Raw genomic sequence first — 55,771 nt, 5'->3', positions numbered from 1 at the left:
TAGATGCCCGGCTCGTCCTGGGCGCCGTACCAACCCACCCCGAAGCCGTCGCCGTTGACGGCTTCGACACCGAGCCGCGAGTGCATGCTCTGGACCACGAGCGAGTTCTCCGGCGCGAAGAGCAGGTCCGAGAGGAGCACCGGCGAACCGGAGTAGGCGAGCCATCGACACATGGCGTTCTTCCTTTCGATCGTGGATCGGCCGTTCCATTCCACGCGCGTGTCGGAGCGGGCGGCTCACCCCCGCGAGGTGAGGCCGGGTCGGGTCCCTGGTCGTAGCGTCTGGCCGGTGGCAGCGCTCGAACCGCCGGCTCCGCTCGCTCTGGCCCGGGCCCTGGCCGCACACCGACCCGGATCGAGGGAGCCACACACGGTGGTGGTCCTCCCGTCCTACAGCGTCGACCACACGCTGCTCGAGCACTTCGGGCCGCGCCTCCCTGCCCTGGAGCACCGCCAGCTGCTCTCGATGTTGTCGCTCGCGCGACGCCCGGCGGCCGAGATGATCTTCGTGACGGCCGAGCGTCCGACGCAACGAGTCATGGACTACCACCTCTCGTTCGTCGAGGACGCGCTTCGTGACGGCGTACGCGCTCGGTTCCACGTCGTGGCGGTGCCGGACGACACCGCGCGCTCGATCACCGCCAAGCTCCTCGACAGGCCCGACCTGCTCGCGACGATCCGGTCGATGACCCGCGGACGCCTGGCCTTCATCGAGCCGTGGAACGTGACGGACCTGGAGGTGCAGGTCGCGCAGCGTCTCGGGCTGCCGCTCAACGGCACACCCGCGACCCTGTGGCCGCTGGGGTTCAAGAGCAGCGGACGCCGGCTCATGCGTGAGGCCGGCGTGCCCCTTCCCGGGGGGCGGGAGGACGTCCACAGCGTCGACGACGTCCTCGCGGCCGTCGAGCACGTCCGGCAGGAGCGCCCCGACGCCGAGGGCGTCGTCGTCAAGCTGGACGACAGCGCATCGGGTCTCGGCAACCGCGTGATCGAGTTCGCCGATGTCCCGAGTCCGCCCATGCTCCGTGCTGCCGTCGAGTCGCTGGGACCGGACTACCTCGCCGACCTCGCCTCCGGTGGCGTCGTGGAGGAGCTCCTGGCGGGCGAGGAGCTCGCCAGCCCGAGCGTGCAGGGCGAGATCACGCCGGACGGGCGGGTGGCGGTCGTCTCGACGCACGAACAGATCCATTCCGGCACGCACCGACAGGTCTACGCGGGGTGCCGCTTCCCCGCGAGGCGGGACTACCGCGGCGACCTCGCGGTGTACGGCACATCCGTCGGGCAGCTGCTGGCAGACAGGGGCGCGCTGGGCCGGTTCTCCGTCGACTTCGCGGCGACCCGCGCGTCGTCGCGGTGGCGCGTCCACGGCCTCGAGATCAACCTGCGCAAGAGCGGCACGTCGCACCCCTTGTCGCTGCTGCACAACCTGACGCCGGGCCACTACGACGACGTCGCCGGCACGTGGTCCCTCCCGGACGGTTCGCGGCGCTGCTACCGCTCGACCGACAACCTCCTCGACCCGCTCTGGCGTGGGCGCGAGCGTGACCTCATGGATGCGGTCGACCATGCCGGGCTGACGTTCGACCGGGGCCACGGGGTCGGCGCCGTCCTCCACATGCTGAACGGCCTCAGGATCGCGGGCGTCGTGGGACTGACCACGATCGGTCGCTCGCCCGACGATGCCCAACGACGCTACGAGGCCGCGGTGGCGGCGATCACGGGACGAGGACCACCGGATCCGGGTGAGGCGAGGAGCGGAGGGGCGTCTGGCAGCATGAGCGACGGGAGGGACGACGCATGCACAGGAGCACACGCGCACTGAGCTCGCCGACGCCGGCGTGAGCGGCGGTCGTCGTCGCACTCAGGCCGCCGACGAGCTGGCTCGCCGTGATCCCGGCGGCCTCCTCTACGGGGCCGTGATCACGGCCGGTGTCCTGGCCGCGGTGAGTGCCAACGTCTCGCACGTCCAGCGGGTCGCGCTCAGCGTCGCGGCCGTCGTGGTCGTCTACTGGCTGGCCCACGTCTACACCGAGTCGCAGGAGATGCTCTACGAGGGTGATCATCGACCCCTCCACCGACGCACCCCGCACGCCGCGGCCAAGGAGGTCTCCATCCTCGTCGGTGCCGTGCCCGCCGTCGCCGTCTACGTCCTGCTCCACCTGCTGGGGCTGTCCGCCACTGGCTCGGCCTACTGGGCGCTGTGGTTCTCAGTGGCGTTCCTCTCCGTGATCGGCTACCTCGGAGCCCACCGGGCCGGCATGACGGGGTGGCGGCTCGCCCTCGAGTCGGCCGGCGCAGCCTCCCTGGGCGTCCTCGCCGTGCTCGGCAAGCTGTTCCTGCACTGAGCCTGTTCCCGGGCGCCCCGCCAGTGCGCTACTCGACGACCTGCAGCTCGCGGGTGGTGGTGTTGAGCCGTCGTCCCCCGGTGTCGGTGACCGTGACGATGTCCTCGATGCGGACCCCGAACCTGCCGGCGAGGTAGATGCCGGGCTCCACGGAGAAGCACATGCCCGGGACCAGGGGCTGCTCCTCGCCCTCGATCATGTACGGCGGCTCGTGGGTCGTGGTGCCGATGCCGTGGCCGGTGCGGTGGATGAACCGCTCGCCGTGGCCGGCGTCCGAGATCACGGCGCGAGCCGCTCGGTCGACCTCCTGGCAGGCGACGCCGGGCCGCACCGCCTCGACGCCCGCCTGCTGGGCCAGCCGCACGATCTCGTGCACCTCCCGGATCTCCTCGGACGGCTCGCCGACGCAGACGGTGCGGCTGGTGTCCGACCCGTAGCCGTGCATGAGCCCACCGAAGTCGAGGACGATCGCGTCGCCGACCTCGATGGTGCGATCACCCGCCTCGTGGTGGGGGTTGGCGCCGTTGGGTCCGGACCCGACGACGGTGAAGTCGACCTGCTCGTGGCCGTGCTCCCTGAGCAGGCGCGCGAGGTCGGCCGCCACGTCGGTCTCCCGGCGCCCGGCGAACCGGACCCCGAGGATCTGTTCGTACGTCGCGTCGGCCGCGGCGCCCGCCGCTTCCAGCCGGGCCAGCTCGGCGGAGTCCTTGACCGCACGGAGCATCGGCAGGCTCTGCGTCAGCGACCGGTAGGAGCTCCCGGGGACCGCGTGCTGCAGGCCGAGCAGGTGTGCGGCCCAGGCCGAGTCGGAGATGCCCCAGGTCGCCCCGCCACGCATCAGGGCGGCGGCCCCCTCGAACGGGTCCTCGCCGTCGTTCCACGCCACCATCTGCAGACCGGCCGCGCCGGTGGCCGCCTCGGCGTCGGGTCGCTCCAGGGTCGGGACCACCAGCGTCGGCTCGCGGTCGCGCGCGAGCACCAGGACGGTGAGCCGCTCGGTGATCGCGGTCGGCCGGTAGCCGGTGAGCCAGACCAGCTCGGGTCCGGGCATGACCAGGAGCCCGTCCAGCCCGGCTCGCGTGGCGTCGGCCACGGCGCGCCGCATCCGGGCCACGTAGTCGTCCCGGGTGAACGGCGTCGGTGCGTCGGCGGCTGATGGGCTCATCGGACGCTCTCTTCCTTCTCCGGCCTCGACGTGGGCAACGTGTGGGTGTGCGCGGCTGCGGCGGCTGCGGCGTCGCCCAGGGTGGCGCGACCGGGCCGCTGCCGGCGGAGCGCGAGGGCCATCAGGACGCCCATCACGCTGAAGACCGCCATCATCCACGAGGCGGCGCCCAGGCCGGCCGCCAGCGCCTCGGACTGGGAAGCCCCGTCCGCCGTCTGGTTGCCGATGACGGTGCTGTAGATCGTGGCAGCCAGGGCAGTGGCCACGGCAGCGCCGACGTACCGCGCCATGTTGGAGACCCCCGAGGCCCCGCCCACCTGTCGCTCGGGCACCGATGCGGTCGCCGCCGCTGACGCGGGTCCGTTGGAGAGCCCCATGCCGACCGCGATGGCGACCAGCGGCAGCAGGAACGCGGCGTACTCCCACGTGGCGTCGGTGAGCCCCACCACGACGAAGCCGGCGGCGCTCAGGGCGAACCCCACGCCGACCGTCTGCCGGCTCCCGACCTTGGCCGCCAGCCTGGGCACCAGGGGAGCGACGGCGACCAGCCCCACCGTCGCGGGCAGCGTGGCCAGTCCTGCCTCGAACGGGGTGAAGCCGAGCGCGGCGGGGTCCTGGAAGTAGAGGCTGAGCAGGTACATCAGCCCGTTGATGGTGCCCGCTCCGATCAGGATCGCGATGGTCGACGCCACCAGCACCACGTTGCGCAGCAGCGCGAGGTCCAGCAGCGGGACGGCGACGCGCCCCTCGACGACGATGAAGGCGTACCCGGCAGCGAGCGAGATCGCGAAGCACGTGAGCGTGGGCGCGGAGATCCATCCCCAGTCGCCGCTCTCGGTGACCGCGAGGATGACAGGAGTCAGCGTCAGGGCGATCAGCACCGTGCCGAGGTAGTCGATCGACCGCGGACGTTCCTCGTCGCGCGACTCGTGCACGGTCGCTGCGGTCAACGCCATGCATCCGAGGGCGATGCCGGCGTCGATCCAGAACAACCCCTGCCAGCCCGTGAGGTCGACGAGCACGCCACCGACCAGCGGACCGGCCGCCGCGCCGACGGCCGCCGCCGCCCCCCACAGGGACACGGCCCGCAGCTGGGCGGGTCCCTCGGTGGCGACCGTGAGCAGGCTCAGCCCGCACGCCAGGATCGTCGCTCCCGCCGCACCCTGGATGAGGCGTCCCGCGATCACCATGCCGCCGGAGTCGGCGAGTGCGATCAGGACGCACGACACGACGAACAGGGCGAGTCCGAGCTGGAAGATGCGCTTGCGGCCGAAGACGTCCCCCAGCGATCCCGAGGTCACGATCACGGCGGCACCGACGAGCGAGTAGCCGGTGACCGCCCACTGCAGCGTGGTGACGGACATCCCGGTGTCCTCGGAGATCGCGGGCAGCAGGATGCTCACCGCCGAGGTGTTCGCGTTGACCACCAGCGTGGAGATGCAGGTGGCCGCGAGGACCCCGCGTGCTCCGGTGCTGCCTGTGGCCACGTCACTCATCGGGGATCCTCCCGGTCACCGTCCGGCGCACGCCGTTTCCGCGCCGACGCTACGGGCGTGCCAGGCCCACTGCCCTCACCCGCCGTGGGCGAGAGGACGGGCAGCCCGACCGGCTCAGAGCACCGGGCGGTCGCGCTCCCCGACGTCGGTCTGGCCTCCCCGACGGGCGATGCCGCGCCGCGCGGCCGAGGTGAGCAGCCGGATCCCCAGCCCGAGCACCACCAGGTTGCCGAGCATCTGCACGGTCACCAGCAGCATCATGCTGTCGGTCCGCGCCACGACGTCACCGAAGCCGACGGTGGCGAAGACGGTGACCGTGAAGTACAACGCCGCGACGTGGTCGAGCGAACGGGAGAAGCCCGTCGGGTCGTTCTGGGAGTTCGCCAGGTAGATCCGGGCCCAGATCAGCAGGTAGACCGGGACCAGCACGGCGAGGGACTCGACCGCGCGGAGGATGGGGTACCTCGCCCGGATGATGGCCGGCACCTGCACTCCGACCACGGCGACGAAGATGCCCAGCTGCAGGATCAGCCACGGCACCCCCAGTCCCTCGCCCGGGGCTCGTGTCGGGATCAGGAAGTACGTCACGCACAGCGCCGACACCGTCAGCACGACCCGGCCCAGCACGAAGAGCCCGTGCACCCACAGGTCCCGTCGGGGACCCGCGGCCGTTGCCTGGCTCATGCTGCGCACCTCCTCGCCGGGAGACCCCGCCCCGACGAGGATCCGGCATGCCTCGCCACGCTCGCCTCCCCCCGGTCGGGTGATCGGGGTGGGTGAGGGGGAGGACTCAGGCCGCGTCGGGCGCCCAGCGGACGACGAGCAGCGCGACGTCGTCCTCCTGCTCCTCGCTCGCCATGGCACCCAGCAGCCGGTCGCACAGCTGGTCGAGGTCGGACGTCGAGGGCGCCACCTCGGCGAGCAGGTGCTCGAGGGCCTCGATGCCGTCCTCGATGTCGCGGTCGCGGCGCTCGACGAGGCCGTCGGTGTAGAGCACGAGGGTGGCGCCGGCCTGCAGTGCGACGGCGCCCTCGTGACGCTCGGCGGCGGGGTCGAAGCCGAGGAGCAGGTCGTTGGCGTCGGCGTCGGCCAGCCTGGTCACGATGCCGTGCTGGTCGACGAGCAGGGCCGGCGGATGTCCGGCGTGGGACCAGCGCAGCAGCACCTCCGCGGACCCGTCAGCGGGCGAGGGCACCTGCTCGAAGCGGGCCACCACCGCCGTGGCAGTGGTCTCGAGCTGCAGGGACTGCATGACGGTGTCGAGGCCGGACAGGATCGCGGCTGGCGCGTCACCGCTGTGGACGGCGATGCCGCGCAGCAGGCCGCGGACCTGTCCCATGGCGGCGGCCGCCTCGACGTCGTGCCCGACCACGTCGCCGACGACGACCACGATGTCGGGTGTCGAGGACGTCTCGGTGCGCTGCAGGAAGGCGTCGTACCAGTCGCCGCCGATGCGGGCGGCCTCGCCGGCAGGTGTGTAGCGGGTGGCGACCTGCAGGCCCTCGCGGCGCGGCGGCGGGGTGAGCATGCTGCGCTGCAGGGCCTCGGAGACGTCGCGTTGCGACTCGTAGAGGCGGGCGTTGTCGAGCGCCAGGGCGGCGCGGGCGCCGATGTCCTCGAGGAGGGCCACGTCGTCGTCGGTGAACGGCGTGCGGAAGAGGTCGCGGAAGGCGCTGACGACCCCCACCGTGCGGCCGCGGGCGCGCAGCGGGACGACCGCGGCCGAGAAGGGGGCGAGCTGGCGCAGCAGGTCCCGGGCGGCGCCCGGCTCCAGGACCGCGGCCACCGCCTCGCTGGCCGACGACCCCATCAGCACGGGCGTCATCTCCCGGATCGCCCGGGCGAGGTAGGACGAGTCGGTCATCGCCCGGAGCCGCCTGGCCGCGTAGTCGCGGAGGGTGTCCTCCATGGCGGGGTCGCGGTGCGACCAGCCGACGTCGCGCAGGCCGCGTCGCCAGTCGCTCGCGTGCGGGTCCTCCACCAGGGTCACCAGGCACCAGTCCGCGAGCTCGGGAACGAGCCGGGTGGCGAGGCGGCTGACGCCCTCGGCCGGGTCGAGCGTCGCGGTGAGCGACTCCGAGACCGACGCCAGCAGCGCCAGGCGGTGGGCCGAGCGGTCCAGCGCCTCCTGGGCGTCGCGGCGGGCGGTGATGTCGACGAAGTAGACCGCCAGGCCCTCGGGCGAGGGCCACGCGCGCACCTCGTACCAGGCGTCGAGCGGCGGGGGGTAATAGGCCTCGAAGGTCACCGGCTCGCCCGACGCGACGGCCGCGCTGTAGTGCTCCTCGAAGGGGCCCCCGGCGGCAGCGGGGAACGCCTCCCAGATGCTGGCACCGACCAGGTGCACGCGGCTGGCGCCCAGCAACCGCTCGGCCTCGGAGTTGACGTAGGTGAAGCGCCACTGGCGGTCGAGCTGGAAGAACGCCGACGACATGGACTCCAGGACGCGACCCACACGGGCCTCGCCCTCGCGCACCTCGGTGGTGTCGTACGCCGCTCCGACGAGGCGGACGGGCTGGCCGTCGGGACGGTCGGCGAAGGCGTGGCCGCGGGCCTCGATCCACCGCACGGTCCCGTCGGGCCGCACCACCCGGTACTCCGCGTCGTAGTCACCGCACGTGGCGATGGCCCGCTGGAGCGCGTCCGAGACGCGGCCGATGTCGTCGGGGTGCACACACCGGTTGAAGGCCTCGATGGTCCCGCCGAAGCCGTCCTCGTCGAAGCCGAACAGCTCGAGGAGTCGGCCGTCGAAGCGGAGGTCGCCGCTCACCAGGTCCCAGACGAAGGCCCCGACACCGGCGGCGTCGACGGCGAGCCGCCACGCGAGACGGTCGCTCTCGGCGTCGAGGGAGGACGGAGAGCGCGGCGGCGAGGAGTCGTCGTCGGTCACGGGCCTCTTCTCACGTCAGGTCGGTGGCCCGCGTTCCTCGAGGCACGCGCACAGGGTGCCACACGGAGGGGCCGCGACACCGGTGAACGACGAAACCTCAGGGCGTCCCGGTTGCCCGCGCAGCGGGCGGGAGGTCGTCGACGTCGGCGGCCGCCACGGACGCCGGGTCGGCCGGCAGCTGCGCCACCTGCTCGCGGCACCACACCGACACCGTCCGGCTCCCGTCGAGGACCCCCGCCCGGAACGCCGGCCACGGCTCCCAGCGGGCGTCCTCGACCTCGTCCGGGTCGGGTGTCACGGCGCCCTCGGCGGAGCCGACGAAGACCGGGCACATCTCGTTCTCGACGACGCCCTCCTGCTCGGCGCGGTAGCGGAACCGTGGCAGCACGAGCCGCAGGCCGGTGACCGTCGTGCCGAGCTCCTGCTCCACCCGGCGGCGTACGGCGTCCTCGAGCGGCTCGTCGGGAGCGGGGTGGCCGCAGCAGCTGTTGGTCCACACGCCGGGGAAGGTCCGCTTGTGCAGCGCACGGCGGGTGACGAGCACGTTGCCGTCGCCGTCGAAGAGGTAGCAGGAGAACGCCAGGTGGAGGGGGGTGTCGGCGTGGTGGACGCCGGCCTTGTCGGCGGTGCCGACGGCCTGCCCGTCCTCGTCGAGCAGCACCACCTGCTCGGGCGTGACGGTGTCGGTCGTGCTGGTCTCGGTCGTGGTCATGCGGGCCTCCCCACGGGTCGGGCGAGCTGGTTGACGGCGGTGTCGAAGAGCCACGGCAGCGTCGTTGCTGCCGGGACCAGGTGCCTGCGGACGGACGCATGGGCGGTGGCGCGCAGGAGCGCGTGCGTGAGGAGCTCGTGGCGTGCGCCCAGCCGGCGGGCCAGCCGGTCGTAGCGGTCGGTGCGGCCCTCGGCGACGCACGCGACGGCGACGCGCGCCTGGGCCAGTCCGAGGGCGAGTCCCTCGCCGGTGAGGGCGTCGACGTAGCCCCCGGCGTCGCCGACGAGCAGCACCCGTCCGGCCGACCGGGAGCGGGCGCGCTGCCGCAGCGGCCCGGCCCCCATCACCCGCGTGCGCGGGCCGGTCAGGCGCTCCTGCAGCAGCGGGAAGTCGTCGAGGAGGTCCTCGAAGCGCGAGCCGGCGTCGCCCAGCACCGCGACGCCGACGAGGTCGTCGTCGACCGGCGTCACGTAGGCCTCCGCGCGCGGTGACCAGTGCACCTCGACGTACGACGTCCACGGCGCCTGCTGCACGTGGCACCGCAGGCCGAAGCGTCGTCGCCCGTCCACCGGTGCGTCGAGGCCCACCATGCGGCGCACGGGGGAGTGCAGCCCGTCCGCGGCGACGAGGTGGCGGGCGGGCTCCCCGTCGACCAGGACGTGGTCGCCGGCGTCGTCCACGCGCGTCACCGCACGGGGGTCGAGGGTGATGCCGGCGGCGGCGACCTCCCCGGCGAGCGCGTCGTGGAGCACGGTGCGACGCACGCCGCGACCCGGACCGCGGGAGAAGCGCGCCGTGGCTCCCGGGCCCCCGGCCGAGCCGTCGAGGTAGCGGATGCCGCTCAGCTCGCGCCCGCGCGGGTGGACCCCGAGGGCGGCCAGCTCGGCCACGGCCCCGGGCATCAGCCCCTCGCCGCACGCCTTGTCGATCGGGCCGGTGCGCGGCTCGCGCACGACGACGGAGAGCCCGGCTCGGTGGGCGTGCAGCGCCGCTGTGAGGCCCACCGGCCCGCCGCCGGCCACCACGAGGTCACGCACCGGCCGGCTCCGCGCTCGGCAGCGTCGCGAGCGCCGCGTCCTCGACCCGGATGCGTACGACGAGGAGGGCGGCGTTGAGGACCGTGAACACCAGGGCGGTGATCCAGGCCGCGTGCACCAGCGGCAGCGCGACGCCCTCGACGACGACGGCGACGTAGTTGGGGTGGCGCAGGAACCGGTAGGGCCCCGACGTCACGGGCGCCATGCCCGGCACGACGATCACGCGGGTGTTCCAGCGCGGGCCGAGGGTCGCGATGCACCACCAGCGCAGAGCCTGGGACGCGACGACCAGGGCGAGCATCGACCAGGCCAGCAGGGACGGCACCTGAGGTTGCCGGATCCACGCCTCGGCGAGCGCGCCGACCAGGAGGGCGGTGTGCAGCACGACCATGAACGGGAAGTGCCCCAGGCCGTGCTCGACGCCGCCGCGCTCGCGGCTCCACCTCGCGTTGCGGGTGGAGACGACCAGCTCGGCGACCCGTTCGAGACCGACGAGTGCCACCAGGACGGTGAAGGCGACGAGGCTGGTCACGCGACGGCCCTCAGCAGCACCAGCTCGGAGCAGAAGCCCGGGCCCATCGCCATCAGGACGCCGTGGCTGCCGGGCGCGGGCGGGCGCTCGCGCAGCGTGTCCTCGAGGACCTGGAGCACCGAGACCGACGACAGGTTGCCGACGCGGGCCAGCGAGTCCCAGGTCAGCCGGACCGCCTCGCGCGGCACCTCGAGCGCCTCCTCGAGGGCCTCGATCACCTTGGGGCCGCCGGGGTGGCAGACCCACCAGCCGATGTCGGCGCGGGTGAGCCCGTGGTCGGCCAGGAAGGCGTCGACGTCGCCGCGCACGAACCTGCCGACGAGGGTCGGCACCTCGGCGTCGAGCACGATCCGCAGGCCGCTGCCCGTGACGTCGAAGCCCATGGTGCGCTCGCTGTCGGGGTAGAGCCGGCTGCGCGAGTCGAGCACCTCGACCGGACCCGGCCGCCCCGACCGGCCGGACCGGCCCACCGCGACGACGGCGGCCGCACCGTCGCCGAAGAGCCCGCTCGCGACCAGGTTGGGCACCGAGGCGTCGTCGCGCTGGACGGTCAGCGAGCACAGCTCCACGGCGATGAGGACCGCGGTGTGGTCGGGGTGGCCGAGCAGGTAGTCGTGCACGCGGGCGATGCCGGCCGCCCCGGCGACGCACCCGAGCCCGACGAGCGGCATCCGGCGGACGTCCTCGCGCAGCCCGACCTGCGCGGCGATGCGCGCGTCGAGCGAGGGCACGGCGAGCCCGGTGACCGTCGCGGTGACGACCAGGTCGACGTCGGACGGGGTCAGGTCCGCCGCCTTCAGCGCGTCGACGAGCGCCCGGGAACCGAGCTCGACGGCGTGCTCGATGAAGAGGTCGTTGGCCTGCCCGAAGTCGCCCAGTCCGGCGTACTGGTCGAGCGGCAGGACGGTGTGGCGTCGCTCGACCCCGGCGTTGGCGTGGAAGCGCCGCATCAGGGACCGGTCGAGGCTGCGCTCGGAGATGAACTCGCCGAAGGCCTCGGTGATCTCCTCCTGCGGGTGGGAGTGCGGCGGCAGTGCGCCTCGTACGGAGAGGATCCTCATGTCAGCCACCTCGGGGTGTGGGGGTCGTGGGCAGGTCGGGGGGCAGGTTGGGCGGCAGGTCGGGGGTGGGTCCGTCCGGACGGTCGGGACGGGCCAGGCTGCGCACCAGCCCGCCCGCCAGTCGGGCGTCGATGCGACCGCCGCCGAGACCGAGCTCGACGAGCGCGTCGAAGGCGTGCCGGTCGCGGCCGGCGGCGCGGATCCCCGCGTCGACGATGCGCGGCGACCGGGCCAGCCGCCCGGCCGCCCAGGTGTGCCGCAGGTGCGTGGCCAGCAGCGAGCGTACGACGCGTCGGTGCTCGGCGCCGGCGTCCGCCGGTCGCCCGGCCCGTACGGCCCGCGCGGCGGTGCGGCCGGCCGCGACGCCGGTGGCGACGGCGTAGTAGATGCCCTCGCCGGTCAGCGGGTTGACCAGACCGGCGGCGTCGCCGACGAGGAGGACGGGCCCGTCGGGCTGGTCCCAGCGCCAGGAGCTCAGCGGGAGGTGGTGGCCGCGCCAGTCGCCGCCGGTGCGCGCCGCACCCGGCACGAGCTCCTCGAGCTGGTCCAGGAGCAGGCGACGGCTCGGGGCACCGCCGCTGCGCTCGTCCGGCAGCAGCTCGCCGTAGCCGACGTTGGCCAGCCCGTCGCCGCGGTCGAAGGCCCACGCGTAGGACGGCTGGCGGCGGGTGCCGTAGCGGATGACCTGTCGACCGGCCGTCTCGGGCGTGGTCGGCGCGTAGCCGCGGATCGCGATCGCCCGCGGCTCGCGGCGCTTGCCGAGCAACGCGGTGCGGACGAACGAGTGGGCGCCGTCGGCGCCGACCACGACGTCGGCCGACATCTCGCCCGACACCACTGGGGTCCCGGTCCCCGTCCGCGTCAGGGAGGTGGCGCGGTGCGTACGCAGCACGGCACCGACGGCCACGGCCCGCTCGACCAGCCGGGCGTCGAGCACCCGGCGCGGCACGACGTGCACCTCGCGACGCATCGGGCCGGCGACGGAGACGTCACCGTGGGCCAGCTCGAGGTCGCGCAGCGGTGACCAGCCGTCGACGACATCGGCCGCCCCGACCGGCGCAAGGGCGTCGAGCACGTGGGGCGCGATGCCGTCGCCGCAGGACTTGTCGCGGGGGAACTCGCTGCGGTCCAGGAGCAGCACGCGCAGGTCGGGGTCCTCGGCCAGCGCGCCGAGCGCGGTGGCCGACCCGGCGGGCCCGGCGCCGACGACGACCAGGTCCCAGTGCTCGGTGGCGGTGTCATGGCTCATCGCGCGACCACCAGCAGCAGGGCGTCGACCAGCGCGATGCCGACCGCTGCGACGAAGGGGGACCGTCCGGTGCCCACGACGACGACGGCAGCGAGGGCGAGCACGACGGTGACCACCGCGACGGTGACGACGAGCGGCGGGCCGGACCCGACGAGGACCACGACGGACGCCGTGACGAGGACGACGGCAGCGACGGGTCCGATGCGCTGCGGGCCCAGCCGGTGGGGGAGGCCGCGCACGCCCGTGGCGGCGTCGTCGGCCAGGTCGGGCAGCACGTTGAGCAGGTGGGCCCCCACGCCGAGGAGGGCGGCGCCGACCGGCCACCACCACGGCGGTGCCTCGCCGTCGGCGAGGGTGACGACCGCGGTGAGACCGCCGAAGGACACGGCGTAGGGCGCCCACGACCACACCGTCGTCTTGAGCCAGAGGTTGTAGGCCCAGGCGGACGCGACGCAGGCCAGGTGCACCAGGCCGGCGGCAGGTCCGAGCGCGAGGGACAGCACGACGCAGGCGACCACGGCCGCACCGCACGCGGTCCGGACGACGGCCACCGAGCCGGTGCCGGTCGCCAGGGGCTTGTCGCGGCGACCCGCGGCGCGGTCCCGCGTGCGGTCGACGAGGTCGTTGCTCCACCCGACCAAGAGCTGGCCCGCGAGCACGGCGGCCACCAGCACGACGGTCGTCGTCGGAGCCAGGCCCTGCGCGACGGCGAGCAGGCCCGCCAGGACCGTGACCGCCAACGCCGGACCGGGGTGCGCCGCCCCCACCAGCGCCCTCACGGGCGAGGGGCTGGTGACCTCCGGGCCCACCGGTCGGGTGGTCACCGCGTGCCCCAGAGCGCGTCGGGCTCCCGGGTGAGCCAGCCGACCAGGCGCGCGGCGCCGACACCGACGACCGCGACGAGCCAGCCCGCGAGGACGTCGACGACGTAGTGCTCGCCGGTGTAGACGAGCGTGAGCGCCATCGCCAGGGCGTACGCCGCCAGCAGCACGCGCGAGACCCGCGACACCGACGGCCACAGGAAGAGCGCCGCGAGGAGCGCGGCCCCGGCGTGCAGCGAGGGCATCGCGGCCACCGGGTTGCTGCCCGACTGGCCCAGCTGGACGAGGCGGCCGATGCCGTCGAGCCCGAGCCCCTCCCAGCCGAGGTGGGAGATCCGGTCGATCGCGCCGATGTCGCCGCGCTGCGCGGCCAGCCAGGGCGGAGCGGCCGGGTAGGAGAGGTAGCCGGCGATGCCGAGGAGCGACATCGACAGCACGGCGGTGAGCCACTCGCCGAACCGGTCACGCAGGCGGAACCACACGACCGCGGTGATGAGCGGGATGGTGACGAAGTGGGTGACGTAGACCAGCGCGGCCACGACGTCGTACCAGTGGGGGGAGCCGTCGACGAGACGGCCCTGCAGCCACACGCTCGGCACCGCGCCGAGCAGCGCCTCGTCGGCACGAGCCGGTCCGAGCACGTGGAGGCTGGCACCGAGCCGGTTGGTGTCGGCGCCGTCGCCCACCCCGAGCGGCGCGGTGACCCACTGCGCCACCCAGTAGGCCACCAGGATGGCGCTGAGCGGCGACCAGGCGATCAGCAGCTGGGCGATCGGACCGTGGCGGGAGTCCGTCGCCGGTGCGGGGGCGATCCCGGGCCGCGGCGCCGCCGCGGTGGACTCGACGGTGTCGGTGCGCGAGGTCGCGGGGCTGGTCATGGCGCGCTCCGCCGGCGCGCGAGCCGCTCGAGGACCGCCTGGGTCCGGAAACGGTTGTAGCGCTGGATGGCGATGAACGGCAGGTTGACCAGCACGCCGTAGGCGGCGAGCAGGGCCGCGGCCAGGGGCGGGTTCCAGAGGACGAAGAGCGGGCTGCACCACATGGCCCACCAGTGCCCCATTTCGGCCCGGCGAGTCTCGCGCACGAACATCTCGAGTCCCGCGGCGTCGCGCGCGGGCAGCTCGCGCTTGCTGACGCCGCCGGCGAACAGGGCACCCGCCTCGGGGACCCGGTCCTTCCAGCGGTGGATGTGCAGGCGGCGTCGGTACCAGCGGCCGCGGTCCTCGAACCTGCGCTCCCGCAGTCCCCAGCCGTCGCGTGCCAGCCGCTCGTCGCTGAGGCGGTGGGCGGCGTAGCCCGTGGCGGCGTGGAAGACACCCCACGCGACGACGTCGACCACGATCGTGAGGGTCTGCGGCATGACGAGTCGCAGCATCAGGCCACCCCCTCCCCGGACCGGTGGTCGGCGAGGGAGACCTCGCGGCCGCGCCACGACACGGAGCGGCGTACGGCGGTGAGGGCGAGCGAGCGCGCGAAGACCAGGTCGAAGGCCAGCAGCGGCACCGGGAACAGTGCCCACGCCCACCACCGGAACGAGCCGGCGCGCCCCAGCATCCACCGCAGCTGCAGGGCCACGGCGACGTAGGCCACCCCCCACAGAGCAGGGCTGCCCACCACGAGGGACGAGCCCCGCCCGGCGACGGCGACGAGGAGGGACAGGAGCGCCCCGACGGCCACGGCGTGGTGGGCGCTGATCCAGGCAACCGTGGCCGCGGTGGCCGCAGGCGCCGCGGCGGACGCCCCGGAGGCGATGTTCTTGGTCCACCCGGCCACGAGCTGGCCGAGGCCGCCGGGATAGCTGCGCATCCGCACCGCGGCACCCCCGACCGCGCACCACACCGGCAGCCCGGCCCGGTGGTAGGCGGCTGCGAGGGCGGCGTCGTCGAGGATCTCGCCGCGGACGGCCTCGTGGCCGCCCGCGCGCTCGTAGTCGTCGCGCGAGGTCAGCAGGCAGGGCCCGAACGCCATCGGCGCGTGGGTCGGGCGTTCCCGGGCGGCGCGACGCGTGAAGGCCTCGCTGGCCATCAGGGCGACCACGTTGAAGTAGGCCGACAGCTGCTCGTAGGGGCGTACGACGTCGTGGTGCGGCTGCACCGACACCAGCCCTCCGTGCCGGGCGTGGGCGGTCAGCAGGCCGGCGAGCGCGCCGGGCTCGAGGACCGTGTCGGCGTCGAGCAGGAGCAGCAGGTCGCCCGTCGTCGCCCCGGCGCCGACATGGCAGGCCCATGCCTTGCCGGTCCACCCGGGCGGCGGGGTGCCGGCCGGCACCACACGCGCGCCGCTCGCCCGCGCGACCGCTGCGGTCGCGTCGCGGGACGCGTCGTCCACCACGACGACCTCGAGGACCGCCGAGCCCTGGGCGGCCACCGACCGCAGCAGCGCGGGCAGGGTCTGCTCTTCGTCGCGGGCCGGCACGACCACCGAGACCGTGGGCACCGGGAGCGCCGCGGCGCCCGCCCGGTCGTCGGGTCCGGGCAGTGTCCGCAGGTCGGCCAGCAGTCGCTGGGCCCACGCCGCTACCGCGAGGAGGAGCACCGCGAGCACGAGGTCGACGAGGAGGGCGGACGTCACGGGGAGCCCGTCCGTCGTACGACGAGCGGCATCCCGCCGCGGGGGTGGACGGCCACCTTGGCCTCCGCCACGGGGCGCGTCCACGCGCCCGGGCCGCCGGGCACCTCGAGCCGGTGCTCGCGCAGCAGCTCGGCGAGCACGACGACCATCTCCCCGAGCGCGAACTCGCGCCCGATGCAGAGCCGGGGTCCCTGGCCGAAGGGCAGGTAGCCGGTGCGGGCGGTGCCGTCGAGGAACCGCTCGGGGCGGAAGGCCTCGGGCTCGGGCCAGAGGTCGGGGCGGCGGTGGACCAGCCACGGGCTGATGATGGCCAGCGTGCCGGCGGGCACGGGTCGCCCGCCGAGCTCGTCGTCGCGGTGCGAGCGGCGCGAGATGGCCCACGCCGGCGGGTAGAGGCGGAGAGCCTCGTCGACGACGGCGCGCGTCCACGGCAGCCGGTCGCGGTGACCCACGAGCGGCACGGGACCGGCGTGGCGGGCGAGCTCGTCGCGCACGCGCCGTTGGGCCACCGGGTGCTCGGCCAGCAGCATCAGGGTCCAGGCCAGAGCGGCGGCCACGGTCTCGTGGCCGGCGATGACCATCGTCACGAGCTCGTCGCGGATCTCCCCGTCGTGCATGCCGCTGTCGAGCAGCAGGCCGAGGAGGTCGTCGCCGTGGTGGGCCGTCGCGCCGGCGTGGGCGTTGCGGGCCCGCCGCTCGGCGATGATCGCGGCGGCACCGGCGTCGAGGCGCCGGCGTGCGGAGCGGAGCCGGAGGTTGGTCCGGGTCGGCGTCCACTCGGCGCGGGGGAGGATCGACCGGCCGAGCCGCACCACGAGGTCGGCTGCCTCGCTCGTGGCGGCCAGGAGGTCGTGGGCCTGGTCGGACAAGTCGGTGCTGAAGAGCGCCCGCCCGACAGCGTCGAGGCCGATGGTGTGGGTCAGTGCGGCGACGTCGACCACCTCACCCGAGCGGGCCGTGCCGCCGAGCCGTGCGGTGATGGCCGTGCGGGCGGCGGCGCGCACCTCGTCGCCGACCGCCTCGAGGCGCTGGTGGTGGAAGGCCGGTGCGGCGAGGCGTCGGTGGTCGATCCAGCTCGGTTCGGCCGAGGCGAGCAGGCCGGGCCCGGTCACCCGGGCGAGGGCGGCGTACTGGACGGTGTCCTTGCCCCAGCTGCGGGCCGAGGTCTGGAGCACGTGCTTGACGTCGGCGGGGTCGTTGAGCAGCAGGGCCGGCGCGCCGGGCACCGGGAAGGAGACGGTGTCGCCGAAGCGCTGCGACACCTCGCCGAGGAAGGTGAGCGGGTCGGCGCGGACCGACCGGAAGGCCCGGGCCATGTCCCACGACGTCGGACCCGGGACCCCGACGTCGGTCGGCTGCATCGCCTGCAGGCGGGTCGCCACGCTCATCGGCGCACCTCGCGTCGCTGGCCCAGCCAGGTCCACGCCACGCAGCTGCAGAGCACCAGCCCGAAGCCGAACATCAGGTCCTCCACCGGGGCGTAGAACAGGCGGCCGTCACCGAACATCGTGATCCGTCCGCTGCCGATGATGGCATCGCCGGAGTAGCGCACGATGCCGCGGCCGGTGAGCCAGCCGTTGGTGAGGAGCTGGAAGAACACGATGATCGCGTAGGCGCTCCACCAGTCACGGGTCGAGGTGACGCGCGTCCGGGCGACCCACCGGTCCAGCACGAGGGCCAGCGGCACGCAGGCGAGGGCGATGGCGGTGTAGGTCACGTGCCCCTCACCTCGCCTCCCCGCGTGCCCGTGGCGTCCAGGGGCGTACGCCGCGCCGGGCCGCGCTCACGCCCTCGAGCGTCAGCACCGACACGACCGGGATGACGACGAAGAAGGCGATCTCCTCCAGCGGCAGGCCGACCAGCCGCCACGGCAGCGTCTGGTCCTCGTCGAACCACCAGTGGCCGACGTGCGTGGCCCACAGGTCCCACAGCAGGAACGGTGTGCCGGCGAGACCGATGGTGAGCAGCAGGCGCCCCGGCTGCCGGAGCACCTGCAGCCGGAACGCGGGCACCAGCGGCAACGTGCCGGCCAGGCAGAACGCCAGCATGGCGACGTAGGACCAGTGGGGCAGGCTCATCAGGTGATCATGCCTGCACCGGCAGGCTCGACCGGTCGCCGGTGAGCCGCTTGAGCACGAGCTCGGCGCTGATCAGGCACATCGGCAGGCCGACCCCGGGCACCGTGCTCGCGCCGGCGTAGAGCAGCCCGTCGACCTTGGCCGAGACGTTGCCCGGGCGCAGGAACGCGCTCTGGCGCAGGGTGTGCTCGAGGCCGAGGGCACCGCCGCGCCACGAGTGGTAGCGGGTGGCGAAGTCCTCGGGGCCGACGGTGTGGCGCACCCGGATCCGCTCGCGCAGGTCGGGGATCCCCGCCCAGGACGCGACCTGGTCGATCGCGGCGTCCGCGGTGCGCTCGACGGTCTCCGAGCCCGCTCCGTCGTCGCCGCCGCTGCCGATGGTCGTGTCGGCCGGCACGGGGACGAGCACGAACAGGTTCTCGCAGCCCTCCGGCGCGACGCTCGGGTCGGTCTCCGACGGCTTGCAGACGTAGATCGAGGCGGGATCGGGCACGCGGGCATCCTTGCCGAAGATGTCGCCGAAGTTCTGCCCCCAGTCGCGGGTGAAGAACAGCGAGTGGTGCGGCAGCTCGGGCAGCCGGCCCTCGACGCCGAGCATCGCCAGCACGGCGCCGGGCCCGGGGGAGCGGTCGCGCCACGCCGGCTCGGGGTGGGTCTGCAGCTCGGTGGGCAGCAGCGCGGTCTCGAGGTGGTGGAGGTCGGCCGCCCCGACGACGACGTCGGCGTCGAGCGTCTGCAGCCCGCTCGCCGACTCGTGCTCGACGCCGGTCACCACGGGACGTCCACCTCCTGCGTCCGAGGTGAGGATCCGGGTGACGGCCGCCCCGGTGTGCAGGCGCGCGCCGTGCTTCTCCGCGAGGTCGGCGATGGCCCGGATGAGCCGGGTGAACCCGCCCTGGGGGTAGAGGACGCGGTCGCCGAGGTCGAGGCGGCTCATCAGGTGGTACATGCTCGGCGTGCGGCTGGGGGAGGAGCCGAGGAAGACCGCTGGGTAGCCCAGCACCTGCCGCAGCCGGTTGTCGGTGAACGAGCCGGCGACGTGGCTCTCCAGCGACCTCGTCAGCAACCGGCCGAGCGCCGGCGTCCGGCGTACGACGTCGGGGTGCACGAAGGCCGTGGGCGAGTCGAAGCTCGTGTAGAGGAACCGACGCACGGCCATGTCGTAGGTGTCCTCGGCCGAGCGCAGGTAGGCGTCGAAGCGGTCTCCCGCCCCGGGCTCGAGCGACTCGAACAGTGCGCGGTTGTGCTCCCGGTCCGGCCGCAGGTCGACCGGCTCGGGGTGGCCCTCGAAGAACACGCGGTAGCTCGGGTCTAGCACGGTCAGGTCGAGCTCGTCCTCGGCCGAGGTGCCGAGGAGCTCGAAGAAGTGCTCGAAGACCTCGGGCATGAGGTACCACGAGGCGCCGGTGTCGAACCGGTAGCCGTCGCGCTCCACGCTGCCGACGCGGCCGCCGAGGTCGTCGTTCTTCTCGAGGAGGTCGACCGAGTGGCCGCGCGAGGCGAGGAGCGCCGCGGTGGCGAGGCCGGCGATGCCGCCGCCGACGACCACGACCCGCTGGGGCGCACCGTCTCCCGTCCTGCGGGGCGTCGGGGCGAATCGGCTGAGGCGATCGGGCAGGCGGAGCGTCACGAGCGTCCTCCCCGCAGCGAGCTGGCGGCCAGGCGGAGCTTGACCGGCGTGGGGACCCGGACGCGGGTGCGTCGGATCTCCTCCGGCGAGGCGGCGCGCAGCCGCTGGGCCAGCTCGGCGAAGGTCGCGTGGGCCGCCCGGACCGCGCGGCGACTGCTCGGGGGGAGGGTCGGCACCACGGCGGCGGCCGCACGCAGGTCGTCGTCGACGTCGTCGAGGATGCGGTCGCGGTCGGCCTCGCAGAACGTCTCGACGTCGAGGCCGGGGAAGTAGTCGCGGCGCAGCAGGTCGTGGTCGTCGGACAGGTCCCGCACGAAGTTGAGCTTCTGGAAGGCCGCACCCAGGCTCCGTGCGCCGGGGGAGAGCCGCTCGTACTGCTGGTCGCGGTCGGGCCGCGCGTCGGGCGCGGCCAGGAAGGCGCGCAGGCACATCAGCCCGACGACCTCGGCCGAGCCGTAGACGTAGCGGTCGAACGTCTCCTGCGTGTGCGACCCGGTGTCGAGGTCGGTGCGCATGGAGGTGAAGAACGGGGTGACGATCTCGGGCTCGATGCCCACGGCGATGGCCGTGCGGGCGAAGGCGTGCACGACCAGGTTGCCGCTGTAGGCGGTGCGCATCGCGTGCGCGACGTCCCCCTCGAGCCAGTCGAGCATCGTGGCCCGGGCCGATCGGTCCAGCGTCGGGTCGGGATTGTCGACGATCTCGTCGGCCACGCGCACGAGCGCGTAGATGTTGCGGACCTGGGTGCGCACCGGCTCGGCGAGCAGGCGCGAGGCCAGGCCGAACGAGCTGGAGTATTCGCGGATGACGACGGCCGAGCTCGCCTCGGACACCGAGTCGTAGAGGCTGCGGGGGGCGCTGCGGCCCACGAAGAACGTCATGCCGCCACCTCGCTGCCGTCGGCCAGGACGGCCGGTCGGACGGCCACGCCGTCCAGCAGGTCGGCCGGGATCCCGAGGCCGTCGAGCACCGTCCGTGCCTGGGCGAAGTGGCGCTCGGCGAGGTCCTCGACGAAGCGCCGGGAGCCCGAGGCCACGAGCAGGTCCCGTGCCTCGGCGAGCTCCTCGTCGCTCAGCTCCCGGCCGAGGTAGCCCTGCAGCTGCAGCCACGCCGAGGTGGTGCGCGCGTGCACCAGCAGTGGCGTCTGCTTGCGGGTGCGCAGGTCGCACGTCGCGCTCTTGCCCGAGCGCGTGGGATCGCCGAAGACACCGATCAGGTCGTCCGCGAGCTGGAAGGCGATCCCCATCGCGCGACCGACCTCGCCGAGCCGGTCGATGGTCGACGCGTCGGCCCCGGCCAGCACCGCGCCGGCCTGGAGGGGGAGGATGAAGGAGTAGGCGCTGGTCTTCTGCGCCTCCATCTCCAGGCTCTGGGCGAGGGTCGCGGGGGCGAGGTCGAGGGAGTGCCGGACGTCGGCGAGCTCGCCCGCGGCGGTCCGGTGCAGCGCCGTGTCGAAGAGGTCGAGCAGCCGCCCGACGACCGGCGCCGGGGCACCACTCAGCGCGACGGTGCGGACCGCGGCCGCGAGCGCGAGGTCGCCGGCCAGGATCGCTGCGGTGAGGCCGTAGCCGGCGGCGACCTCGGGCTCGGCTCCGTCGACACCGGCCAGTGCGCGGAAGGTGCCGCTGACGTTGGGGCGCCCGCGCCGCACGTGGTCGTCGTCGATGACGTCGTCGTGGATGACGAAGGCCGTGTGGAGCAGCTCCACGGCCGCCCCGACCTCGGCCGCGGCGTCCGGCGACCCGCCGCCGAGCGCGTCGTGGGTGGCCCTCACCAGGGCGGGGCGGAACCGCTTGCCTCCCTCGGTCGCGGCGGACAGCGCCTCCCACAGGAGCGCGTGGTGGGCGTCGATCGCGGCCGCGCGTCGGCGGCCGTCCTCGAGGATCCGAGCCAGTGCCGCGTCCGTATCGGTGCCGATCATCTGTGCCTCCCGCAGTTCGACCGTTCCTTGGTGTCCAAACCTATGCAACACTTCCAACTAAATCTAGGCACGATGCAAAGGAGTGGACAAGGTTTGGACGCCCATGCTCGCGCATCCCTCACTATCGGTGATCTGGCCCACAGGACGGGAGTACCCATCTCGACGCTCCGGAGCTGGGAGAAGCGTTACGGCTTTCCGGAGCCCCGTCGTCAGCCCGGTGGGCACCGGCGCTACAGCGACGCCGATGTCGACGCCGTCCTCGACGTCCTGGCGCGCCGCCGTGGCGGCCTGTCGCTCGCCGCCGCCGTCCACCGTGCCGAGGCTCCGCAGGTCCGGTCGGGCTCGGTGTTCGCCGAGCTCCGGCGCCTCCACCCGCTGCTCAGGCCGCAGGTGCTGTCGCGCCGCACGCTCGTGTCGATGAGCCATGCGATCGAGGACGAGTGCGCGGCGCGCGCCGCCGACCCGGTGCTCGTCGGCGGGTTCCAGCGCGAACGGTTCCTCCGTGCCTCCTACGACCGCTGGCGCGAGCTCGCCCGGACCGCGCAGGTCGCCGTCGTCTTCGCCGACTTCGACACGCGTGACGCCGCCCCGCCCCGTCGCGGGGCCCCGGTGGAGGTCCCGATCCCGCCGGAGTCGCCGCTCAACCGCGAGTGGCTCGTCGTCTGCGACGCCGCCGACCTGCCGGCGTGCCTGGTCGCGGTCGAGCGCCCCGGTGGGGGTGCCGATCCCGCCGCCGAGCGCACGTTCGAGGCCGTCTGGTCGGTCGACCCGCAGGTGGTGCGCGACGCCAGTCGCATCGCCACCACGCTGGCCGACGACCTGCGTCCCGGCTGGCGCGACGCGCTCGACGTACCACCCCAGCCGGACCCGCCCGGGGCGTCCGAGGACCTCTACCGGGCGACGCTGCTCTTCGACCGGATGGTCGCCTACATCGACGCGGCCCACTGACGCGGCCCACTGACGCGGGCCGTTGACGGGGGGCGGGTTAGGGCCACCTAACCTGTGCGGGTGCCCGAGCCCGCCACCCCCGATGCTGCCCCCGATGCTGCCCCCGACGTCGTCCAGCCGCTGCGTGACCTCTGGCGCCGCTACGGGGCCTACCGCACCCGGTTCGTGGGCGCCGTCGCGGCGTCGACGGTCAACAAGGTCGCCGACGTCGTCCCGGAGCTGCTGATCGGTGCGGCCGTCGACGTGGTGGTGCGCGGCGACGCGTCGTTCGTCGGCGAGGTCCTCGGCGTCGAGTCGCGCTTCGCGCAGCTCGGCTGGCTTGCGGTGATCAACGCCGTCGTGTGGGTCGTGGAGTCGGTCAGCCAGTACGTCGCCAGCGTCCTGTGGCGCGGCCTGGCGCAGGGCGTCGAGCACGACCTGCGCGTCGAGGCGTACGACCACGTCCAGCACCTCGACCTCGGGTGGCACGAGAGCCGTCCCGCCGGCTCGACGCTCGCCACGCTCAACGACGACGTCAACCAGCTCGAGCGCTTCCTCGACGTCGGCGCGCCGGCGATCCTGCAGACGGCGCTCAACGTGCTGCTCGTCGGCGCGGTGTTCGCCGCCGCGTCGGGCCAGCTGCTCGTGCTGGCCTTCCTGCCGATCCCGCTGATCGTGATCGGCTCGCTGGTCTTCCAGCGCCGCCTCGAGCCGCTCTACGACCGGGTCCGGGTCGCCGTCGCCGACCTGTCCAGCACCCTCTCGTCCAACATCTCGGGCATCGCCACCATCAAGGCGTTCACCGCCGAGGACCGCGAGCGCGACCGCGTCGCGTCGGTCTCGCAGGCCTACCGCGAGGCCAACACCGACGCGATCCGATCGTCGGCCGCCTTCGTGCCGCTGGTGCGGATGGCGATCCTGGCGGGCTTCACCTGCACGTTGCTGCTGGGCGGCTGGGCGACCCTGCGCGGCGACCTCGAGGTCGGCCTCTACTCCGTGCTGGTCTTCATGACCCAGCGCCTGCTCTGGCCGCTCACCGAGGTTGCTGAGGTCCTCGACCTCTACCAGCGCGGGCGAGCGTCGGCGGCCCGGATCCTCGGCCTGCTCCAGGTGCCGGTGACCGTGCCGGCCGGTGCCACGGCGCTCGAGCGTCCCGTGGCCGGTCGGGTCGAGCTGCGCGGCGTCCGGGCCGGCTACGCCGACGGCCCCGACGTGCTGCACGGCATCGACCTCGTGGTGCCGGCGGGTGAGACCCACGCGATCGTGGGCTCCACCGGCTCCGGGAAGTCGTCGCTGCTGCGCCTGGTGCTGCGCTTCGACGACCCGCGTGAGGGGCAGGTCCTCTTCGACGGCCAGGACGTGCGCGGCCTCGACTGGGACTCGCTGCGCGGGTCGCTGGGCTACGTCGCCCAGGACGTCTTCATGTTCGCCGGATCGGTCGCCGACAACATCGCCTACGGCCGCCCCGGCGCCACCCGCGAGCAGGTGCGCGAGGCCGCCGAGGCGGCCGCGGCGCTCGACTTCATCGACGCGATGCCCGACGGCCTGGACACGTGGGTGGGGGAGCGGGGCGTGACCCTCTCGGGAGGCCAGCGGCAGCGGCTCGCCCTGGCTCGCGCACTGCTGCGGGACCCCGCGGTGCTGGTGCTCGACGAGGCGACCAGTGCGGTCGACAACGAGACCGAGGCGGCGATCCAGCGCTCGCTGCGCCATGCCACCGCCCGGCGTACCGCGATCGTGGTCGCCCACCGGCTCTCGACCGTCCGGCACGCCCACCGCATCTGGGTCCTCGACGCCGGCCGGGTCGTGGAGGCCGGGACGCACGACGAGCTGATCGACCGCGGCGGGTCCTACGCCGCCCTGTGGCGGGTCCAGACCGGCGAGGCGGCGGAGCAGGTCGTCGCCGTCGACGCGACCGCCGACGTCTGATCGGGGCCGCGCGGGGGTACCGGCGGTCATGCCGACCCACGCTCGTCCGCCACGCGTCGTCCTGGTCACCGGTGCCTCCAGCGGCATCGGTGAGGCCGCCGCCCACCGCGTCGCCCGCCAGGGCGACCACCTCGCGCTCCTCGCCCGCGGTCGCGGCGCCCTCGATCGGGTGGCCCACGCCTGCGACGCGCTCGGTGCCGCCTCGACGACCGTCCTGCCCGCCGACATCAGCAGGGACGACGAGGTCGAGGCCGCGGTCGCGGCCGTGATGGCGCAGCACGGCTGGATCGACACGGTCATCGGCAGCGCGGGCGTGGTCGCCTACGGCCGGGTGGAGGACGTGCCGGCCGAGGTGTTCGACCAGGTCGTGGCCACCAACCTGCTCGGGTCGGTCAACCTCGCCCGGCACGTGCTCCCCGTGCTGCGCACGCAGGGCGCCGGCAACCTGGTGCTGGTCGGCTCGGTCATCGGGCACATCGCCGTGCCCGACATGGCGGCGTACGTCGTGAGCAAGTGGGGCGTCCGCGCGCTGGTGCGCCAGCTCCGGGTCGACAACCGCGACCGCCCGGGCGTCCGGATCGAGTACGTCGCTCCCGGCGGCGTCGACACACCCATCTACCGGCAGGCGGCGACGTACGGCGACGCGGCCGGGCGCCCACCGTTCCCGGTCACCACGCCCGAGCGCGTCGCCGGTCGCGCCCTGGCCGTCGCCGACGGGCGCCGCAGCGGTGGACAGGTCGGCCTCGCCAACCAGGTGATGCGCCTCGGCTTCATCGCGTTGCCGTGGGCGTACGACCGTCTCGTCGGTCCGCTCTTCGCCGTCGCGGCGCAGGACCAGACGGTCGACGTGGCTCCCGGCCCGGGCAACGTGCTGCGATCGCGCGACGAGCACAACGGCCTGCGAGGTGGGCACGGCAACGCCCTGCTCGCCATCGGCGCCAACGCCGTCGCGCTCGCCCGCCGACGGGTGCGGGAAACCGGGGTGAGTCGGTCGTCATCCGGCCGATAGCATCGCCGGGGACAACCGTCCCGCCCCACCTCCCAGAAGGAGCACTCGTGTCCGACATCAAGGTCGTCCGCATCCACGCCGATCAGCGTGCGGAGACCACGGTCACGACGGGCACCAAGGCCTGGGAGCTCTTCCGTGACGACGCCGACGTGGTCGCCGCGCGGGTCGCGGGGCAGCTCAAGGACCTGGCCTACGAGCTCGCCGACGGCGACGAGGTCGAGGCGGTCGCCATCGACAGCGCCGACGGCCGCGACATCCTCCGCCACTCGACCGCGCACGTGCTGGCGCAGGCCGTGCAGCAGCTCTTCCCCGACGCCAAGCTGGGCATCGGCCCGCCGATCGACAACGGCTTCTACTACGACTTCGACGTCGAGACCCCGTTCGTGCCTGAGGACCTGGTCAAGATCGAGTCCGCGATGCGCAAGATCATCAAGGAGAACCAGCGCTTCGAGCGCCGGGTCACCACCGACGCGGACGCGATCGACGAGCTCAAGGACGAGCCCTACAAGATCGAGCTGATCGGCCTCAAGGGCGGCGCCGGCGCGGCTGACACCGAGGGTGCGAGCGTCGAGGTCGGGGCCGGCGAGCTCACCATCTACGACAACATCGGGCGCAACGGCGAGGCCAAGTGGTCCGACCTGTGCCGCGGTCCGCACCTGCCCACCACCAAGCGGATCCCGGCCTTCAAGCTGATGCGCAGTGCGGCGGCCTACTGGCGCGGCGACGAGAAGAACAAGCAGCTCCAGCGCATCTACGGCACCGCCTGGGAGACCAAGGAGGCGCTCGAGGAGCACCTGCACCGCATCGAGGAGGCCGAGCGGCGCGACCACCGCAAGCTCGGCCGCGAGCTCGACCTCTTCTCGTTCCCGGACGAGATCGGGTCGGGGCTGCCGGTCTTCCACCCCAAGGGCGGCGTGATCAAGCGCGAGATGGAGGACTACGTCCGCCAGCGGCACATCGAGGAGGGCTTCGACTACGTCGGCACCCCCCACATCGCCAAGGAGGGCTTGTTCTACACCTCGGGCCACCTGCCCTACTACGGGGAGGGGATGTTCCCCGCGCTCGACGTCGACGGCATGGACTACCGCCTCAAGGCGATGAACTGCCCGATGCACAACCTCATCTTCCGCTCCCGCCAGCGGTCCTACCGTGAGCTGCCGCTGCGGCTCTTCGAGTTCGGCTCGGTCTACCGGCACGAGAAGTCCGGCGTCGTCCACGGCCTGACCCGGGTCCGCGGCTTCGCGCAGGACGACTCCCACTCCTACGTCACCCCCGAGCAGGCGCCCAGCGAGATCAAGCACCTCCTCGACTTCTGCCTCGGGCTCTTCCGCGACTTCGGGCTCAACGACTTCTACCTCGAGCTCTCGACCCGTGACGACTCCAAGCCGGACAAGTTCATCGGGTCCGACGAGGACTGGGAGATGGCCACCGAGGTGCTGCGCAAGGTCTGCGAGGAGTCCGGCCTCGAGCTCGTGCCCGACCCCGGCGGCGCTGCGTACTACGGCCCCAAGGTCTCGGTGCAGGCGCGCGACGCGATCGGCCGCACCTGGCAGATGTCGACCATCCAGTACGACTTCAACCAGCCGTCGTCCGAGCGCTTCGACCTCGAGTACGTCGCCGCCGACGGCACCCGCCAGCAGCCGGTGATGATCCACTCCGCCAAGTTCGGCTCCATCGAGCGCTTCATCGGCGTCCTCGTCGAGCACTACGCCGGCGCGTTCCCGCCCTGGCTGGCGCCCGTCCAGGTCCAGGGCATCCCGATCGCGGAGCGCCACAACGACTACCTGTTCGACATCGCGAAGCAGATGAAGGCGAGGGGGCTGCGGGTCGAGGTCGACGAGTCCGACGACCGGATGCAGAAGAAGATCCGCAACGCGCAGCTGCAGAAGGTGCCGTTCATGCTGATCGCCGGTGACGACGACGTCGAGAAGGGTGCGGTCAGCTTCCGCTACCGCGACGGTCGCCAGGACAACGGCGTACCCCTCGCCGAGGCGATCGAGCGGGTGGCCGCGGCCGTCGCGTCGCGCGAGCAGGTCTGACAGCGGTGGTGGCGTCCGGCCGGCCGATCGTCGACCTCACCGACGAGCAGGCCCGCCGTGCCCTGCCGCTCAAGTGGGGCACGGTCCCGCCCGACGTGATCCCCGCGTGGGTGGCGGAGATGGACTACGCCGTCGACCCGGTCGTCCTCGAGGCCGTCCAGCGGGCGCTCGCCGACGGGATCACCGGGTACCCGCTCTTCGGCTGGGACCCGGCGCTGGCGGAGTCCTACAGCGGCTGGTCGGCCCGGCACTTCGGCTGGGCGCCGGAGCCCGAGGCGGTCCACCCGGTGGTCGACGTGACCGCCGGGGTCCGGCTGGCGATCGACGTGTTCAGCGGGCCCGGGGGAGTGGTCTTCCCGACGCCGGGCTACAACGCCCAGTTCGGGCTCGCGAGCGTCACCGGTCGCGAGGAGGTGCGCCTCGACGTGCCGGCCTCCGCAGACCGGGCCGAGATCGACCTCGACCGGCTCGACCGTCTCTTCGCCGACGGGGCCCGGACGCTGCTCCTCACCCAGCCGCACAACCCGTGGGGCCGGGTCTTCACCCGCGCCGAGCTCGAGGGGATCCGCGACGTCGTCGTACGCCATGGCGCGCGTGTCGTCAGCGACGAGATCCACGCACCCCTCGTGCTGCCGGGCGCCGAGCACCTCTCCTACCTCGCGATCGAGGGCACCCACGACCACGCCGTCGCCGTGGTCGCCGCGTCCAAGGCGTTCAACACCGCCGGCCTTCGGTGCGCGCAGGTCGTCGTCCCCGACCCCGCCTCGCGTCGGGTCCTCGTCGAGCAGCCGATGTCGCGCAACGACTCGCACTCCCCGCTCGGTGCGGTCGCCGCGCGGACGGCGTACGACCTCGGCGACCCGTGGCTCGGGTCCCTCGTCGAGCGCCTCGACCAGCAGCGTGCCCTGCTCGCGGAGCTGCTGGCCGCGCACCTCCCGGAGGTGCGGATGCGCCCGCTCGAGGCGACCTACCTCGCCTGGCTCGACGCCTCGGCCTATGGCCACGACGACGCCGCAGCCGTCGCCCTCGACCGCGGCCGGGTGAAGGTGAGCCCGGGGGATTCCTACGCCCCCGGCACCACCGGTCACGTCCGGCTCAACATCGCCACCTCGCCCGAGCGCCTCACCGAGATCGTCCAGCGGCTGGCGAAGGCCTGGACCTGACGCGCGCCGTGGATCTCTACTCGGACGCTCGGCTCTACGACCGGTTGTTCCCCGGAGGTGGGCCGGCCGTCGACTTCTACCGGGCCGAGGCCGACCGTCAGGGCGGGTCCGTCCTGGAGCTCGGGTGCGGCACCGGGCTCAAGCTGATCCCGATCGCGGCCGACGGGCATCCCTGCATCGGCCTGGACCTCTCGCCGCAGATGCTGGCCGAGGCTCGGCGCAAGGCGGACGAGCGCGGCGTCGAGGTGCAGTGGGTGCAGGGCGACATGCGTGAGCTCGACCTGGGCCGCAGGTTCGACCTGGTGGTCATCGCTGCCAACTCGCTGCTCCACCTGCACGAGGCCGACGAGCTGGTGGACTGCTTCCGGTCAGTGCGCAAGCACCTGGCGCCCGGGGCGCGGCTCGTCCTCGACGTGTTCAACCCGAGCGTGAACCTGCTCGCCCAGGCCGACGGCGTACGACGTCGGCGCGACGCGTTGTCGTACGTGGATCCCGATCGGGGTGCGGTGCACGTCGACGTCGCGGAGACCTACGACGCGGCTGCGCAGGTAACGCGGGGCCGGTGGTACTTCTCCACCGACGCCGCGGCCGACTTCGCCGTCGCGCCGCTCGAGATCCGCAGCATCTTCCCCCAGGAGCTGCCGCTGCTGCTCTCGCTCGGCGGCCTCCGGGTGGTCGAGCGCTTCGGTGACTGGTCCCGGACGCCGTTCGCTGCAGGCTCGGCGCTCCAGATCTGCGTCTGCGAGGCGGACTGACCGGACCTCCACGTTCCCCAGCGGCACACTGAGGCCGTCGGTCAGCCCACCCGCTTCACGTACCTCCGGCACGGCGAGACGAAGGTCTCCCCACCCGCGGTGACCTCGTAGGGCAGGTCGCCGGCGTCCGACCAGCCCTGTCGCTCGTAGAACCGGCGCGCGCGAGCGTTGCCGACGACGACCGCCAGCCACGCCGAGGAGTGCCCACCGGCAGCCACCCGCCGCTCGGCCTCGGCGAGCAGCTCGGGGGCCAGGCCTGTCCCGCGGGCGGCCGGTGCGACGAACACCTGCTCCACCTCGTCGCCCACCACCATCACGAAGCCGAGCAGCGAGCCGTCGTCGGCCACCGCGACCGCCGTGTCCGCCACCCGCGGCGGCGTGCGCTCGTGAAACGCCGCCAGCGTGCGTGCCGCGGTGAGGCCGTCCGGCACGTGCCCGGCGTGGCCGTCGTGCCAGCCCTCGTGCCACAGGTCCGCGACGGCCGCCATGTCGGCGTCCCCGGCCGGTCGGATCGACGTCATGGGGCCACCCTAGGATCGCTGCCATGAGCGGCGGGACGAGTGACGACGGGCTCGAGCGGATCTGGACGCCCCACCGGATGGCCTACGTCCGGACGGCGGTGGACGACGAGGGCTGCCCGTTCTGCGCGATCCCGTCCCACCCCGACGACGAGGCGCTCGTCGTGGCGCGCGGGGCGTCGACGTACGTCGTGCTCAACCTGCACCCCTACAACCCCGGCCACCTGATGGTGCTGCCCTACCGGCACGTCGCCGACCTCACCGACCTCACCGCGGACGAGGCGGCCGAGCTGATGGCGATGACGCAGCAGGCGCTGCGGGCCGTACGACGGGTGAGCCGACCGCACTCGTTCAACGTCGGGCTCAACCTCGGCCGCTCCGCCGGCGGCTCCCTGTCCGAGCACCTGCACCAGCACGTCGTGCCGCGCTGGACCGGCGACGCCAACTTCATCACCGTCGTCGGCGGCACCAAGATGCTGCCGCAGCTGCTCGAGGACACCCGCGACCTGCTCGCGAAGGCCTGGGCCGAGGGTCAGCCGACCGGGTAGGGGTGCTCGGCCGACCGCCCCTGGAAGGCCAGGATCGCCGGGTTCTGGATGCGGCCTTCGCGGATCTCGATGGCGCGACTGATCGTCTCGTCCGCGTCCCACGCAGCGGGCCCGCGGAGGACGGTCTCCATGAAGGGGAGGAGCGCCTCGCTGTTCTCCCACGTCGCCGAGTCCCAGAGGTAGGACGGGCTGTGGTCGACGGCGTAGTAGTGCACGCGGTCCGCGACGGTGAACATCGGCTCGTCGAACGTGGTCGGCCTGGCCCACGAGAAGCCCATGCCCTCGTCGCAGGAGACGTCCACGATGAGGCTGCCCAGCCGGAAGTCGACGAGGTCCTCGGTGCGCAGGTAGGTCAGCGGCGCGGCGGTGTCCTGCAGCGTGCAGTTGACGACGATGTCCGCCTCGGCCAGGTAGGGGGCCACGGGCATCCGTCCGCGCTCGGTGATGACGTGGGTGACGATCGCGTCGTCGGGGTGGTGGTCGAACTGCCGGATCCGCACCGAGTGGATGGGTGAGCCCACCGCAGCGACCCCACGCGTGGTGAGCACCACGACCTCGTGGACGCCGTGCGCCTTGAGGGCGGTGACCGCCCCGCGCGCGGTGGCCCCGAACCCGATGACGACCGCGCTGAGCCGGCGTCCGTAGTCCCCGGTGATGCCGACGAGCTCCATCGCCTGCAGCACCGAGCAGTAGCCGGCCAGCTCGTTGTTCTTGTGGAACACGTGGAGTCCCACGTGTCCGTCCGCCGTCCAGTGGTTCATCGCCTCGAAGGCGATCAGCGTCAGCTCGCGGTCGATGGCGAGCTGCGTCAGCGCACGGTCCTGCACGCAGTGCGGCCACCCCCAGAGGACCTGGCCGGGACGCATGGCCGCGACGTCGTCGTGCTGGGGCTTGGGAAGCACCACCACGTCGGAGTCCCGCAGGATCTCCTCGCGCGAGGCGAAGCCGGCCACGTGCGGCGCCAGCGACTCGTCGCTGATCCCGAAGTGGTCGGCGTACCCGTGCTCGAGCGTGGTCCGTGCCGCGACCTCGGGAGCGAGGCGTGCGAGGTGGTCGGGGTGGAGGGGGAGGCGGTGCTCGTTCTCCTTGGCCGACGTGCCGATGACGCCGAGGCCGAGCAGGCTCACTTCTTCCTGGGCATCAGGGGCTCGGGGGCATCGCTCTTCCCGGCCGCCTTGGCGTGCTTCTCGGCACGCTTCTCCTTGATGGACTTGCCGGACTTCTTGGACATGCCTTGCCGTGGCGACTTGTCGCTCATCGGGGCTCCTCGATTCGGAAGCCTGACTGGCTCCGTCCTGCCACAGTACGCCGCGGCGCTAGCGTGGTCCTCGTGGATGACCCGCGCCTCGCCGCCGACGCCGCCCTGGCCGCCGACCTCGTCCGGGAGGCGGCGCTGCTGGCCGCCCGGATCCGGCAGGAGGGCCTCGACGTCGAGCGCAAGACGAGCGGCTCCGACATCGTCACCCAGGCCGACACCGCGGCCGAGCGCCTGATCGTGCAGCAGCTCACCGCCGAGCGCCCGGACGACGCCATCGTGGGGGAGGAGGGCACCTCGAGGCCCGGCTCGTCGGGTCGCACGTGGGTCATCGACCCGGTCGACGGCACCTTCAACTTCTCCCGCGGCAGCGACTGGTGGTGCACCGCCATCGCCCTGCACGACGAGGACGACGTGCTGCTCGGCGCGGTCCACCACGCCGCCAGCCTGCGCACCTGGGTCGGCGGCCCCGACCTGCCGAGCACTTGCGACGGCGCGCCGCTCGCCCCGCTCCCCGACACGCCGCGCGAGGAGCGCTGCGCCGCGACCTACCTGCACCCGCCGTTCTTCGCCAGCGAGGTCGGCGAGGCCTTCGCCCGCGCGCTGGGCCAGGTCGGCACGCTGCGGATGTTCGGCTCCGGGACCATGGACACGATGGCGATCGCGTCGGGCCAGTGGGACGTGCTCTTCCAGCACTCGGTGGCCGACTGGGACCGGCTCCCGGGCGCCGCGATCATCCGCGGTGCCGGCGGCGAGTCCGTCGTCGTACCCGCGTCGGGCGTCGACTGGACCGTCTCCGGCGCGCCCGCAGCGGTGGCGGACGTACGCGCCGCGCTGCTGGACCGGTAGCCTGCCGCCGTGCTCGACAGGTTCAAGCAGTTCTGGCAGGGCGTCATGCTCGCGCCCTTCGTCAACCTGTTCATCCGCCTCGGCATCAGCCCCGACGTCGTGACGCTCGTCGGCACGCTCGGGGTGAGCTTCGGTGCGCTGTTCTTCTTCTCCCAGGGCTGGGTGTGGCAGGGCGTGCTGTTCATCACCGCCTTCGTGTTCAGCGACCTCGTCGACGGAGCGATGGCCCGCAAGGTCGGCCGCAAGGACGACTTCGGTGCCTTCCTCGACTCCACGCTCGACCGGGTCGCCGACGGCGCGCTGTTCGGCGGGCTGGCGCTCTACTTCGCGTGGCACGCCGAGAGCCACCTCTACCTCGTGCTGTGCCTCGTCATCCTCGTCATGGGCGCGGTCACGTCCTACGCCCGGGCCAAGGCCGACCACCTCGGCTACGACGCCAAGGTCGGCATCGCCGAGCGGCCCGACCGCCTCGTCGGGATGCTCGTCCCCGCGTTCTTCGCCGACATCCTCGACCTGCCGATCCTGCTCGAGGTCGCGCTCTGGGCGCTCGCGGTCGCGGCGACCGTGACCGTCGTCCAGCGCATCTGGGTCGTACGACGTCAGGCGCTCGCGCGGGCCGCGGCGCAGGGGTGATCACGCGCTCGACCACCGTGCTCCCGGTGCATCCTTTGGGATGAGCCCGCACTACGATCGGACCATGGCTGAGCACACCCCCCAGACGTCTCCCCAGGCGCCTTCAGAGACCCCCATCGAGCACGGCACGAGCCGCGTCAAGCGCGGCATGGCCGAGATGCTCAAGGGCGGCGTCATCATGGACGTCGTCACCGCCGAGCAGGCGAAGATCGCCGAGGACGCCGGTGCCGTCGCGGTGATGGCGCTCGAGCGGGTCCCCGCCGACATCCGCGCCCAGGGTGGCGTCTCCCGCATGAGCGACCCCGACATGATCGACTCCATCATCAAGGCCGTCTCCATCCCGGTCATGGCGAAGGCCCGCATCGGTCACTTCGCCGAGGCCCAGGTCCTGCAGTCGCTCGGTGTCGACTACGTCGACGAGTCCGAGGTGCTGACCCCGGCCGACTACACCAACCACATCGACAAGTGGGCCTTCACGGTGCCGTTCGTGTGCGGTGCGACCAACCTGGGTGAGGCGCTGCGCCGCATCACCGAAGGTGCGGCGATGATCCGGTCCAAGGGCGAGGCCGGCACCGGCGACGTGTCCAACGCGGTGATGCACATGCGCACGATCGGCGGCGAGCTGCGCCGGCTGCACAGCATGTCGGAGGACGAGCTCTACGTCGCGGCCAAGGAGCTGCAGGCCCCCTACGAGCTGGTCAAGGAGGTCGCGGCCGCGGGCAAGCTGCCGGTCGTGCTCTTCACCGCAGGCGGCATCGCCACCCCGGCCGACGCCGCGATGATGATGCAGCTCGGCGCCGAGGGCGTCTTCGTGGGCTCGGGCATCTTCAAGTCCGGCAACCCCGCCCAGCGCGCCGAGGCGATCGTGAAGGCCACGACCTTCCACGACGACCCCGACGTGGTCGCCAAGGTCTCCCGCGGCCTGGGCGAGGCCATGGTCGGCATCAACGTCGACGAGATCCCGCAGCCGCACCGCCTGTCCGAGCGCGGCTGGTGACACCGGAGCCGGGGCGGGCCTCAGTCCCGCCGCGGCTCCCCGGCGTAGGTGCCGAAGGACCACTGGTTGCCCTCCGCGTCGGTGACCCGGAACTCCCGGCTGCCGTAGTCCTGCTCGACGACCGGTGACGGGCGGAGCCCCGCCTCGACGGCTCGGCCGTGGACGGCGGCGACGTCGGAGGCGACGACGTACGCCGACGTGGTGCCGGGCTGCTGGGTGAACGGGCCGTCCGGCTTGTGGCAGCCGAGCATCACCCCGCCGCCCTCGGGCCAGTCGAGCTGGGCGTGCTGCACGACACCCGCCTCGTCGCGGTAGGCAGCGGTCTCCTCGAAGCCGAGGGCGACGAGCGGGCGGATGACGAGGTCGGGGTCGTGCGCCTGCAGTGCGGGCCAGACGGTGGTGCGGTGCTGTTCGCTCATGCCGACGATGCTGCCGCGCCGCTGCCCGGAGCGCCTTGGACATTTGGGAACTCCGCGGCGAGCCAGGCCGACGGCCCCAGCCCGGCGAACTCGTGGAAGTCCCGCACCAGGTGGGACTGGTCGTAGTAGCCCGTCCGGGCGGCCACCTGCGCCAGGGACGACCCTGCGGCCGCCGCCGTGACCACCTCACGCCGCGCGGTGTCGAAGCGCGCGAGCCGCTGGAGGGTCTTGGGGCCGTGTCCCGTCTCGGCCGTGAGCAGCTGGGTGAGTCGCCGGCGGCTGTAGCCCACGGTGTCGGCGACGTCGGCGACCGCCCGGGGCGCCGGACCGGTGAGCAACCGCCACGCCTCCTCCACCTCCGGCGACGGTCCGTGGTGGGAGGTGCCCCGGTCGGCGCGGGCGGCCAGCCGCAGCAGGAACCGACCGACCGCGGCGTACCTCCCGGGCCAGTCGGGCGCCGCGTGCAGCTCCTCGACGACCCGCTCGACCTCGCGGCCGAGCAGGTCGCGCGCGTCCCAGCTGCCCACGGGCAGGTCGGACGCCGGGACGCCCAGGAGCCGACGGACGCCCACCGGGTGGAGGGTCAGCTGCACCCCGGCCCACCTGTCGGGCTGCTCGACCATCGCCGCCCGGGTGTGGAGCCCGCCGAGGCTCACCCACTGCGCGTCGCGCACGCCTTCGGCCCAGGCCTGCTCGGTCGGGGCGGTCCGCAGCGGTCGCCCGAGGCCCAGCACGAGGGTCAGCCCCGCGGACGGCAGGCCACGTGCACGCCCGGCGCGAGACCCTCGGCGGAGTAGCCGTCCATCGCGACGACGTGCCGGGCCAGCGGCGCCGGGACCCGTGCCGCCGGCAGGTGCTCCCACGCCCCGACCATCCGTCGAGTGTGCCGCACCGTCCGGCGCGGCGTCACGCGTCGGCGCAGGGTCGGGTCAGGACAGGTCGGGTCAGGGCGGGGTCGGGTCAGCGCACCGCGCGGGTCAGCACGCGGGCGGCGTTCGTGAAGCCGTACGCCTCCTCGCCGGGCTGTGCGGGCAGGCCGAGGCGGACCACCATGGTCCGCGTCGTCGGGTCGACGAGCAGCACCTGGCCGCCGAAGCCGAGCGCGGCGAAGACCTCCTCCGGCGCCGACGGCGCGAGCTGCCCGCTGGTGGGCCGCACCGGTTGACCCTGGGCGTCGACGGGGTCGGTGGCGCCGCGGAGCGCGCCGGGTCGGTTGAGCCACCACAGGAAGCCGTAGGCCGCGTTGTGGACCGTGGAGGACCGGCCCACGGCCTCGCGGACCCAGCTGCGGTCGATGATCCGCGTGCCGTCGACCCTTCCCCGGCCGAGGTGGAGACGGCCCAGCCGGGCGATGTCGAGGCAGGTGGTGCGCAGCCCGTAGAAGACAGCCGCGTCGTCGGCCCGGTCGGTGACGAAGCTCGTACGGGTCATCCCGAGCGGGTCGAACAGCCGCTTCCTGGCGAAGCGCGCCACCGGCATGCCGGTCGCGCGCTCCAGCACCGGCTCGAGGACCTGGATCGCGGCGTTGTTGTAGGCCCACGCGCTGCCCGGCGCGTACTGCTGGGGGAGGGAGACGGCGTACCGCGTGCGGCTCCGAGCCGTCAGGAGGTCGACGTAGTCCGACTGGAGCGACCAGAAGCGGCCGCTGTCGTTGGCGAGCAGGTTGCGCACGGTCACCGACTCCGACGGCGTGCCCCGCCACTGCGGCACGTAGGTCGAGACGCGGTCGTCGAGGCGCAGGTCGCCGTCGCGCACGGCGATGCCGACCAGCGTGCTCGTGACCGACTTGGTGATCGAGAAGACCTCGCGCGGCTCGTCGCGCGGCAACCGCCAGCTGCGGTGCTCCACGAGCCTGCCGTCGCGCAGCACCGCGAAGCAGGTGGAGTCGAGGCGCCTGGCCTCGGCCGCGCCGCGCCGGATCGCCCGGCCGCGCAGGCCGACGCTCGACGGAGACGCCGTCGGCCAGCCGTCCACCGTCCGGGGAGCCGGCCTGCTGCCGTTGTCGGCGCCGTCCCGGTCCACCGCGGCGCCGGTCGCCGTCGGGGCGCTGCCGGCGGCGAGCGCGACACCCAGCAGGACGGCGGGCAGACGGCGGAGCCTCATGGGGCGTGAGCCTACGGCGGAGCGACGGTCCTAGGATCGGCGATCGTGGATCCGACCATCGGCGTGCTCGCACTGCAGGGCGACGTGCGCGAGCACCTCTCCGTCCTGCGGTCCCTGGGCGCGGATGCGATCTCCGTACGCCGTCCTGCCGAGCTCGCCGCGTGCGACGGACTGGTCATCCCCGGTGGCGAGTCCACGACGATGGTCAAGCTGGCTCGGATCTTCGACCTGCTCGAGCCGCTGCGCGACGCCGTACGGGGTGGGCTGCCGGCGTTCGGGACGTGCGCGGGCATGATCCTGCTGGCCGACCGGATCGAGGACGGCGCGGCGGGACAGGAGACCGTAGGTGGGCTGCACATCACCGTGCGCCGCAACGCCTTCGGCCGCCAGGTCGACTCCTTCGAGGAGGACCTCCACGTCGACGGCCTGGCCGACCCGGTGCGTGCGGTGTTCATCCGCGCGCCGTGGGTCGAGGCGGTCGACGACGACGTGGAGGTGCTGGCCCGGGTGGAGGAAGGGCCGGCCGCGGGTAGGATCGTCGCGGTCCGTCAAGGCCCCCTGATGGCGACCTCGTTCCATCCCGAGGTCGGTGGCGACGGCCGGGTCCACGGCATGTTCGTGGACCTGGTGCGCTCGGCCTGACGACCGCACAGACGCACAGCGACGGATAGAGGGACTCATGTCAGGCCACTCCAAGTGGGCAACGACCAAGCACAAGAAGGCCGCGATCGACGCCAAGCGCGGCAAGCTCTTCGCCAAGCTGATCAAGAACATCGAGGTCGCCGCGAAGCAGGGCGGCGGTGACCCGGCCGGCAACCCGACGCTCTACGACGCCATCCAGAAGGCGAAGAAGAGCTCGGTCCCCAACAAGAACATCGACTCCGCGCTCAAGCGGGGCTCGGGTGCCGAGTCGGGCGGCGTCGACTACAAGGCGATCTCCTACGAGGTCTACGGCCCGCAGGGCGTCGCGATCCTCGTCGAGTGCCTCACCGACAACACCAACCGTGCCGCGATGGAGGTCCGCACGGCGGTCACCCGCAACGGCGGCACCATGGCCGACCCCGGCTCGGTCTCGCGCCTGTTCACCCGCAAGGGGATCGTGGTCGTGCCGAAGTCGCAGGACCACGACGGCACGGTCCGTGAGGTCACCGAGGACGACGTCCTCGAGGCGACCCTCGACGCCGGCGCCGAGGAGGTCAACGACCTCGACGAGGCGTTCGAGGTGCAGAGCGAGGCCACCGACGTCGTCGCGGTCCGCACCGCCCTCCAGGACGCCGGCATCGACTACGACTCCGCCGACGTGCAGTTCGTCGCGAGCCTCGAGATCCCGGTCGATGCCGACGGCGCCGGCAAGGTGCTCCACCTCGTCGACGCCCTCGAGGACCTCGACGACGTGCAGGACGTCTTCACCAACGTCGACATCCCCGCCGACGTGATGGCCGAGCTCGAGACCGCCGACGCCTGACCTCTGCTCCTCACCGCTGTAACGCCGGGTTAGTGCAACTACCCACCCCAATGCATCAGGGTGGGTACAGCAACTAACCCGGCGTTACAGCGCTCCGGGGGACAGCAGGTGCTGGCCGCCCGCTGTCCACAGCGCGACGGACATCGGGGTTCTCCACAGCCGCTCGCTGGGGACCGGCCGAGTCGTCGGGGGCCGTCCCGATGCTCGGCCGGCATGTACCTACCCCTGATCGCGCTGATGCAGCGCCAGCACGGGCTCGTGACGAGCCGACAGCTCTCCGACGCGGGCCTGGACCCCAATGACGTACGCCGGCTCCTGAAGCAAGGGCGTCTGGTCCGCCTCCGGCGTGGTGTGTACGCCGATGGCGAGGCCTGGGTCGCAGCCGACCCGTTCCGCGGCCGGCCGATCCTGCGCATCCGCGCGGCCGGGCTGGGGCTGAGAGCCGAGGACTACGTCTTCAGCCACGACTCCGCCGCCATCGCGCTTCGCCTCGGAGCACCGGACCCGCGTACGTCGCTCGTCCACGTCAGCCGGCCCAAGGTGCACGGCGACGCCGACCGCAACGGGGTGAAGCACCACCTGGCGCCGTACCAGCCGCAGGACGTGACCGAGGTCGACGGGTTGCGGCTTCTCGCGATGCCGCGCACCGTGCTCGACATGGCGCGCGAGCACGGCCGTGCGCACGGCCTTGCCGCATGTGACGCCGCCCTGCGTCACGGTGTGTCTCGGGCGGAGCTCGCCGACCAGTTGTCGACCATGGTCGCCTGGCCCCACAGCCGCTGCATGCGGTGGTGCATCGAGCACGCCGACCCTCTCGCGGAGAGCTACCTCGAGTCCCTGGTCCGCGACTTCGTGCTGGAGCTGGGCATCGGTGCTCCGGAATGCCAGTTCGGCCTGTCCGACGGTCACACGACCGCGTTCGTCGACATGGTGGTGCGTCGTCACTTCTTCGAGGCAGACGGCCTGCTCAAGTACCCGAGTGGCAATCCCAGCGGCAAGGATCCCGAGGTCGTCCTCGTCGAGGAGAAGCGGCGCCACGACTTCCTGACCGGCTTCAAGCTCGGATCGTCACGCCTCACCTACGTCGATCTGTTCAGCGGGCGACGGGCCGCGCTCGATCGCGTGGGGCGCGAGTACGCCGACACGTGTGCCCGCTTCGGCACCGACATCACCGACCTGGCGCCGTACCGCGTGAGTCGGACCCGCCCACGGACAGGTGTAACGCCGGGTTAGCGCGACTACCCACCCGGACGCATCATGGTCGGTACAACCACGAACCCGGCGTTACAGCCCGAGCAGGCCGACCCGCAGTCGCCGGACGCGGGGAGGTGACGCGCCGCGTGTCGTACGCCGTCGCGCGACCGCCGCGGGTTAGCGTGACCGCACGAACACATGTTCGGACGGGCTCCGGACGGACCGGCGGTGGAAGGGGAGTGGCGTGCGCGTGCTCGGCATCGACCCCGGCCTGACCCGGTGCGGTGTCGGCGTGGTCGACGGCAGCGTCGGCCGGCCGCTGACCATGGTCGACGTCGGCGTCGTCCGCACCAGCTCCGCGCTGCCGATCGCCGAGCGCCTGGTGACCATCGAGAAGGGCCTCGACGCCTGGATCGAGGAGCACCGGCCCGACGCGGTGGCGGTGGAGCGGGTCTTCGCGCGCTCCGACTCGAGCACGATCATGGGCACCGCCCAGGCCAGCGGCATCGCGCTCGTCGTCGCCGCCCGCAGGGGCCTGCCGATCGCGATGCACACCCCGAGCGAGGTCAAGGCCGCGGTGTCGGGCAACGGCCGCGCCGACAAGGCGCAGGTGGGCGCGATGGTCGTCCGCATCCTGCGCCTCGCCGAGCTGCCGAAGCCCGCCGATGCCGCCGACGCGCTCGCGCTGGCCATCACCCACGTCTGGCGCGGCTCCGCCAGCAACCGCCTCGAGGCCGCCGTGGCCCAGGCGCGCAGGAACACCCCCGTGAGGACCCGATGATCGCCTTCGTCCGCGGCGAGGTCGCCGCCGTCACCCTGTCCAGCGCCGTCCTCGAGGTCGGCGGCGTCGGCCTCGAGCTGATGTGCACGCCCGGCACCCTCGCCACCCTCCGCGTCGGCACCCCGGCGACGCTGCCCACCAGCATGGTCGTGCGCGAGGACAGCCTGACGATCTTCGGCTTCCTCGACGAGGACGAGAAGCAGGTCTTCGAGATCGTGCAGACCGCCTCGGGCGTCGGTCCCAAGGTCGCCCAGGCGATCGTCGCGGTGATGAGCCCCGACGACGTACGCCGCGCCATCACGACCGAGGACGTCAAGGCGCTGACCCGCGTCCCGGGCATCGGGCAGAAGGGCGCGCAGCGCATCATCCTCGAGCTCAAGGACCGCATCGGCCCGCCGGTCGGCGTCCACCACCCCGCCGCCGCTGCGGTGCCGGCGACCGACGCGTGGCGTGACCAGGTCCACCAGGGCCTCGTCGGGCTCGGCTGGTCGGCCAAGGAATCAGAGAAGGCGGTCGAGGCCGTCGCCCCCGACGCCGGCGACGCGCCCGACGTGGGTGCGCTGCTGCGCGCGGCCCTCCGCACGCTGAGCAGGGCCTGAGGCGCCGATGAACTGGGACGACACCGACGAGGACACCTACGACGAGGTCGAGCTGAGCGCGGCCGAGCTCGGACACCTCCAGGGGCTCACCGACGCCGATGCCGACGGCGACGAGCGTGCTGTCGAGGCGGCGCTGCGGCCCAAGACGCTCGACGAGGTGGTCGGGCAGGCGCGCGTGCGCGACCAGCTGGGGCTGGTGCTCGAGGCCGCCCGCTGCCGTGGTCGGGCACCCGACCACGTCCTGCTCTCCGGCCCCCCGGGCCTCGGCAAGACCACCCTCGCGATGATCATCGCCGCCGAGATGAGCACGCCGTTGCGGCTCACCAGCGGTCCCGCGATCACCCACGCCGGCGATCTCGCCGCGATCCTGTCGGGGCTCAACGAGGGCGACGTCCTCTTTGTCGACGAGATCCACCGGATGTCGCGACCGGCCGAGGAGATGCTCTACATGGCGATGGAGGACTTCCGGGTCGACGTCGTCATCGGCAAGGGGCCCGGCGCCACCGCGATCCCGCTGGAGATCCCGCCGTTCACCCTCGTGGGCGCCACCACCCGGGCCGGGCTGCTGCCGGGCCCGCTGCGCGACCGGTTCGGCTTCACCGCCCACCTCGAGTTCTACGAGCCACACGAGCTCGACCAGATCGTGCACCGCTCCGCCGGCCTGCTCGGCGTCCACCTCACCGCCGACGGATCGGGCGAGATCGCGTCCCGCTCGCGCGGCACCCCCCGCATCGCCAACCGCCTGCTCCGTCGCGTCCGCGACTACGCGCAGGTGCGCGCCGACGGCGTGCTGAGCCTGCCGGTGGCGCAGGCCGCCCTCGACCTGTTCGAGGTCGACGAGTCCGGCCTCGACCGCCTCGACCGGGCGGTGCTCGACGTGCTGTGCCGTCGGTTCGGCGGGGGACCGGTCGGCGTGTCCACCCTCGCCGTCGCCGTCGGCGAGGAGCGCGAGACCGTCGAGGAGGTCGCCGAGCCGTTCCTGGTCCGGCTGGGCATGCTCGCACGTACGCCGCGAGGTCGGGTCGCGACGCCCGCGGCGTGGCACCACCTGGGCCTGACGCCGCCCCCCGTGCCGACCGTCGACTCCACGCTGTTCGACGACGTGTGAGGCCGGGCAGGGGACCCGCGTAGACTCCACGCGCTCCCGCACCCCGACCCTCGAGGAGAGCCCCCGCCGTGAACGACCTCGTCGCCCTGCTGCCCCTGCTGGCCATCCTGGCCCTGTTCTGGTTCATGGTGGTCCGGCCCCAGCAGCGCCGGCAGAAGGAGGTCGTCCGGCTCCAGCAGAGCATCGAGATCGGCCAGCGGGTGATGATGTCCTCGGGCATCTACGGCACCGTCGTCTCGCTCGCCGACGACCGCGCCCGCCTCGAGATCGCCCCCGGCACCCAGATCGACATCGCCCGCGCCGCGATCGCGAAGGTCGACGAGCCGCTCGGGCAGCAGGCTCCCGACGCGCGCGACGATGCCTGATCGTCGTACGGCCCAGGAGGCGCTCAGGCGCCTGACGGTCGACGTGGCCGACTGGCCCGAGGAGGGGGTGACCTTCAAGGACATCACCCCGGTCCTCGCCGACCACCACGCGTTCTCGGCGATCATCACCGCGCTGGCGGCCTCCGGCCGCGACGACCACGGCACCGTCGTCGTCGACAAGGTCGTCGGCATGGAGGCTCGCGGCTTCATCCTCGCCGCCCCGGTCGCGCTGGCGCTCGGCGTCGGCTTCGTGCCGGTGCGCAAGGCCGGCAAGCTGCCACGCGCGGCGCACGCGGTCTCCTACGCCCTCGAGTACGGCGAGGCGACCCTCGAGGTCCACACCGACGCCATCGCGCCGGGGGAGCGGGTGCTCATGGTCGACGACGTCCTGGCGACCGGCGGCACCGCCGTGGCGACGCGGCAGCTCATCGAGGCCTGCGGCGGCGTCGCGACCGGCGCGTCGGTGCTGATGGAGCTCTCGTTCCTCGACCCCCGGACGGTCACCGGCGACCTCGCGGTCGAGTCGCTGCTCACGATCTGACAGTGCTCACTAGACTGGTCCAATGGCAGAGGACCCGGCACCCGCGCAGGACGCCAAGGCGCCTCTGACAGCGCGCGGGATGCGGGCCCGGCTCGCCCGGGTCGGCACCCGTCCGCCCTCGTCCAACCCGGTCCTCGAGCCCCTCTTCCGCGCCGTGCGGGCCAACCACCCGAAGGCCGACCTGGCGCTGCTCGAGCGCGCCTACGCGGTCGCCGACAAGTGGCACACCGGCCAGATGCGCAAGAGCGGCGACCCCTACATCACCCACCCGCTCGCGGTCACCACGATCCTCGCCGACATCGGCATGACCGAGCCGACGCTGGTCGCGGCGCTGCTCCACGACACGGTCGAGGACACGCCCTACACGCTGGAGGCCCTGCGCGCCGACTTCGGTGACGAGGTCGCGCTGCTGGTCGACGGCGTCACCAAGCTCGACAAGGTGCAGTACGGCGACTCGGCGCAGGCCGAGACCATCCGCAAGATGATCGTGGCGATGTCGCGCGACATCCGCGTGCTGGTGATCAAGCTCGCCGACCGCCTGCACAACATGCGCACGCTGCGCTACGTCCCGGCGGCCTCGCAGGAGCGCTCGAGCCGCGAGACGCTCGACATCTACGCGCCGCTGGCCCACCGCCTCGGCATGAACACCCTCAAGTGGGAGCTCGAGGACCTCGCGTTCGCGACGCTCCACCCGAAGATCTACGACGAGATCGTGCGGATGGTCGCCGAGCGGGCGCCCTCCCGCGACCAGTTCCTCGCCGAGGTCGTCGCCGAGATCGAGCAGGACCTCAAGGGCTCGCGCATCAACGCCAAGGTCACCGGCCGGCCCAAGCACTACTACTCGATCTACCAGAAGATGATCGTCGGCGGCCGCGACTTCTCCGACATCTACGACCTGGTCGGCATCCGGATCCTCGTCGACGAGGACCGCGACTGCTACAGCGCCCTCGGCGTGATCCACTCCCGGTGGAACCCGGTGCTGGGGCGGTTCAAGGACTACGTCGCGATGCCGAAGTTCAACATGTACCAGTCGCTCCACACGACGGTCATCGGCCCGCAGGGCAAGCCGGTCGAGGTGCAGATCCGCACCTTCGCCCAGCACCGCCGTGCCGAGTACGGCGTCGCGGCGCACTGGAAGTACAAGGAGAACTCGAAGGCCGGCGTCGACACCGACCGCCTCGGCGACAAGGACGACCTGACCTGGCTGCGCCAGCTCCTCGACTGGCAGTCCGAGGTCGAGGACCCGGGCGAGTTCCTGGAGTCACTGCGCTTCGAGATGAACCAGCAGCAGGTCTACGTCTTCACCCCGCGCGGCGACGTGATCCCGTTGCCGATGGGGGCGACGCCCGTCGACTTCGCGTACGCCGTCCACACGGAGGTCGGCCACCACACCATCGGCTCCCGGGTCAACGGCCGGCTGGTCCCGCTCGAGTCCACGCTCGACAACGGCGACGTCGTCGAGGTCTTCACCTCCAAGTCGCCCACGTCGGGCCCCTCGCGCGACTGGCTCAACTTCGTCCAGTCGCCGCGTGCCCGCTCCAAGATCCGCCAGTGGTTCACCAAGGAGCGCCGCGACGAGGCGATCGAGCGTGGCAAGGACCAGATCGCCAAGCTCATGCGCAAGGAGGGCCTGCCCCTCAACCGCTTGATGACCCACGACGTGCTCGCGCTCGTCGCCGAGCACTTCCACCACGCCGACGTCTCGGCGCTCTACGCCGCGGTCGGGGAGGGCAACCTCAGCGCCCAGGCCGTCGTACGTCGTGTCATCGACCTGCACGGCGGCGACGACGGGGCCCAGGAGGACCTCTCGGAGGGCGTCACGATCACCGGTCGCTCGCGTGCAGCCAAGCGCGGGCCGACCGACTCCGGCGTCATCGTGAAGGGCGTCGACGACCTCTGGGTCAAGCTCGCCAAGTGCTGCACCCCGGTGCCGCCCGACCCGATCCTCGGCTTCGTCACGAAGGGCGGGGGAGTGTCGGTGCACCGCAAAGACTGCACGAACGCCTCCAGCCTGCTCGGCCAGCCCGAGCGCGTGCTCGAGGTGGAGTGGGCCCCGACGTCGCAGTCGACGTTCCTGGTCAACATCCAGGTCGAGGCCCTCGACCGCGCCCGCCTGCTCTCCGACATCACGATGGCGCTCTCCGACGCCCACGTGAACATCCTCAGCGCGACGCTCTCCACCACCCGCGACCGGGTCGCCAAGAGCCGCTTCTCCTTCGAGATGGCCGATGCCGCCCACCTCGACGGCGTGCTCCGCGCGGTTCGCGCGGTCCCGGGCGTCTTCGACGCCTACCGCGTCACCGCCTAGCACCACACGTGAGCGGGCACTTCCTGCCCGTCCGTGGACGTGAGCGGGCACTTCCTGCCGGTTCAAGCACGAGGAACTGCCCGGTCGGCGCGCGAGACGGGCAGGAAGCGCCCGGTCGGCGCGCGAGACGGGCAGGAAGCGCCCGGTCGGCGGGCCAGACGGGCAGGAACTGCCCGGTCAGCCGAAGTCGGCGGCTGCCTTCTTCGCCATGTCGAGGAAGGCCTGCTTGTTGGCGAGCTCGGACTCGAGGTCCTTCACGCGCCGCTCGTCGCCGGCAGCGGAGGCCTTGTCGAGCTTGGCCTGCGTCTCGGCGATGCCGGCCTCGAGCTTGCCGATCATGTCGTCGGCGCGGGCGGACTTCTCCGGGTCGCTCCGGCTCCACTGCTCGTCCTCGACCGCGCGGATGGCCTGCTCGACCTTCCGCATCCGTCCCTCGAGCTCCTTCATCCGGTCGCGCGGCACCTTGCCGGCGGCGTCCCAGCGGTCGGCCAGGTCGCGGAAGGCCTTCTTGGCGGCCTCGACGTCCGTCACGGGGACCAGGGCCTCGGCCTCGACCAGGATCGCGTCCTTGACCTCGGCGTTGGCCGCGAACTCCTCGTCGAGCGCGGCGTTGGCGGCGTCGCGGGCACCGAAGAAGGTGTCCTGGGCGCCACGGAATCGCTGCCAGAGCTTGTCGTCGACGTCGCGCGGTGCGGGGCCGGCGGCCTTCCACTCGCGCATCAGGTCGCGGTACCTGCCGGCGGTCGGGCCCCACTCGGTCGAGGACGAGAGGGCCTCGGCCTCCTTCGCGAGCCGCTCCTTGATCACCCGGGCGGAGTCGCGGCGCTCGTGCTCCTCGGCGAAGTGCGCCTTGCGGTGCCGGGTGTACGTCGTCCGCGCGGTGGAGAACCGGCGCCACAGGGCGTCGTCGGTGGCCCGGTCGAGCCGGGGCAGCTCCTTCCACGTCGCCAGCAGCTCGCGCAGCCGGTTGGCGCCGTTGCGCCAGTCGGTACCCTCGGCGAGCCGCTCGGCCTCGGCGACGAGCTTCTCCTTGGCCGCCTTCGACTCGGCGGTCTTCTGGGCCCGCTCCTCCTTGCGCGCCGAGCGCTGGACGGCGATGACGGGGGCGAGCGCGTCGAGCCGCGCGGCGAGGGACACGAGGTCACCGACCGCGTGGGCGTCCACGACCTGCTCGCGCAGCGCCTTCGCCGACGAGGTCGCCTCCTCGGGAGCGAGCCGGCCCGACGTGACGCGCTGCTCGAGCAGGTGGACCTTGCCCTCCAGCTCCTCGTAGCGCTTGGTGAAGAACTCCAGCGCCTCCTCGGACGTGCCGGCCTCGTAGGACCCCACGGGACGCTCGCCATCGGCGGTTCGGACAAAGACGGTGCCGTCCTCGGCCACCCGACCCCAGGGCTGCTGATCCGGGGTCGCGTCGTCTCGGGACTGCTTGTCGGCGCTCATGGTCGCCCATCGTAGTCATGGCCCGGAGTGCCCTCGGTAGGCTTCCCACCGCAAGCAGGAGTACGACGACCAGCAAGGACTGACGCCCGTGTTCATCGCCGGCTTCCCCGCCGGACCCTGGGGGACCAACTGCTACGTCGTGGCGACGGGTCCCGGGTCTGAGTGCGTGGTCATCGATCCGGGCAAGGACTCCGCGGCAGGTGTCGACCAGGTCGTCCGTGAGCACCGGCTCAAGCCGGTGAGCGTCCTGGTCACCCACGGCCACGTCGACCACATGTGGTGCGTCGCGCCGGTCGCGGGCACCTACGACGCCACGGCCTGGATCCACCCGTCGGACCGGCACCTGCTCTCCGACCCGATGGCCGGGATGAGCCCCGAGACGACCCAGATGCTGCTCGGTGGCGACTACTCGTGGGCCGAGCCCGACGACGTGCGGGAGCTGAGCGACCTCGCCGAGCTCGAGCTCGCCGGGCTCAGGTTCGTCGTCGACCACACGCCGGGCCACACCGAGGGATCGGTGACCTTCCGGACGCCGTTCCTCGCCTCTGCGGGGGGCACACGGGGGGCGGAGCCCCCCGTGCGACAGGACGTCTCGGAGGTGATGTTCTCCGGCGACCTGCTCTTCGCGGGGTCGATCGGGCGCACCGACCTGCCCGGCGGCGACCACGCCACGATGCTGCGCAGCCTCACCGAGAAGGTGCTGCCGCTCGCCGACGACATCGTGGTGCTGCCGGGCCACGGCGAGCAGACCTCCATCGGGCGCGAGCGTGCCACCAACCCCTTCCTCCAAGACCTTCCTCAAGACCTTCCCCGAGACCTCACCCAGGACCACTGATGAGCAAGATCGCCCCGCTGAGCGGGTTCCCCGAGCTGCTGCCTGCGCAGCGCGCCGTCGAGCGCGAGGTGATCGCCTCGGTCTCGCGCACCTTCGAGCTGCACGGCTTCGCCAACATCGAGACCCGGGTCGTCGAGCCGATCGAGCGACTGGCCAAGGGCGGCGAGGTGGACAAGGAGATCTACGTCCTCCAGCGCATCGCCGCCGAGCCCGACGCGAAGGCCGAGCTGGGCCTCCACTTCGACCTCACGGTGCCCTTCGCGCGCTACGTCCTCGAGCACGCGGGCCACCTCGAGTTCCCGTTCCGACGCTTCCAGGTGCAGCCCGCGTGGCGTGGTGAGCGACCCCAGGAGGGCCGCTACCGCCAGTTCACCCAGGCCGACGTCGACATCGTCGGACGTGACGAGCTGCCCTTCCACCACGACGTCGAGGTGATGGCGGTGATGGTCGACGCGCTCGGCCGGCTGCCCATCCCGCGGGTGTCGTTCCAGTTCAACAACCGCAAGCTGATCCAGGGCTTCTACCGCGGACTCGGCATCGACGACGTCACCGACGCCATCCGGGTGATCGACAAGCTCGACAAGCTCCCCGCCGACGAGGTCGCCACCATGCTCGTCGAGCGGGTCGGTGCCACCCCGGAGCAGGCGCAGCGGTGCCTCGAGCTCGCCACCATCCGCGTCGAGGACACCTCGTTCGTCGAGCGGGTCCGCGCGCTCGGGGTGAGCGACGAGCTGCTCGACCAGGGCCTCGAGGAGCTCGCCGCCGTGGTCGAGGGTTGTCGCGCCGTCGCCGGCGACACCGTGGGCGTGGAGGCCAACCTGCGCATCGCGCGCGGTCTCGACTACTACACCGGCACGGTCGTCGAGATCTTCATGGAGGGCTACGAGCGCCTCAAGTCCGTCGGCGGGGGAGGGCGCTACGACGCGCTCGCCAGCGACGGTCGTACGACCTATCCCGGCGTCGGGGTCTCCTTCGGGGTCTCCCGCACCCTCATCCCGCTCATCTCCGACGGTGTCCTGTCCGGCAGCCGGCCGGTGCCGAGCGTCGTGCTCGTCGCGCTCAACAGCGAGGACGACCGGGCCGCCAGCACCCGCGTCGCCGCGGGGCTCCGCGCGCGGGACATCGCGTGCGAGGTCGCCCCCACCCCGGCGAAGTTCGGCAAGCAGATCCGTTTCGCCGAGCGCCGCGGGATCCCGTTCGTCTGGTTCGTCCAGGCCGACGGCACGAGCCAGGTCAAGGACATCCGCACCGGGGAGCAGGTCGAGGCCGACCCCGCCACCTGGGCGCCGCCGGAGCACGACCTCCGGCCCACCATCGTCAGCACAGCCAGCACCGTCAGCACCTCTGAGGAGAACAAGTGATCCGCACCCATGACGCCGGCGCCCTGCGCGCCGAGAACGTCGGCCAGACCGTCACCCTCGCCGGATGGGTGGCGCGTCGGCGCGATCACGGCGGGGTCGCGTTCCTGGACCTCCGCGAGCGCAGCGGCGTGGTGCAGGTCGTCGTGCGCGACGAGGCCGTCGCGCACAGCCTCCGCAGCGAGTTCTGCCTGAAGGTGGTCGGCGAGGTCGTCGCGCGCAAGGAGGGCAACGAGAACCCCAACCTCGCGACCGGCGAGGTCGAGGTCGTCGCGACCGGGGTCGAGGTGCTCTCCACCTCCGACCCGCTGCCGTTCCCGATCGACGACGCGTCCGGCCACAAGGGCGGCGAGGTCGGCGAGGAGGCGCGCCTCAAGCACCGCTACCTCGACCTGCGCCGCTCGGGTCCCAACGCCGCCCTGCGCCTGCGCAGCAAGATCAACAAGGCCGCCCGCGACGTCCTCGACGCCCGCGACTTCGTCGAGGTCGAGACCCCGACCCTGACCCGCTCCACCCCCGAGGGCGCTCGCGACTTCCTGGTGCCGGCCCGCCTCGCCCCCGGCAGCTGGTACGCCCTGCCGCAGAGCCCGCAGCTGTTCAAGCAGCTGCTGATGGTCGGCGGCATGGAGCGCTACTACCAGATCGCCCGGTGCTACCGCGACGAGGACTTCCGCGCCGACCGGCAGCCCGAGTTCACCCAGCTCGACATCGAGATGAGCTTCGTGGACCAGGAGGACGTCATCACCCTCATGGAGGACGTCCTCGAGGCCATGTGGGCCCAGGCCGGCCACACCATCGAGCGTCCGCTGCCGCGGATGACGTACGCCGACGCGATGGCGAGGTTCGGCTCCGACAAGCCCGACCTCCGCATGGGCCTCGAGCTCGTCGAGTGCACCGACTACTTCAAGGACACCACGTTCCGCGTGTTCCAGGCCGACTACGTGGGCGCCGTGGTGATGCCCGGCGGCGGCAGCCAGCCGCGTCGCCAGTTCGACGCCTGGCAGGACTGGGCCAAGCAGCGCGGCGCCAAGGGCCTGGCGTACGTCACGATCGCCGAGGACGGCGAGCTCGGGGGACCGGTGGCGAAGAACCTCACCGACGCCGAGCGCGAGGGCCTGGCCGCCCACGTCGGCGCCGGGCCCGGCGACTGCATCTTCTTCGCCGCAGGGCCGGCCAAGAGCAGCCGCGCCCTGCTGGGCGCTGCCCGCCTCGAGATCGGTCGGCGCGGAGACATGCTCGACGACTCCACCTTCGCCTTCACCTGGGTCGTCGACGCCCCGTTGTTCGAGCCGAGCTCCGACGCGGTCGCCAGCGGCGACGTCGCCGTCGGTGCCGGGGCGTGGACGGCCGTGCACCACGCCTTCACCAGCCCCAAGCCGGAGTTCGCCGACACCTTCGACACCGACCCTGGAAGCGCGCTCGCCTACGCCTACGACATCGTCTGCAACGGCAACGAGCTCGGTGGCGGGTCCATCCGTATCCACCGCGGGGACGTCCAGAAGCGCGTCTTCTCGGTCATGGGCCTGTCGGAGGACGAGGCGCAGGAGAAGTTCGGCTTCCTGCTCGACGCCTTCAAGTTCGGCGCGCCGCCCCACGGCGGGATCGCTGTCGGCATGGACCGCATCGTCGCGCTGCTCGCGGGCACCGACTCCATCCGCGACGTGATCGCGTTCCCGAAGTCCGGAGGCGGCTACGACCCGCTCACGGCAGCGCCCGCCCCCATCACGGCGGAGCAGCGCAAGGAAGCCGGTGTCGATGCGCCGCCCGTGAAGGACGTCCCGCCGGGAGAGTGATCTCCCGCACGTTTGCCGGGGCTGGGTGGCGACCGCGGGGCCAACGCGTCGTAACGGGATCGTTACCCGTCGGTGATCGTCCACGCGTCGCAGGTCACATAGAGTCCCGTTCGGCGCGGTCCCCGGAGGGGCCCGCAGGACGCCACCCAACCCGAACGTGATGGGGAGAGAATGTCGGCACCAGCGACAGGGCCCGAGACCCTGGGCTCGCTCAGCGACGAAGCGGAAGTCACCGACCCGAACAGCAAGCAGGGCAAGGAGATTGCCGGCAAGTCGCCGATGCAGATCGCGTTCGCCCGGTTGCGGAAGGACAAGATCGCGGTCGTCTGCGCGATCGTCGTGCTCTTCTTCATCCTGGTCGCGATCTTCGCCGACCTGATCGCCAAGGCGTTCGGGGTCAGCCTCGACACGGTCAGTGCGTGCGAGGTCCTCGAGTGCAACTTCGCCGAGCCCGGCGTGGGCTACCCCAAGACGGGCCCGCCGTTCCACGAGTTCGATCCCGAGCATCCCTTCGGCATCGCTCCGCGCACCGGTGCCGACAACCTGGCCCACTGGATCTACGGCTGCCGCACGTCCCTCATCATCGCGGGCGCGGCGACGCTGTTCGCGTCGGTGGTCGGCATCGTGGTCGGCCTCGTGGCTGGTTTCGCCGGTGGCGTCGTCGACCGGATCCTGTCGTTCATCATCGACTTCTTCCTCACGATCCCCTTCCTGCTGGCCGCGCTGACGATCGCCCCGATCATCATCGACCGGTTCGGCACCAGCGACAGCTACGAGACGGTGCAGATCGCCTCGCTCATCGGGATCCTGTCGCTGTTCGGCTGGATGACCGTGGCGCGACTGATCCGCGGCGAGGTGCTCTCGCTGCGTGAGCGTGAGTTCATCCACGCGGCCCGCGTGCTCGGCATGCCCACGCGGCGCATCCTGTTCCGCGAGCTGCTGCCCAACCTCACCGCGCCGATCGTCATCAGCATCTCGTTGATGCTCCCGGCGTTCGTGGCGGCGGAGGCCGGCCTGGCCTTCCTCGGCATCGGCGTGACCGGCAGCGCCTCGTGGGGCCAGACGATCGCCAACGCGGTGCCCTACTGGAGCAACTACCCCCTCTACCTCTGGGAGCCGCTGATCGGCGTCGTGGCGCTGGTCCTCGCTCTCAACCTCCTGGGCGACGCCGTACGAGACGCGTTCGACCCCAAGACCCGCCGCTGAGGCGGTTCTCCCACACACGTCACCCGGGCGCTTCCGGTGTGCGAACAACAACGAAAGGCTGGACAATGAGACGGACCAAGGCGGCGGCAGCACTCGCCACCAGCGCCGCGCTCGTGACCCTCGCCGCCTGTGGTGGCGGCGGCGGGAACGACGACGAGGGCGACAACGGCAGCGGCAGCGAAGGTTTCCAGGACGCTTCGGAGACCATCGCCAAGGACGCGGAGCGTCAGGGCCCCGCGCCCGAGGTCGAGGGCGCGTCGGCCGGCGGCACCATCACGGTGTACCTGCCGGACGACCCGGGCCCCGAGGACCTCGACCCGACCAACGGCTGGTCGGTCACGGGCAACTCGATCCAGCAGGCGCTGACGCACCGCTCGCTGACCCAGTACTCCCGTGACGAGGAGTCGGGCGAGATGATCCTCGTCCCCGACCTCGCCACCGACCTGGGCCAGCCCAACGACGACTTCACGGAGTGGACCTTCACCATCCGTGAGGACGCCACGTGGGAGGACGGCAAGCCGATCACCGCGGAGGAGGTCGCCTGGGGCATCCAGCGTTCGCTCGACTCCGAGGCCTTCCCGTCCGGTCCCGGCACCGAGTACTCGAAGACCTACTTCCTCGACGCCGACTCCTACAACGGCCCTTACACCGACAAGGGCAAGGAGTACGACGGCATCACCTTCGACGAGGGTGCCCGCACGGTCACCATCAAGATGAACCAGCCCTTCCCGGACATGGACTACTGGGGCGCCTTCATGGCGATGGGCCCGGCCCCGCTCGGCAAGGTCTCCGACCCGCCGGAGTACGGTCGCAGCCCGCTGTCGACCGGCCCCTACAAGGTCGAGTCGTTCCGCCCGAGCGAGGAGCTCGTCCTCGTCAAGAACGACGCCTGGGCGGCTGACTCCGACCCGGCTCGTCACCAGTACGCCGACAAGTGGATCTTCAAGTTCGCTGCCGACCCGACCCAGACCGACGAGCTGATGCTCAGCGGCAACACCGAGTCGCAGACGGCCCTCTCGGCCAGCATCACCGCCGAGAACTACGCCAAGTTCAACTCCGACCTGGGCGAGCGTCTCGTGCAGCAGTCGGCCCAGTGCACCAGCTTCTGGGCGCCGGACTACACCAAGACCACCCCGGAGATCCGCAAGGCCCTGGCCTACGCCTACCCGTACGAGAGCGTGTGGCAGGCCTCCGGTGAGGTCCCCGGCGTGACCCGCGTGCCGGCGAACTCGGTCATGCCTCCCGGCATGGCGGGCAAGTCCGACTACCAGGTCGACGGCGAGCAGATCACCTACCAGCCCGAGAAGGCCAAGGAGATCCTGGCCGAGGCCGGCGAAGAGGGCTACGAGATCCACATGGCCTACAACACCGGTTCGCCGACTGTCGAGGCTGCCCAGAAGCAGATCGAGAAGGGTCTCACCGACTCCGGCTTCACGGTCACGTCCTACCCCGTCCCGATCGAGACCTCGCTCTACACGATCTGGACCGACCCGGACAACAAGATCAACAAGAAGCTCAACCTGCGTGGCGTCAACTGGTGCTCCGACTGGCCGTCGGGCTCGACCATGATCCCGGCCCTGCTCCGCACCGGTGCGACCTACAACACCGCGCAGTTCTCCGAGCAGGCGATCGACGACAAGATGAACGAGATCGGCACCATGGAGCTCGACCAGCAGGCTGACGCCTGGGGCGCCCTGGACGAGGAGATCGCGACCGACTACTACCCGATCATCCCGACCGCGTTCCGCAACGACCTCTTCGCCTTCGGCGAGAAGATCGGGAACCCGACCGGTGACGGTGCCCTCGGCGCGCCCAACTACAAGGATCTCTACGTCGCTCAGTGATCCTGTGGTCGACTGACTGACTGACTGACTGACTGGATCAGTCGACCTCGCTCCACCTCGGTGTGGGGGTCCCGTGACCCGGGGCCCCCACACCACCGTGTGTCCGGCACCGCCGGCAGCTGCTCACAACCCCCGGAGGGAAACCCTCGTGTTCGCCTATGTCGTCAAGCGCCTGCTCTCGGGCGTGGTCGTCCTCTTCCTCATCTCGATGAGCGTGTTCCTGCTGTTCTGGTACGGACCGTCGGAGCCCGCCCAGACCATCTGCGACAACGACACGAGCAACCGCTGCACGCCTGCGCGCCTCGAGGTGTTCCGCGAGAACCTCGGCTTCAACAACGCGTGGTACGAGGAGTACGGCACGTTCATGAAGGGTGTCGTGGCCGGGCGCGAGATCCAGTTCGGCAGCACCACCAAGTTCCAGTGCGACGCCCCGTGCCTGGGCTACTCCTACCGGACCAAGGCTCCGGTGTTCGAGGAGATGAAGACCCGGATGCCCGCCACCTTCTCGGTGGCCATCGGCGGCGCGTTCCTCTACCTCGCCCTCGGCATCCCCATCGGCGTCGCCGCGGCCCGAAGACGCGGGACCCTGGCCGACAAGGCACTCGTCTCGAGCTTCCTGGTCATCTCCTCCATCCCCTACTACCTGTTCGCCCTGCTGACGTGGTTGTTCCTCACCATCAGCTGGGAGATACCCCTGTTCGCCGAGACCGGCTACTTCCCGATCACCGAGAACCCAGCGAAGTGGTTCAGCGGGATGCTGCTCGCCTGGCTGGCGCTGGGCGCCTTCGGGTGCACCCAGTACACCCGCTACGCCCGTGGATCGATGGTCGAGGTGCTCAACGAGGACTACATCCGTACGGCGAAGTCCAAGGGCCTGACCTCCAACTCGGTGGTCTACCGGCACGGGCTGCGTGCAGCGCTGGTCCCGGTCATCACGATCTTCGGCATCGAGTTCGGCACCCTGCTCGCCGGTACGATCTTCACCGAGAGGATCTTCGACATCGACGGGATCGGACTGTGGGCCCTCCAGGCGGTTTCCCAGCGGGACCTGCCCGTGGTCTCGGCCACCGCCCTGTTCGGCGCCGCGGTGCTCATCATCTCCAACATCGTTGTCGACGTCGTCTACAGCATTCTCGACCCCCGAGTGAGGCTCTCGTGACCATCACGTCCCCCTCGTCCGCCGCTCCCGCCAGCGACGTCGACGGACCGTTCCTCCAGGTGGAGGACCTCACGGTGACGTTCCCGACGCAGGACGGACCCGTGCAGGCCGTGAAGGGGCTGAGCTACTCGGTCGAGCTGGGCAAGACGCTCGGCATCGTGGGCGAGTCCGGCTCCGGCAAGTCCGTCTCCAGCATGGCGGTGATGGGCCTGCACGACGCGAAGTCGAGCGAGATCACCGGCTCCATCCGCGTGGGCGGCACCGAGGTCGTCGGGCTCGCCGAGAGCCGCATGCGCAAGCTGCGCGGCAACTCGATGGCGATGATCTTCCAGGACGCCCTGGCCGCGTTGCACCCGTTCTACCGGGTCGGCGACCAGCTCGCCGAGGGCTACGCGATGCACCACCCCAAGGCGTCCAAGCGCGACGCACGTCGCCGGGCGATCGAGATGCTCGACCGCGTCGGCATCCCGCAGCCCGACCGTCGCGTCGACGACTTCCCCCACCAGTTCTCCGGCGGCATGCGCCAGCGCGCCATGATCGCGATGGGCCTGATCAACGACCCGTCGCTGCTGATCGCCGACGAGCCGACCACCGCGCTCGACGTGACGGTCCAGGCGCAGATCCTCGACCTGCTGCAGGACCTGCAGCGCGAGTTCAACTCGGCGGTCATCATCATCACCCACGACCTCGGCGTCATCGCCGAGATGGCTGACGACGTGCTCGTGATGTACGCCGGCCGCTGCGTGGAGTTCGGCACCACCAAGGAGATCCTCACCAAGCCCGAGATGCCCTACTCGTGGGGTCTCCTCTCCAGCATCCCCGAGGTCGGTGCGTCCACCGACGCGCGCCTCATCCCGATCCCGGGCAACCCGCCGAGCCTGCTCAAGCCGCCGTCGGGCTGCTCCTTCCACCCTCGGTGCGCCCACCGGGGCAAGGTGCCCGGCGACCTGTGCGTCACCGAGCTGCCCGAGCTCACGTCGGCGAGCAACCGCGCCGGTCACCTCAAGCGGTGCCACCTGCCCAACCCCCAGGAGATCTACCAGACGGAAGTGCTGCCGGAGATCGCCCCCGACCTCGCCGAGGAGACCCGATGAGCCAGGACCCCAACGCGAAGGTGGCGGTCG

Annotated in this window: 57 protein-coding genes (2 of these 57 running past the window's edge); 29 read left to right on the top strand and 28 right to left on the bottom strand. The window is 72.3% G+C overall.

Annotated elements, in window-relative coordinates; genetic code table 11:
- Positions 1 to 173, bottom strand: the start of a protein-coding gene (locus tag Q1B24_RS04185; protein WP_299923636.1) for a class II glutamine amidotransferase. Its footprint begins 685 nt before the window's first position; 173 of the gene's 858 nt are visible here — the first part of the coding sequence; the start codon lies at positions 171 to 173; the stop codon falls past the left edge of the window.
- A 199-nt stretch (positions 174 to 372) separates the two neighbouring features.
- On the opposite strand from Q1B24_RS04185, the gene Q1B24_RS04180 reads away from it, so the two are divergent.
- Together Q1B24_RS04180 and Q1B24_RS04175 are read left to right on the top strand one after the other, a co-directional pair.
- Complete coding sequence (locus tag Q1B24_RS04180) at positions 373 to 1,821, top strand: peptide ligase PGM1-related protein (protein WP_299923633.1); 1,449 nt, start codon at positions 373 to 375, stop codon at positions 1,819 to 1,821.
- A gap of 16 nt (positions 1,822 to 1,837) precedes the next feature.
- Positions 1,838 to 2,344, top strand: a complete 507-nt coding sequence (locus tag Q1B24_RS04175) for a hypothetical protein (protein ID WP_299923630.1) — start codon at positions 1,838 to 1,840, stop codon at positions 2,342 to 2,344.
- Positions 2,345 to 2,372: 28 nt separating this feature from the next.
- On the opposite strand, the gene Q1B24_RS04170 is transcribed toward Q1B24_RS04175, so the two are convergent.
- The 19 genes from Q1B24_RS04170 to Q1B24_RS04080 form a co-directional block, all read right to left on the bottom strand.
- Positions 2,373 to 3,509: an aminopeptidase P family protein gene (locus Q1B24_RS04170; protein WP_299923627.1), complete on the bottom strand. Its 1,137-nt coding sequence runs from the start codon at positions 3,507 to 3,509 to the stop codon at positions 2,373 to 2,375.
- The gene (locus Q1B24_RS04165; RefSeq protein WP_299923624.1) at positions 3,506 to 5,005 is read right to left on the bottom strand and encodes an MFS transporter; all 1,500 of its coding nucleotides are present in this window, start codon (positions 5,003 to 5,005) and stop codon (positions 3,506 to 3,508) included. The genes Q1B24_RS04170 and Q1B24_RS04165 overlap by 4 nt, the downstream gene beginning before the upstream one ends.
- 114 nt (positions 5,006 to 5,119) lie before the next feature.
- Positions 5,120 to 5,689, bottom strand: a complete 570-nt coding sequence (locus Q1B24_RS04160) for a potassium channel family protein (RefSeq protein ID WP_299923621.1) — start codon at positions 5,687 to 5,689, stop codon at positions 5,120 to 5,122.
- 106 nt (positions 5,690 to 5,795) lie between these two features.
- Positions 5,796 to 7,895: a SpoIIE family protein phosphatase gene (locus Q1B24_RS04155; protein ID WP_299923618.1), complete on the bottom strand. Its 2,100-nt coding sequence runs from the start codon at positions 7,893 to 7,895 to the stop codon at positions 5,796 to 5,798.
- A 97-nt stretch (positions 7,896 to 7,992) separates the two neighbouring features.
- On the bottom strand, positions 7,993 to 8,607 hold the full coding sequence (gene idi, locus Q1B24_RS04150) for an isopentenyl-diphosphate Delta-isomerase (protein ID WP_299923615.1): 615 nt from the start codon (positions 8,605 to 8,607) through the stop codon (positions 7,993 to 7,995).
- On the bottom strand, positions 8,604 to 9,644 hold the full coding sequence (locus Q1B24_RS04145; protein ID WP_299923612.1) for an NAD(P)/FAD-dependent oxidoreductase: 1,041 nt from the start codon (positions 9,642 to 9,644) through the stop codon (positions 8,604 to 8,606). Before Q1B24_RS04145 ends, idi begins: the two co-directional genes overlap by 4 nt.
- On the bottom strand, positions 9,637 to 10,176 hold the full coding sequence (locus Q1B24_RS04140) for an isoprenylcysteine carboxyl methyltransferase family protein (protein ID WP_299923609.1): 540 nt from the start codon (positions 10,174 to 10,176) through the stop codon (positions 9,637 to 9,639). Before Q1B24_RS04140 ends, Q1B24_RS04145 begins: the two co-directional genes overlap by 8 nt.
- Entirely contained in the window at positions 10,173 to 11,237 is a 1,065-nt protein-coding gene (locus Q1B24_RS04135; protein WP_299923606.1) for a 3-oxoacyl-[acyl-carrier-protein] synthase III C-terminal domain-containing protein, read from the bottom strand. The genes Q1B24_RS04140 and Q1B24_RS04135 overlap by 4 nt, the downstream gene beginning before the upstream one ends.
- Before the next feature lies 1 nt (position 11,238).
- A complete protein-coding gene (locus Q1B24_RS04130) occupies positions 11,239 to 12,486 on the bottom strand; it encodes an NAD(P)/FAD-dependent oxidoreductase (protein ID WP_299923603.1) in 1,248 nt (415 codons plus the stop codon).
- Positions 12,483 to 13,310 (bottom strand): UbiA family prenyltransferase, encoded by an 828-nt coding sequence (locus tag Q1B24_RS04125; RefSeq protein WP_299923600.1) that lies wholly within the window; start codon positions 13,308 to 13,310, stop codon positions 12,483 to 12,485. The genes Q1B24_RS04130 and Q1B24_RS04125 overlap by 4 nt, the downstream gene beginning before the upstream one ends.
- Positions 13,307 to 14,185 (bottom strand): phosphatase PAP2 family protein, encoded by an 879-nt coding sequence (locus Q1B24_RS04120; protein ID WP_299923598.1) that lies wholly within the window; start codon positions 14,183 to 14,185, stop codon positions 13,307 to 13,309. The genes Q1B24_RS04125 and Q1B24_RS04120 overlap by 4 nt, the downstream gene beginning before the upstream one ends.
- The gene (locus Q1B24_RS04115) at positions 14,182 to 14,682 is read right to left on the bottom strand and encodes a hypothetical protein (RefSeq protein WP_299923596.1); all 501 of its coding nucleotides are present in this window, start codon (positions 14,680 to 14,682) and stop codon (positions 14,182 to 14,184) included. The genes Q1B24_RS04120 and Q1B24_RS04115 overlap by 4 nt, the downstream gene beginning before the upstream one ends.
- Positions 14,682 to 15,878 carry a glycosyltransferase gene (locus Q1B24_RS04110; RefSeq protein WP_299923594.1) on the bottom strand — a complete coding sequence of 399 codons (1,197 nt, stop codon included), beginning with the start codon at positions 15,876 to 15,878 and terminating at the stop codon, positions 14,682 to 14,684. The genes Q1B24_RS04115 and Q1B24_RS04110 overlap by 1 nt, the downstream gene beginning before the upstream one ends.
- Positions 15,875 to 17,266 (bottom strand): cytochrome P450, encoded by a 1,392-nt coding sequence (locus Q1B24_RS04105; protein WP_299923592.1) that lies wholly within the window; start codon positions 17,264 to 17,266, stop codon positions 15,875 to 15,877. The genes Q1B24_RS04110 and Q1B24_RS04105 overlap by 4 nt, the downstream gene beginning before the upstream one ends.
- Positions 17,263 to 17,595 (bottom strand): lycopene cyclase domain-containing protein, encoded by a 333-nt coding sequence (locus tag Q1B24_RS04100; protein WP_299923590.1) that lies wholly within the window; start codon positions 17,593 to 17,595, stop codon positions 17,263 to 17,265. The genes Q1B24_RS04105 and Q1B24_RS04100 overlap by 4 nt, the downstream gene beginning before the upstream one ends.
- 7 nt (positions 17,596 to 17,602) lie before the next feature.
- Positions 17,603 to 17,956 (bottom strand): lycopene cyclase domain-containing protein, encoded by a 354-nt coding sequence (locus Q1B24_RS04095; RefSeq protein ID WP_299923587.1) that lies wholly within the window; start codon positions 17,954 to 17,956, stop codon positions 17,603 to 17,605.
- A gap of 7 nt (positions 17,957 to 17,963) precedes the next feature.
- Complete coding sequence (gene crtI / locus Q1B24_RS04090; RefSeq protein WP_299923584.1) at positions 17,964 to 19,586, bottom strand: phytoene desaturase family protein; 1,623 nt, start codon at positions 19,584 to 19,586, stop codon at positions 17,964 to 17,966.
- Positions 19,583 to 20,467 carry a squalene/phytoene synthase family protein gene (locus Q1B24_RS04085; protein ID WP_299923581.1) on the bottom strand — a complete coding sequence of 295 codons (885 nt, stop codon included), beginning with the start codon at positions 20,465 to 20,467 and terminating at the stop codon, positions 19,583 to 19,585. Before Q1B24_RS04085 ends, crtI begins: the two co-directional genes overlap by 4 nt.
- Positions 20,464 to 21,507: a polyprenyl synthetase family protein gene (locus Q1B24_RS04080; RefSeq protein WP_299923578.1), complete on the bottom strand. Its 1,044-nt coding sequence runs from the start codon at positions 21,505 to 21,507 to the stop codon at positions 20,464 to 20,466. The genes Q1B24_RS04085 and Q1B24_RS04080 overlap by 4 nt, the downstream gene beginning before the upstream one ends.
- Positions 21,508 to 21,600: 93 nt before the next feature.
- On the opposite strand from Q1B24_RS04080, the gene Q1B24_RS04075 reads away from it, so the two are divergent.
- The 6 genes from Q1B24_RS04075 to Q1B24_RS04050 all read left to right on the top strand — a co-directional run bounded on the left by Q1B24_RS04075 (position 21,601) and on the right by Q1B24_RS04050 (position 29,329).
- On the top strand, positions 21,601 to 22,455 hold the full coding sequence (locus tag Q1B24_RS04075) for a DICT sensory domain-containing protein (RefSeq protein WP_299923575.1): 855 nt from the start codon (positions 21,601 to 21,603) through the stop codon (positions 22,453 to 22,455).
- Positions 22,456 to 22,515: 60 nt separating this feature from the next.
- Positions 22,516 to 24,363: an ABC transporter ATP-binding protein gene (locus tag Q1B24_RS04070; RefSeq protein WP_299923572.1), complete on the top strand. Its 1,848-nt coding sequence runs from the start codon at positions 22,516 to 22,518 to the stop codon at positions 24,361 to 24,363.
- Positions 24,364 to 24,391: 28 nt separating this feature from the next.
- Complete coding sequence (locus Q1B24_RS04065; RefSeq protein ID WP_299923569.1) at positions 24,392 to 25,372, top strand: SDR family NAD(P)-dependent oxidoreductase; 981 nt, start codon at positions 24,392 to 24,394, stop codon at positions 25,370 to 25,372.
- Between the two features lie 71 nt (positions 25,373 to 25,443).
- On the top strand, positions 25,444 to 27,411 hold the full coding sequence (thrS, locus tag Q1B24_RS04060) for a threonine--tRNA ligase (protein ID WP_299925076.1): 1,968 nt from the start codon (positions 25,444 to 25,446) through the stop codon (positions 27,409 to 27,411).
- A 5-nt stretch (positions 27,412 to 27,416) separates the two neighbouring features.
- Positions 27,417 to 28,574, top strand: coding sequence for an aminotransferase class I/II-fold pyridoxal phosphate-dependent enzyme (locus Q1B24_RS04055; RefSeq protein ID WP_299923566.1), 1,158 nt, complete (start codon positions 27,417 to 27,419; stop codon positions 28,572 to 28,574).
- A gap of 8 nt (positions 28,575 to 28,582) precedes the next feature.
- Positions 28,583 to 29,329, top strand: coding sequence for a class I SAM-dependent methyltransferase (locus Q1B24_RS04050; protein ID WP_299923563.1), 747 nt, complete (start codon positions 28,583 to 28,585; stop codon positions 29,327 to 29,329).
- A gap of 41 nt (positions 29,330 to 29,370) precedes the next feature.
- Here Q1B24_RS04050 and Q1B24_RS04045 read toward each other — a convergent pair whose 3' ends face one another.
- A complete protein-coding gene (locus Q1B24_RS04045; protein WP_299923560.1) occupies positions 29,371 to 29,850 on the bottom strand; it encodes a GNAT family N-acetyltransferase in 480 nt (159 codons plus the stop codon).
- 23 nt (positions 29,851 to 29,873) lie between these two features.
- Between Q1B24_RS04045 and Q1B24_RS04040 the strand changes: the two genes are divergently transcribed.
- Positions 29,874 to 30,395, top strand: a complete 522-nt coding sequence (locus Q1B24_RS04040) for an HIT domain-containing protein (RefSeq protein WP_299923557.1) — start codon at positions 29,874 to 29,876, stop codon at positions 30,393 to 30,395.
- On the opposite strand, the gene Q1B24_RS04035 is transcribed toward Q1B24_RS04040, so the two are convergent.
- Positions 30,380 to 31,522, bottom strand: coding sequence for a N(5)-(carboxyethyl)ornithine synthase (locus tag Q1B24_RS04035; RefSeq protein ID WP_299923554.1), 1,143 nt, complete (start codon positions 31,520 to 31,522; stop codon positions 30,380 to 30,382). The genes Q1B24_RS04040 and Q1B24_RS04035 overlap by 16 nt on opposite strands.
- Complete coding sequence (locus tag Q1B24_RS04030) at positions 31,519 to 31,653, bottom strand: hypothetical protein (protein WP_299923551.1); 135 nt, start codon at positions 31,651 to 31,653, stop codon at positions 31,519 to 31,521. The genes Q1B24_RS04035 and Q1B24_RS04030 overlap by 4 nt, the downstream gene beginning before the upstream one ends.
- A gap of 72 nt (positions 31,654 to 31,725) precedes the next feature.
- On the opposite strand from Q1B24_RS04030, the gene Q1B24_RS04025 reads away from it, so the two are divergent.
- From Q1B24_RS04025 to pdxS, 3 genes are all read left to right on the top strand, one after another.
- A complete protein-coding gene (locus tag Q1B24_RS04025) occupies positions 31,726 to 32,499 on the top strand; it encodes an inositol monophosphatase family protein (protein ID WP_299923548.1) in 774 nt (257 codons plus the stop codon).
- Positions 32,500 to 32,508: 9 nt separating this feature from the next.
- Positions 32,509 to 33,132 carry a phosphatidylinositol phosphate synthase gene (gene pgsA / locus Q1B24_RS04020; RefSeq protein WP_299923545.1) on the top strand — a complete coding sequence of 208 codons (624 nt, stop codon included), beginning with the start codon at positions 32,509 to 32,511 and terminating at the stop codon, positions 33,130 to 33,132.
- 64 nt (positions 33,133 to 33,196) lie between these two features.
- Positions 33,197 to 34,129: a pyridoxal 5'-phosphate synthase lyase subunit PdxS gene (gene pdxS / locus Q1B24_RS04015; RefSeq protein WP_299923542.1), complete on the top strand. Its 933-nt coding sequence runs from the start codon at positions 33,197 to 33,199 to the stop codon at positions 34,127 to 34,129.
- A 20-nt stretch (positions 34,130 to 34,149) separates the two neighbouring features.
- Here pdxS and Q1B24_RS04010 read toward each other — a convergent pair whose 3' ends face one another.
- The 4 genes from Q1B24_RS04010 to Q1B24_RS03995 all read right to left on the bottom strand — a co-directional run bounded on the left by Q1B24_RS04010 (position 34,150) and on the right by Q1B24_RS03995 (position 36,651).
- Entirely contained in the window at positions 34,150 to 34,548 is a 399-nt protein-coding gene (locus Q1B24_RS04010) for a glyoxalase (protein WP_299923539.1), read from the bottom strand.
- On the bottom strand, positions 34,545 to 35,282 hold the full coding sequence (locus Q1B24_RS04005) for a helix-turn-helix domain-containing protein (protein WP_299923534.1): 738 nt from the start codon (positions 35,280 to 35,282) through the stop codon (positions 34,545 to 34,547). The genes Q1B24_RS04010 and Q1B24_RS04005 overlap by 4 nt, the downstream gene beginning before the upstream one ends.
- A 5-nt stretch (positions 35,283 to 35,287) precedes the next feature.
- Positions 35,288 to 35,422 (bottom strand): hypothetical protein, encoded by a 135-nt coding sequence (locus Q1B24_RS04000; RefSeq protein ID WP_299923532.1) that lies wholly within the window; start codon positions 35,420 to 35,422, stop codon positions 35,288 to 35,290.
- 86 nt (positions 35,423 to 35,508) lie between these two features.
- A complete protein-coding gene (locus Q1B24_RS03995; protein ID WP_299923529.1) occupies positions 35,509 to 36,651 on the bottom strand; it encodes a serine hydrolase domain-containing protein in 1,143 nt (380 codons plus the stop codon).
- 42 nt (positions 36,652 to 36,693) lie between these two features.
- Between Q1B24_RS03995 and pdxT the strand changes: the two genes are divergently transcribed.
- The 9 genes from pdxT to Q1B24_RS03950 all read left to right on the top strand — a co-directional run bounded on the left by pdxT (position 36,694) and on the right by Q1B24_RS03950 (position 45,012).
- On the top strand, positions 36,694 to 37,293 hold the full coding sequence (gene pdxT / locus Q1B24_RS03990; protein ID WP_299925073.1) for a pyridoxal 5'-phosphate synthase glutaminase subunit PdxT: 600 nt from the start codon (positions 36,694 to 36,696) through the stop codon (positions 37,291 to 37,293).
- Between the two features lie 37 nt (positions 37,294 to 37,330).
- Positions 37,331 to 38,116 carry a YebC/PmpR family DNA-binding transcriptional regulator gene (locus tag Q1B24_RS03985; RefSeq protein ID WP_299923525.1) on the top strand — a complete coding sequence of 262 codons (786 nt, stop codon included), beginning with the start codon at positions 37,331 to 37,333 and terminating at the stop codon, positions 38,114 to 38,116.
- 213 nt (positions 38,117 to 38,329) lie between these two features.
- Complete coding sequence (locus Q1B24_RS03980; protein WP_299923523.1) at positions 38,330 to 39,349, top strand: type IV toxin-antitoxin system AbiEi family antitoxin domain-containing protein; 1,020 nt, start codon at positions 38,330 to 38,332, stop codon at positions 39,347 to 39,349.
- Positions 39,350 to 39,554: 205 nt separating this feature from the next.
- On the top strand, positions 39,555 to 40,091 hold the full coding sequence (gene ruvC / locus Q1B24_RS03975; protein ID WP_299923521.1) for a crossover junction endodeoxyribonuclease RuvC: 537 nt from the start codon (positions 39,555 to 39,557) through the stop codon (positions 40,089 to 40,091).
- Positions 40,088 to 40,690, top strand: a complete 603-nt coding sequence (ruvA, locus tag Q1B24_RS03970) for a Holliday junction branch migration protein RuvA (protein ID WP_299923519.1) — start codon at positions 40,088 to 40,090, stop codon at positions 40,688 to 40,690. Before ruvC ends, ruvA begins: the two co-directional genes overlap by 4 nt.
- A gap of 7 nt (positions 40,691 to 40,697) precedes the next feature.
- On the top strand, positions 40,698 to 41,798 hold the full coding sequence (ruvB, locus tag Q1B24_RS03965) for a Holliday junction branch migration DNA helicase RuvB (protein ID WP_299923517.1): 1,101 nt from the start codon (positions 40,698 to 40,700) through the stop codon (positions 41,796 to 41,798).
- Positions 41,799 to 41,866: 68 nt separating this feature from the next.
- Positions 41,867 to 42,163 (top strand): preprotein translocase subunit YajC, encoded by a 297-nt coding sequence (gene yajC, locus Q1B24_RS03960; RefSeq protein WP_299923514.1) that lies wholly within the window; start codon positions 41,867 to 41,869, stop codon positions 42,161 to 42,163.
- Positions 42,156 to 42,704: an adenine phosphoribosyltransferase gene (locus tag Q1B24_RS03955; protein WP_299923511.1), complete on the top strand. Its 549-nt coding sequence runs from the start codon at positions 42,156 to 42,158 to the stop codon at positions 42,702 to 42,704. The genes yajC and Q1B24_RS03955 overlap by 8 nt, the downstream gene beginning before the upstream one ends.
- A 79-nt stretch (positions 42,705 to 42,783) precedes the next feature.
- Positions 42,784 to 45,012 (top strand): bifunctional (p)ppGpp synthetase/guanosine-3',5'-bis(diphosphate) 3'-pyrophosphohydrolase, encoded by a 2,229-nt coding sequence (locus tag Q1B24_RS03950; RefSeq protein ID WP_299925069.1) that lies wholly within the window; start codon positions 42,784 to 42,786, stop codon positions 45,010 to 45,012.
- 177 nt (positions 45,013 to 45,189) lie between these two features.
- On the opposite strand, the gene Q1B24_RS03945 is transcribed toward Q1B24_RS03950, so the two are convergent.
- Positions 45,190 to 46,452 carry a DUF349 domain-containing protein gene (locus Q1B24_RS03945; protein WP_299923508.1) on the bottom strand — a complete coding sequence of 421 codons (1,263 nt, stop codon included), beginning with the start codon at positions 46,450 to 46,452 and terminating at the stop codon, positions 45,190 to 45,192.
- Positions 46,453 to 46,540: 88 nt separating this feature from the next.
- Here Q1B24_RS03945 and Q1B24_RS03940 point away from each other — a divergent pair, with 88 nt between their 5' ends.
- From Q1B24_RS03940 to Q1B24_RS03905, 8 genes are all read left to right on the top strand, one after another.
- Positions 46,541 to 47,287, top strand: a complete 747-nt coding sequence (locus Q1B24_RS03940; protein WP_299923505.1) for an MBL fold metallo-hydrolase — start codon at positions 46,541 to 46,543, stop codon at positions 47,285 to 47,287.
- On the top strand, positions 47,287 to 48,648 hold the full coding sequence (hisS, locus tag Q1B24_RS03935) for a histidine--tRNA ligase (protein ID WP_299923502.1): 1,362 nt from the start codon (positions 47,287 to 47,289) through the stop codon (positions 48,646 to 48,648). Before Q1B24_RS03940 ends, hisS begins: the two co-directional genes overlap by 1 nt.
- Complete coding sequence (gene aspS / locus Q1B24_RS03930) at positions 48,645 to 50,438, top strand: aspartate--tRNA ligase (RefSeq protein ID WP_299923499.1); 1,794 nt, start codon at positions 48,645 to 48,647, stop codon at positions 50,436 to 50,438. The genes hisS and aspS overlap by 4 nt, the downstream gene beginning before the upstream one ends.
- A 171-nt stretch (positions 50,439 to 50,609) precedes the next feature.
- Complete coding sequence (locus tag Q1B24_RS03925) at positions 50,610 to 51,644, top strand: ABC transporter permease (RefSeq protein ID WP_299923495.1); 1,035 nt, start codon at positions 50,610 to 50,612, stop codon at positions 51,642 to 51,644.
- 65 nt (positions 51,645 to 51,709) lie between these two features.
- Entirely contained in the window at positions 51,710 to 53,488 is a 1,779-nt protein-coding gene (locus Q1B24_RS03920) for an ABC transporter substrate-binding protein (RefSeq protein ID WP_299923492.1), read from the top strand.
- Between the two features lie 148 nt (positions 53,489 to 53,636).
- On the top strand, positions 53,637 to 54,647 hold the full coding sequence (locus Q1B24_RS03915; RefSeq protein ID WP_299923489.1) for an ABC transporter permease: 1,011 nt from the start codon (positions 53,637 to 53,639) through the stop codon (positions 54,645 to 54,647).
- Complete coding sequence (locus Q1B24_RS03910; RefSeq protein WP_299923486.1) at positions 54,644 to 55,741, top strand: ABC transporter ATP-binding protein; 1,098 nt, start codon at positions 54,644 to 54,646, stop codon at positions 55,739 to 55,741. The genes Q1B24_RS03915 and Q1B24_RS03910 overlap by 4 nt, the downstream gene beginning before the upstream one ends.
- A protein-coding gene (locus tag Q1B24_RS03905; protein ID WP_366916421.1) for a dipeptide ABC transporter ATP-binding protein crosses the window boundary here: on the top strand, positions 55,738 to 55,771 show its start. Its footprint extends 1,295 nt past the window's final position; only the first 34 of its 1,329 coding nucleotides appear in the window; its start codon is at positions 55,738 to 55,740; the stop codon falls past the right edge of the window. The genes Q1B24_RS03910 and Q1B24_RS03905 overlap by 4 nt, the downstream gene beginning before the upstream one ends.

The sequence above is a fragment of the uncultured Nocardioides sp. genome (genome assembly GCF_947488025.1).
Classification (GTDB): Bacteria; Actinomycetota; Actinomycetes; order Propionibacteriales; family Nocardioidaceae; genus Nocardioides.
Note: the sequence above shows the minus strand (reverse complement) of the source record. Positions and strands in the feature narration are given on the sequence as shown.

What these genes read in the sequence shown, in the direction of transcription:
- Q1B24_RS04170 (WP_299923627.1), bottom strand. Translation starts at nt 3,509, where the DNA reads ATGAGCCCATCAGCCGCCGACGCACCGACGCCGTTCACCCGGGACGAC.
- Q1B24_RS04165 (WP_299923624.1), bottom strand. Translation starts at nt 5,005, where the DNA reads ATGAGTGACGTGGCCACAGGCAGCACCGGAGCACGCGGGGTCCTCGCG.
- Q1B24_RS04160 (WP_299923621.1), bottom strand. Translation starts at nt 5,689, where the DNA reads ATGAGCCAGGCAACGGCCGCGGGTCCCCGACGGGACCTGTGGGTGCAC.
- idi (WP_299923615.1), bottom strand. Translation starts at nt 8,607, where the DNA reads ATGACCACGACCGAGACCAGCACGACCGACACCGTCACGCCCGAGCAG.
- Q1B24_RS04135 (WP_299923606.1), bottom strand. Translation starts at nt 11,237, where the DNA reads ATGAGGATCCTCTCCGTACGAGGCGCACTGCCGCCGCACTCCCACCCG.
- Q1B24_RS04130 (WP_299923603.1), bottom strand. Translation starts at nt 12,486, where the DNA reads ATGAGCCATGACACCGCCACCGAGCACTGGGACCTGGTCGTCGTCGGC.
- Q1B24_RS04120 (WP_299923598.1), bottom strand. Translation starts at nt 14,185, where the DNA reads ATGACCAGCCCCGCGACCTCGCGCACCGACACCGTCGAGTCCACCGCG.
- Q1B24_RS04115 (WP_299923596.1), bottom strand. Translation starts at nt 14,682, where the DNA reads ATGCTGCGACTCGTCATGCCGCAGACCCTCACGATCGTGGTCGACGTC.
- Q1B24_RS04105 (WP_299923592.1), bottom strand. Translation starts at nt 17,266, where the DNA reads ATGAGCGTGGCGACCCGCCTGCAGGCGATGCAGCCGACCGACGTCGGG.
- Q1B24_RS04095 (WP_299923587.1), bottom strand. Translation starts at nt 17,956, where the DNA reads ATGAGCCTGCCCCACTGGTCCTACGTCGCCATGCTGGCGTTCTGCCTG.
- Q1B24_RS04085 (WP_299923581.1), bottom strand. Translation starts at nt 20,467, where the DNA reads ATGACGTTCTTCGTGGGCCGCAGCGCCCCCCGCAGCCTCTACGACTCG.
- Q1B24_RS04080 (WP_299923578.1), bottom strand. Translation starts at nt 21,507, where the DNA reads ATGATCGGCACCGATACGGACGCGGCACTGGCTCGGATCCTCGAGGAC.
- Q1B24_RS04065 (WP_299923569.1), top strand. Translation starts at nt 24,392, where the DNA reads ATGCCGACCCACGCTCGTCCGCCACGCGTCGTCCTGGTCACCGGTGCC.
- Q1B24_RS04045 (WP_299923560.1), bottom strand. Translation starts at nt 29,850, where the DNA reads ATGACGTCGATCCGACCGGCCGGGGACGCCGACATGGCGGCCGTCGCG.
- Q1B24_RS04040 (WP_299923557.1), top strand. Translation starts at nt 29,874, where the DNA reads ATGAGCGGCGGGACGAGTGACGACGGGCTCGAGCGGATCTGGACGCCC.
- Q1B24_RS04030 (WP_299923551.1), bottom strand. Translation starts at nt 31,653, where the DNA reads ATGAGCGACAAGTCGCCACGGCAAGGCATGTCCAAGAAGTCCGGCAAG.
- pdxS (WP_299923542.1), top strand. Translation starts at nt 33,197, where the DNA reads ATGGCTGAGCACACCCCCCAGACGTCTCCCCAGGCGCCTTCAGAGACC.
- Q1B24_RS04010 (WP_299923539.1), bottom strand. Translation starts at nt 34,548, where the DNA reads ATGAGCGAACAGCACCGCACCACCGTCTGGCCCGCACTGCAGGCGCAC.
- Q1B24_RS04000 (WP_299923532.1), bottom strand. Translation starts at nt 35,422, where the DNA reads ATGGTCGGGGCGTGGGAGCACCTGCCGGCGGCACGGGTCCCGGCGCCG.
- Q1B24_RS03995 (WP_299923529.1), bottom strand. Translation starts at nt 36,651, where the DNA reads ATGAGGCTCCGCCGTCTGCCCGCCGTCCTGCTGGGTGTCGCGCTCGCC.
- Q1B24_RS03985 (WP_299923525.1), top strand. Translation starts at nt 37,331, where the DNA reads ATGTCAGGCCACTCCAAGTGGGCAACGACCAAGCACAAGAAGGCCGCG.
- Q1B24_RS03980 (WP_299923523.1), top strand. Translation starts at nt 38,330, where the DNA reads ATGTACCTACCCCTGATCGCGCTGATGCAGCGCCAGCACGGGCTCGTG.
- ruvA (WP_299923519.1), top strand. Translation starts at nt 40,088, where the DNA reads ATGATCGCCTTCGTCCGCGGCGAGGTCGCCGCCGTCACCCTGTCCAGC.
- ruvB (WP_299923517.1), top strand. Translation starts at nt 40,698, where the DNA reads ATGAACTGGGACGACACCGACGAGGACACCTACGACGAGGTCGAGCTG.
- Q1B24_RS03955 (WP_299923511.1), top strand. Translation starts at nt 42,156, where the DNA reads ATGCCTGATCGTCGTACGGCCCAGGAGGCGCTCAGGCGCCTGACGGTC.
- Q1B24_RS03950 (WP_299925069.1), top strand. Translation starts at nt 42,784, where the DNA reads ATGCGGGCCCGGCTCGCCCGGGTCGGCACCCGTCCGCCCTCGTCCAAC.
- Q1B24_RS03945 (WP_299923508.1), bottom strand. Translation starts at nt 46,452, where the DNA reads ATGAGCGCCGACAAGCAGTCCCGAGACGACGCGACCCCGGATCAGCAG.
- hisS (WP_299923502.1), top strand. Translation starts at nt 47,287, where the DNA reads ATGAGCAAGATCGCCCCGCTGAGCGGGTTCCCCGAGCTGCTGCCTGCG.
- Q1B24_RS03925 (WP_299923495.1), top strand. Translation starts at nt 50,610, where the DNA reads ATGTCGGCACCAGCGACAGGGCCCGAGACCCTGGGCTCGCTCAGCGAC.
- Q1B24_RS03920 (WP_299923492.1), top strand. Translation starts at nt 51,710, where the DNA reads ATGAGACGGACCAAGGCGGCGGCAGCACTCGCCACCAGCGCCGCGCTC.